The following is a 57671-nucleotide window of genomic DNA, read 5'->3' as shown; positions in this document are numbered from 1 at the left end:
TTAACATCCTATCGAAAATATTAAGTAAGAGAAGGGGATACTATGACTAATGTGGGATTATTGTTTGTCGGTGCAGTTCTATTTATGAATTCACTAGCAGCTTTTAAACTCATTGATAGCAAAAGTGTAGGATACTTTAATTTATTTGTAGGGGCATTACAAACTTTAACACCATTATATTTATTATTTACAGGAAGTCAATCTGATGAGTGGACTATCCTATCTAATGGAACTATTTTCTTATTTGGTTTTACTTATTTATATGTTGGTCTTACGAATATATTAAAACTTGATTCTGCAGGTGTAGGTTACTATTCTCTTTGGGTTGCTATCATTGCAACGGTTATGGGAATAGTGAATCAATTACATGAGAGTGGAAGTCTACAAAGTACAATAATTTGGTTCTTTTGGGCATTCCTTTGGTTTTTATTTTTCCTACAAGATGGATTGAAAAAGAAGATTCATATTTATGTAGGTATTGTTTGCTTCGTTGAATCCTGGATTACTGCAACAGTACCAGCTCTGTTAACACTTACAAATCATACAGACGTGTTAAATAATTTTGTAATTATTTTAGCGACTATTATAACGATTGTAGTTTTTATTATGGCACTTTTCTTTTTCAAAAGTATTCAATTTAAAGTAGAAAGGGTTAGTAACTATGTGGAAAAGTGAACTGAAAAAGGCAACTAACTTTTTTGTTATTATTATATTTCTTCATGTGCTTGGAATTCTCTTATTATTACCGGCACTGTATAAAGGTAATAGCATAATCGGAATAGCTATTATTGCATATTCTTTAGGATTGCGTCATGCGTTTGATAGTGATCATATTGTCGCAATTGATAATACTGTTCGGAAATTAATTGAAAAAGGTAAAAACTCACAGGGGGTAGGATTTTATTTCTCATTAGGACACTCTACAGTAGTATTTGTGATGATTGTATTAATTGCTTTAATTGGAAAAACTGCAAAACATGGAATGGAGAGTTTTTCAACTATAGGCGGTATTATCGGTACAATCGTTTCTAGTACATTCCTTATTATTATCGGTTTTACCAATCTGTTGTACCTTATTAAAGTGTTACGAAGTCACGAGGACAAACAGCCAGAAAACTTAGGGTTTATATACCGTTTCACGCAGCGCTTATTTACGTTTATTGATAGTCAGAAGCAATTGTATATGATTGGTTTTTTATTTGGGCTTGGTTTTGATACAGCGAGTGAAATTGGATTAATTGCTCTTTCTACAGTAACCGCAACAAGTCAATCTATTCCACTTGTCAGTATATTTGCTTTTCCTATTTTGTTTGCTGCAGGAATGTCATTGATGGATACATTAGATAGTACATTCATGAATACGAATTATAAGTGGGCAATGGAAAATAGTCGAATAAGAAATTCATATAATGTATTCATTACCTCAATATCTGTTATAACGGCTTTTTTAATAGGGGGATATCAACTACTATCTTTGCTTATTGAAAGCTATAATTTACAGGGACCGTTTTGGAATCTCATACAGGTAGTTAATTTTGATTATCTGGGTATATGTCTTGTTGTATTCTTTATTATTTCTCTTATTATTTTTGCTGTATGGAATAGAAATGTCTTTAAAGAACCACTTACAAAGAGTATAGAGAAATAAAAATATATCGTATGTTATTTGGTTCATTATATATAAAGTAAAATAAAAAACACGTTAGATGAAAATGCATCTAACGTGTTTTTTGTTATTTATGTTCCTTATATTCATGTACTTTTTCTTTCACATTACCGACTGTATCTTTAGCAGTGCCTTTCACCTTATCCCATTTTCCTTCGGCTTGTAATTTTTTATTGTCAGTTACTTTCCCGACAACTTCTTTTACTTCGCCCTTTACCTTATCGATGGCACCTTCTACTTTTTCTTTTAAACCGTGTTCGTGCTTAGTCATACATTTCTCCTCCTTGTAGTTTGATTAGAATTCTCTTTTCATATTGCAAGTTGAATGATGTATCTAGTAATAGCGTAACAAATTTAGTTTGAATATTCAAATGATTAATGGGATAGAAAAGAAATTGTCATAAAATGTATACATTCGTAATGGAAAGAAAAAGAAAGTAAATTATATGTCTTTCGCAGTCCATATTGATTTTGTATAAGCGATTTTCATATGAGCACGTTCCATATTATTTTGACTGCCGCTACCGAACCTTGCTTGTCCAACTAGTAAATTACAATGGGATTCAATAGCTGTCTTAATCCGTTTTTGAATTAATGCAGTATGACAGCCTTTACGCTGAAATTCTGGCAAAGTAGCAGAAGCAGCTAGTGATGCGATACCTTTATGTATATAGAGTACACCGATACTGGCTGGTGTGTTTTGGACTTCGGCTATGAAAAAATGCCACCCGGGTTTATTGTAAAGAATTTCGTTATTTTGGCGAACACCATCTTTTGTAAAGGATGGCATGTTAAATCCACGTACATATATATCTGCAAAAATATCAAACTCATTTTCTTTTAGTTTGCGTACTGTAATTTTAGAAGGAAGAAGGGATGAATCTTCTTTCGGTATACTATATAAAGCGGTATGGAAGCCGGAATGGTAAAAACCTTTTTGAGATAAGTATTGAAAGAGTTCAGCTGTGCCTTGAGCTGGTGTAATTTCAAAACGACAAGGAATTTGTAACGATTGATAATAAGAGAGAATTTCATCTATCTGATCTGTATTTGTAAGACCTTTTACCGTATTAAAAGCAGGACCAGCAATTACTTGTGATGAGAAGGCAGTGGCACTACCGAACTTTTTCATTTGCACTTGCATTGGATTTTCGCTCATTGCTTGTAGTCCCTCTAATCTAGAAGAGAGCATATCAATTTCTGCGCTTTCAATTTTTGTTGCTATATCGAGTGTCATAACAGTAGTCATAAGATTCCTCCGTTAATAAATATATTTCATAGTACATATACGATTTTTGTTCTGAGATTCCTGTTGAAATGTGAGAGAATAAGAGGTTTTTTGGAAGGGAAATGGAAGTGAGCTGTCGAAGGGAGTGGAAACAGATTAAAGGTGGTGCTCTCATGAAACAAAAAGCCGTGCAGACATGCTCTAATTGTGGTTCCAAAAACATAGGAGAAGGTGAGTTTGTCGGATATGCACAAATACGGAAAAAGGAAACGATGTTCACATCTTCACCGGTGGATGCTTATATTTGTACAGATTGCGGGAATATCCTTTTACTAAAGGTACGGAATTATGAGAAGTTTAAGCAGAAGCCGTTATGATTCTTAAGAAGTGGTTTTATTAGAAAAGTTAATAAGAGTAATATTTTACATATATATGAGTATGCCTCAGATAAAGAGATGAAAACATATACTGTATATAGTTCGTTATATGACACATAAAAATATATAGAAGAAATTGTGAGTCAATAGGAGAAAGAAAAAGCAGCTCCTCTTGGAATATTTCATATTGAAAACTCCTTTAAATGAATAAGGGAGTTTTTATTTTTGTAACAATAATTACCTTTAATTGTTATAATTGGTTATTAAGAGGGTGTGTTTTATTAACGCCATAATCATAGAAGAAAAATAGCTAAATCGTATATAAAACCGCTATATAACACAATTGCAACCGTAAGTTGACAAAGTGCAACCGCAGGAAGATAGAGATAAGGGCAATGTTTACATACAATTTAGTTAAGAAAACAAAGGGGGACACACATATGAGATTTGGTGAGAAGCTTTTTAAATTAAGAAAGGAAAAGGGCCTTTCTCAAGAAGCATTAGCTGAAAAATTAAACACAACAAGGCAAGCGGTTAGTAAATGGGAAAATGGTCAAGGTTTTCCTGAAACTGAAAAGTTAATAATGATTGGAAATGTATTTGAAGTATCTCTTGATTATTTATTAAAAGAAACTGCTGAGCAAAGTAATGAAAAAGAAAATGGTTATTATGTAAGTAAGGAAATGGCAGAAGGGTATGTAGTGTATGGACAAAAAATTTCTAAATATATTGCGTTAGGATTTAGTTTGCTCATTTTATCGACGATACCATATTTACTATTTAAGGAAAATGCAACAATGTCTACGTTCCTTGTCATTATCATTGCAGTGCTTGGGATTGGAGCAATGATGGCACCTGTAACGATAGAAGAGAGTCGATACAATGTATTGAAAAAAGAAGAACTACTATTTGATCAAAACTTTTTAAAAGAATTGACAAAAAGATATGCAACTATTAAGAAGAAATATGCGGCAGTAGTAATCGTTGGATTTTGTTTTATTGCAGCAGGCGCGATACCGTTTTTGTTTGAGAAAAAGCATATCACTTCAGGGGAATTAGTTCAGTATTATCCGTACTGTGTTGTACTTATTGCTATCGGAGTTTATCTTTTTGTTCGTGTGTTAGGGGTATGGGAGATATATCGAATTTTAGTAGAAAATAAGGAATACAGTAATCGTTTTATTTTTAAACTGAAAAAGAAAGTAAGAAAAAAGGTAGATAGTTTATAATAGATAAAAAACATGTTTCGAATCAATGTATTCAAAACATGTTTTTTATCGTTCTGAATTATTTCCAAAGAAATAATTCAGAAAATACAGAAAAATGTCGTAATCATTTGTAGAAGTCTGCTATAATAAACGAAAAATGAAAACGTTTTAAAGGGGGATATAACCAATATGATGATGAATGTACCGCTAACAATTAGTTCTATGATGGAAAGAGCAGAGAAACTGTTTTCGAAGAAAGAAATTGTTTCACGGACACATGATACAGTTACAACGTTAACGTATAAGCAGTTAGGGGAAAGGACGAGAAGATTTTCAAGTGCGCTAAAAAAATTAGGAATAAAAGAAGGCGAGCGTATAGGAACGTTAGCGTGGAATCATCATCGACATGTGGAGGCGTATTTTGCTATTCCAGGTATTGCTTCCGTTTTACACACAATTAATATTCGTTTATCTCCTCAACATATTTCATACATTATTCAGCACGCAGAAGATCGCATTCTACTTATAGATGAAGATCTCGTACCACTCGTTGAAAATATTCAATCACAATTATCAACTGTACAAGCCTACATTATTATGACTGATAAAGATGAACTTCCAAATACTACGCTAGAACCTGTATATCATTATGAAAAGTTATTAGAAGAAGGCGATCCAAATTTCCAATTTGTAAAAGATATTGATGAAAATACACCTGCTGGTATGTGTTATACGTCAGCGACTACAGGAAACCCAAAAGGTGTTGTATATACGCATCGTAGTACTGTATTGCATTGTATGGCACTTGGTTTAGCGGATACAGCTGCTTTATCGGAAAGTGATGTGGCGATGGCAATTGTACCGATGTTCCATGTGAACGCTTGGGGACTTCCTTTCGCTGCTACTTGGTTTGGAACAAAACAAGTTCTTCCAGGACCGATGTTTACGCCAAAAATTTTATTAGAAATGATTCAAGCTGAAAAAGTAACGATAGCAGCAGGTGTGCCGACAATTTGGCTCGGTGTATTACAAGAGTTAGAAAATAATAGTTACGATTTATCTAGTATAACGAGAATATTATGCGGTGGTGCAGCTGCACCGAAAAGCGTTATTAAAGCATTTGAGCAAAAATATAATGTTCCTTTCGTACATGCATATGGTATGACTGAAACGAGTCCACTCGTAACGCTTGCACGTTTAAAAAGTTATGAAACAGAATTATCATATGAAGAGCAATTAGAAATCCGCTCCAAACAAGGATATCTTGTACCTGGTGTAGAGATGAAAGTAGTCGGTACAAATGGTGAAGTGAAGTGGGATGGTACGGAGATGGGAGAATTATGTTTACGAGCACCTTGGATCGCTGAAAGCTATTATAACGATGATCGTACTGTCGAAGGATTCCGTGACGGTTGGTTATATACTGGCGATGTCGTTACAGTTGATGAGGAAGGCTGCGTGAAAATTGTTGATCGTACGAAGGATGTTATTAAAAGCGGGGGCGAGTGGATTTCTTCAGTCGATCTTGAAAATGCTTTAATGGCACATGATGCTATATTTGAAGCGGCTGTCGTTGCAATTCCTCATCCGCAGTGGCAAGAACGCCCAGTTGCCTGCGTTGTTCAAAAGAAAAATAGTACGGTTACAAAAGAAGAAATATATGAGTTTTTAAAACCGCAGTTTGCGAAGTGGTGGTTACCAGATGATATTGTATTTATGGAAGAAATACCGAAAACATCTGTTGGAAAGTTTTTAAAACAGGCACTTCGAAAAGAACTTGAGCATTTGCATAAAGAGAAATAACAGAATTGTCATTTGTAAACTTATATTAATTTATGGTTGACAAAGGAAAAATAGGAAGATAATATAACTCCTATAATATGTTATCTAAAAACGATTTTAAGTTTACAAATAGGAGAGGCAAATATGAATACAAAAAATTTAGTTTTCGTCGCTTTATTTAGTTCTATTATGGGAGTGTTAGGGTTAATACCTCCAATTGCTCTTTCTATCACACCAGTTCCGATTACATTACAATCACTTGGTGTTATGCTTGCAGGTGGCCTGTTAGGATCACGTCTTGGGGCATTAAGTCAGCTCGTTTTCTTACTTATAGTTGGAGTTGGAGCACCATTACTTGCGGGTGGACGTGGGGGTCCAGGTGTATTTGTTGGACCAAGTGCAGGATATTTACTTGGTTATATCGTTGGAGCGTTTGTAATTGGATATTTAATTGAGCGTTTACGTGAAGTTTCTATTATAAAAGTATTATGTATTAATATAATTGGTGGTATTTTCGTAGTTTACGTATTTGGCATTACTGTACAAGCTTTCTTAATGGATGTTTCTGTATGGGAGACAATGAAAGTGAGTGCTGTGTTTTTACCAGGGGATTGCATAAAAGCAATTATTGCAGCAATTCTCGTGACAAAATTACATCGTTCATTGAAACACATTATTACGCCCGCTTTAAAGAATGGAAAATATACAAATGCGGGATGATAAAGAGAAGAAACACGTTCATTACGTGTTTCTTTTTGTTATTTTGTAAAGAAAGGACGTCTCAAATGGGGATTATAAAAGAATATAAAAAGCATGCCTCTTTACAACCGAATAAAATAGCGATAAAGGAAAATGATAGAGCTTTAACATATAAAGAGTGGTTTGAATCAGTTTGTAAAGTAGCAAACTGGTTGCGCGTAACAAAATCGAAGAATAAAACAATAGCAATTGTATTAGAAAATCGTATGGAGTTTTTACAACTATTTGCGGGTGCTGCTATGGCTGGGTGGGTTTGTGTACCATTAGATGTGAAATGGAAAAAGGATGAGCTAAAAGAAAGACTAGCAATTAGTAATCCGGATATGGTTGTGACGGAACGGTATAAGTTAAATGATATTTCAGATGAAGAAGGAAGAGTACTTGCAATTGATGAATGGAAACAAAGAATAGAGAACTACCTTCCTACAGATTATCCTGGAGAAAATGTACAAAATGCCCCTTTTTATATGGGATTTACATCAGGATCGACTGGAAAAGCAAAAGCATTTTTGCGTGCACAACAATCGTGGGTTCATAGTTTTGATTGTAATGTACATGACTTTCATATGAGAAAGGAGGATTCTATTTTAATAGCTGGAACGCTCGTTCACTCTCTTTTCTTATACGGTGCAATAAGTGCATTATATGAAGGACAAACGGTGCACGTTATGAGAAAGTTTATTCCAGATCAAGTGTTGGATAAGTTAGAGACTGAAAATATTTCGGTCATGTATACAGTACCAACAATGCTGGAGTCTTTATATAAAGAAAATAGAATAATAGAAAATAAGATGAAAATTATTTCGTCAGGAGCAAAATGGGAAGCTGAAGCGAAAGAAAAAATAAAGAGTATATTTCCTTATGCAAAAAAATACGAATTTTACGGTGCATCAGAACTAAGTTTTGTAACAGCATTAGTCGATGATGAGAGTGAAAAAAAGCCAAATTCAGTAGGGAAACCCTGTCATAATGTGCAAGTTCGAATATGTAATGAAGCAGGAGAAGAAGTACAGCTAGGTGAGATAGGAACAGTTTATGTGAAAAGTGATCAGTTTTTTATGGGATACATATTAGATGGTGTTTTAGTTCCAGAGCTAACTGAAGAGGGCTGGATGACAGTACATGATGTAGGCTATAAAGATGAGGAAGGGTTTATATATATAGTTGGTAGAGAGAAAAATATGATTCTATTTGGTGGAATTAATATTTATCCAGAAGAGATAGAAAGTGTGTTATATACGCATCAAGCTGTCGAAGAAATTGTTGTTGTTGGTGTAAAAGATAGTTATTGGGGTGAAAAGCCTGTCGCTATCGTAAAAGGAAGTGCTACGAAGCAACAATTAAAGAGCTTTTGCTTACAGAGATTATCCTCTTTTAAAATACCGAAAGAATGGTATTTTGTAGATGAAATACCTTATACAAATAGCGGGAAAGTAGCCCGCATTGCAGCCGAAAGTATAGTTAGAAATCAGGAGAAGATACATGAATAGAGCAGTTATTGTAGAGGCGAAAAGAACGCCCATTGGTAAGAAGAATGGGATATTGAAAGACTATGAAGTTCAGCAATTAGTAGCACCACTTCTTTCATTTCTAGGTAAAGGAATTGAGAGGGAAATAGACGATGTTATATTAGGGAATGTTGTTGGACCAGGGGGTAATATTGCAAGATTATCTGTTTTAGAAGCAGGACTTAGTTATCATATTCCTGGTGTAACGATTGATCGGCAATGTGGTGCTGGTTTAGAAGCGATTCGTACCGCGTGTCATCTCATTCAAGGTGGGGCAGGTAAGTGCTATATTGCCGGGGGAGTAGAGAGTACAAGTACGTCACCTTTTCAAAATAGAGCGCGATTTTCACCTGAAACAATTGGTGATCCTGATATGGGAGTAGCGGCTGAATTTGTTGCAGAGCGTTATAACATAACGAAAGAAATGCAAGATGAGTACGCTTGCTTAAGTTATAAGCGGACGCTACAAGCATTAGAAAATGGATATATACAAGATGAAGTATTGTTACTTAATGGATTACTAGATGAAGTAATAAAGCGAGAAATGCAGTATGAAAGAATGATTAAGAGAACAAAACCTGCATTTTTACAAAATGGAACGGTGACGGCAGGGAATTCGTGTGGTGTAAATGATGGGGCGTGTGCTGTACTTGTAACGGAAGAGGGGCAAGCTCGAAAATTAGGATATAAGCCAGTTCTTCGTTTCGTTCGCAGTGCTGTAGTTGGAGTGGATCCAAACCTCCCGGGAACTGGTCCGATATTTGCCGTGCAAAAACTACTTAGAGAAATAAATTTAGCAATAGAAGATATTGATTGTATTGAGATGAATGAAGCGTTCGCTTCAAAAATTGTTGCTTGTGCAAAAGAATTACAAATTCCATATGAGAGGCTCAATGTGAATGGTGGTGCAATTGCACTCGGTCATCCGTATGGTGCATCTGGGGCTATGCTTGTGACACGTTTGTTTTATCAAGCGCAAAGAGAGCATATGAAGTATGGAATCGCGACATTAGGAATAGGGGGCGGGATAGGGCTTGCTTTATTATTTGAAAAAGTAGAAGACTAGCAAGCTAACTAGTCTTCTACTTTTTGAGGAACATAAGCATTGCTACCAGGTTTTGCTTTTATTTCGTTCCAAGCAGCGATAACGTCAGCTTTTGATTTTCCTTTGTTATTTGGATCTTCGAAAAAATCGCGAGTAAAACGATTGTATTCAAACTGTGTACCAATAGTTGTTTTATACGTAGGGTCTTTTTTACGTTCGTTTTCCTCATACCAAAACGTTATAGCGTCTTCATATGTTTTTCCGATATTTTCTTTAAAAAAATTTTGAAGAGCTACTGTAAAGCGGAAGTTTTCTCCAATTTTTTCTTTAAAAAAAGCACGTATATCTTCGCTACATCGATGATTTTCAGTGATAATCGTTTGCAGGGAAAGATCTTTATTGGATAGGGAAGCTTTACTCACCTTTTGATGAGAACTGTTTTTTAATACTTTACCTGTAGTTAAATAATGTGAGATACGACCGCTTATTTCGATCTTAGAGCCACTAGCTGGTAAATCATACTCACGACAAAATATTTGTAGTTCAGCTTTCAACCAATAATAGTTTTGGAAATCTTCAAGAGATATAGACTTTGTTAAAGGTGGACGCATGAATGTAACAACTTCTTTCTTCCATAATTTCCTTTAATTATAAAACATACGTTCTTTTTGTGGAAGGATTAATTTGTAAATGTAATAGGAAGAGGAGATTACATATGGAAAATGTAATGCAAGTTCGTGTTACTGGAATTTTAATTGAAAGCGAAAAGGTATTGCTAGTAAAGCAAAAAGTTGCTAATCGGGATTGGTCTTTACCTGGGGGAAGGGTAGAGAATGGTGAAACGTTAGAAGAAGCGATGATTCGAGAAATGAAAGAAGAAACGGGATTAGATGTTAAGGTTAAGAATTTATTGTATGTTTGTGATAAACCAGATGCTCTCCCGTCTTTATTACATATTACATTTCTGCTTGAAAGGATTGAAGGTGAAATCACTTTACCTTCTAACGAGTTTGATCATAATCCAAGTCAGGATGTACAAATGGTGCGAATAGAAGAATTAAGTAGTTATGGTTTCTCTGAGAAATTTACTAAACTTGCATCTGAAAAATTTTTGAATGCAGGAAGTTACCAAGGTTTAAAACAAAATATTGGGTTGTAAATATAAACTACTTTGAATATTGCTTTTTTCGGTAAATCGATATTTCTTGTCGAATCGTCGATATATGGTAAGTTATGATTGATAAAGTCAAAATGTCGTTCCTGAAATTTCATTTACCGTATTAACATGTATGAAGCAAAAAATAAGGAGATGTCCCTAGTTTGAAATTTCGCTAGACGACATCTCCTTAAGAAATGTTTTACACTGCAGATTGTAAAGAAGAAATAAGCTGATGTAAAAACTCATCACCGCTCATAATCGCTTTCCCACCACCGCGAGCGCTCTTTTTATTTCCGCCACCTTTTCCTTCAATTGCAGGAAGTGCATCTTTTAAAAGAGCATTCATATCGAGCGTTACTGTTTTTCCACAAGCGAGGATGCATTGTAGTTTGTCATCATTTTCAATGACGAAATACGTAATTGCATGCTCTTGTTGTTCTATAATGATAGCAGATAGTTTGGCAACTTCTTGCATAGAACGATTTGTAAATACTTTAGAAATAAGGAATCCAGCATGTATTTCTGCAGGCTGTTGTAATAGTTCATTTGCCTCTGCAAATAATAATTTTTCATTCATTGTTTGTATCGCTTTTTCGTTTTCTTTTTGAGAGATAAGAAGTTGTGCTACTTTTGCTGGAATATCAGTTTCGCTACTATTTAATTGTTTAGAAACATCTTTCATAATTTGTTGCTGTTGTCCCATTAATTTCAGTGTGCGCCAGCCAGCGATAAACGTTAATCGTATACCACCTTTATTACGCTCCCAATTAAGTACTTGAATAAGACCTACTTCACCTGTATGTCTCGGATGAGTTCCACCACAGCCGTTATAATCAAAATTTTCGATAATAACAACGCGTATATTTTCGGTTAAAGTCGGTTCTTTACGAAGAGGTAACGTTTTCGCTTCCTCTAAGTTCATCCACTGAATACGGATTGGGTGGTTTTCAAAAACAATATTGTTGGCAATTTGCACTGCTTTTTCAATCGTTTCTGCAGGAAGATTTTCTGTTTCTAAATCAATTGTCACCGTTTCTTTTCCAAGGTGGAATCCGATAGTGGGTATGTTAAAATGATCCCAAAAAGCAGCAGATAAAATGTGCTGAGCTGCATGTTGCTGCATATGATCAAAACGGCGCTCCCAATTAATTTTACCTTCGACTTCTGCTGTTTCTAATTGTTCTGCAATGAAGTGGCGGATTTCTCCATTTACTTCTTCAACATTAGTGACTAAGGTACCATTTAGTGTGCCAGTATCATATGGTTGTCCACCGCCTGTTGGGTAAAATGCCGTTTCATTTAAAACAACATATAAGTTATCTTCTTTATCATAATCTTGCTTTATAATTTTCGTAGTAAAGTCTTTCGTATAAGCGTCGATGTAATATAATTTTTGCTCCAATTTTCTTTCCCCTTTCGTATTCACTCGTTTCATTGTAAAACAATTGAAATAAGTTTCCTAATATTTCAGAAGAAAGAAACTATTTTTAGAATTTTCTTGCTATAATAAGAAAAAGAAAATGCGGGGGTGGAATGAAATGCTATATGAAAACGGCGTAGATAAACTGCTTAGTTTAAACAGAAATATTTCTGAATTATACCGAGAATTAAATGAAATGACCCGGATTTTAACGGAGTGTAATCGAGAAAGCGTGAAATTTGATCGGTTATATGTAAAAGAGTTACTGTGGAAAAAAGAAGATGTGATAGAGAAGTATGATCAATTACTTGTGCAGCTTTGTATGAATGAATGCTTTGATTTAAAAAGTGTAATTACTGGCGAATATAAGTATACATATGAAGAAGTAGAAAGTATTGTTTTACAATTTAATGAAAAGTATAACGTAGCAATTTTAATTAAAGATATTTGTAAAGAATTACAGTTTACATATGGCATTGATATGGACATATCGAGAGCGGCTCGGGTGCAAACATCTCAAGTATAAAAAGGAAAAAGAAAGCAGATCCTTTGCTTTCTTTTTTTATGTAAAAAAAGGGAGAGTAGGTTTAAAGATGAAGGGGAAGTTACAAAATATTCATCCACTTGGCATGACAATTATAATAGGGACATTATTTGCGAGGTTTGCAACTTCAATGAGTATTCCTTTTTTAGCAATTTATTTAACAACTGTTAAAGACGTTTCAGCTGGAATGACGGGTGCTATTATTGGAACGAGTGCGCTTGTTGGAGTGTTTGCTAGTTTTATTGGGGGCAATTTATCGGATCGATTTGGTCGGAAGATGATTATAATATGGTCCATGATTGTTTGGGTGTTTGTATTTATCGGATTTTCAGTTGCAGATCATGTTTTGAGTTTCTTTTTATTAAACGCTTTGAATGGATTATGTCGTTCTTTTTTTGAACCGACATCAAGAGCGTTATTATCAGATTTAACAAAGCAAGAGTATCGGTTACTCGTCTATAACTTACGATATGGTGCAATAAATGTTGGGGTTGCGATTGGACCAATTGTTGGATTACAGCTCGGAAGTGCAAAATCAACAATTCCTTTTTTAGTAGCCGCTGGAGTTTACATTCTATATACAGCTATATTAGCACTGCAATTTAAGAAATATCCACTTAATAAAAAGAAAATGAATACAGAAAATCCTGTTACAATGCTAAATGCAATTCGTATATTGCGAAAGGATGTAGTATTTTTAGTTGCGTTAGTCGGTATTATTTTGAGTAATAGTGGTTTTTCACATTTAACGACGACAGTATCTCAATATTTTGCTAATGCACATATAGTTCAGGATGGGGTAAAGTTGTTCTCATATATGCTAGCTTTAAATGCAATTGTAGTAGTGGTTATTCAATACCCTGTCATTCAAATGTGTAAAAAATATACACCGTTAGCATCAATTATGGTTGGAACGTTATTTGTGAGTGGGGGATTATTTGGATTTGGACTAGTAGAATCTATGTTAGGAGCAGCTATTTGTACCATTATTTTTACATTTGGAGAAGTTTTAATGTTTTCAATGACAGATGTATTTATTGATGAGATCGCTGATTCCAACCTGAAAGGAACATACTTCGGAGCGATGGGGTTTTCAGGAATTGGAGGAGTAATTGGTCCTTGGTTTGGGGGAGTACTACTCGATTATTACGGGTATCAAAATGGGTTTGTAGTATTTTTAGCGCTAGCTCTATTTTCAACTGTAGCATTTCCTGTACTTTTAGTTACAAAAGGCTTATTGAAAAAAAGGTACGATAGAAATTATAAGATAGAAATACAAGTGAAATAAAATAAGCCCCAGCAAGTTACTGGGGCTTATTTTTTTATTTACATTAACTCTCAATTTGAAAAAAGAACCTTCTTTTCATGCTTATCGGCAACTTCATTTTTGGAAATATGAATGGCTAAAAATCCATTCTCTAAGCAGGCTAGCATCTTCTTATAAATGATAGTAGTAGGTAAAGGGATTGTTCGCTGTAAAGAAGTGTTTTTATGAAGTATGCATATATTTAGGCCTGTCTCCATCTTTTTAATGCGTACATTTTGTTCAGTCACATTTGGTACATCTGTTTCCAAAATGTATTCTTCCTCTGTTTCACAAAGATCAATATGAATTTCATTTGGAAAACTAAAGTTGCTACAAGAATCAGAACAAAATTGATCCATCCATTCTTCGAAACCATCAACATGAAAAAGACAATCCTTCTTTTTCTTGCCCATGTAAGACACCCTCCGTAAAATATCAATTCATATCATGTTATGCATGAATGAAATAGAGGTGAAGAATAAATGGCAAAATATAAACATTTTATGTCGAATATACACAGTATGTGAATATTTTCTTATTACATATCATGATGCGCATGGTTTTTTTGGCGTGAATGGTTACGGTTTTTTACTTTATGAGATCCGCTTAATGGTTCAGGTTGTCCTTTTTTTTCTTTCGATTCTCGATTGTTTTTTCCCATTGTATGTGACACCTCCTCTTTCTATTTAGAATGAGAGAAGTTTGTAAATTTATACGAGAATGTTTTTAGAAAAAAGGGTAAAGATAAATGGGACTAACTATTATGGAAAGGGGATTGTATAATGCCATATCATAAAGATAAGCAACAAGCTTTTCAAGCAGCGCAGCAAGGGGTTACACAAGCAGAAAATTTATTTAACAATATCGTGAAAAATGATCCGAACTACGGTCAGGATTTAAAAGAGTTACGCCAAGAGGTTCAGGAAGCGTATGAACAAATTCAAAATGCACTAGAAGTAGCTTCGGAAACACAACGTCCACAACTTGAGCAATACGAAAATAATCTCCAAAATATTATGCGAAATGTAGATCAACTAGAAAAGTAAAAGAGGTTGTTGCGTATTCGACAACCTTATTACTTTAACGAACGCTATGTTAAAACAGAAGGTTTTTCTATTAGTTTTTTCTTTACTATGTGCAGTACATATATTTCAAGTGGAAAAAGTGGAAGCGAAAATGTTGCTTAGAAAAGAACTAGAACCAACTGGCTATGTAACGTGGGAAGTACCTAATAATGAAAAAATTATCGCAATTACATTTGACGATGGACCTGATCCAACTTATACACCACAAATATTAAATTTATTACGTCAATATAAAGCAGAAGCGACTTTTTTTATGATTGGATTCCGTGTGCAGCGTAATCCATATTTAGTAAAGCAAGTGTTAAAAGAGGGGCATGAAATTGGAAATCATACGATGAATCATTTGTATGCGAGTAATTCATCTGATGAAAAATTAAAAAATGATATTTTAGATGGAAAGAAATACTTTAAAAAATGGGTGAAAGAACCTTTGTTGTTCCGTCCTCCAGGCGGATATATTAACGATGCTGTATTTAAAACAGCTAAAGAAGCTGGTTATCAAACTGTTCTATGGTCGTGGCATCAAGACCCTCGTGATTGGGCGAATCCAGGTACTGAGTCCATTGTAAATCATGTTGTGAAACATGCTAAAAGTGGAGATATTGTACTGTTGCACGATGGAGGAAGTGATCGTAGTCAAACAGTGGCAGCGTTATCGAAAATTTTACCTGAGCTTAAAAAGCAAGGATATCGATTTGTAACGGTTTCGGAGTTATTACGTTATAAACATTAGAAAAAAACCAAAAGGCAGACATACCTTTTGGTTTTTTTGTTACTGATTCTTTTTACGTTTCTTATTATTTTGTCGCTCTGCTGGAGTTAACGCCTCATTTGAAAACTCTTCGTTATAACCAGCACCTTGTCCTTGTGCGGATGCAACATTCATTCCTGAAATAGTATGATTTGCTTTTCGTTTACTCATTTTTCTCACCTCTATAATGTTTTTTATAGATAAAACATGAGTTGTTCATAACATATATGAACGTAAAGTAAAGCGCTGAAAGAGTACTTTACTTTATGGTAATAGTATTCATAAGGAGCATGAACACTATTCAAATTTAGAAATATAAAGAAAACTTATGATAATCCATAAGTTTCTTATTATTTACTTATTTAGAAAGTTGTAATAAGATATTATCGTAAGGTATTGAAAAGTTTGTCTACATTTTATATTCAGACAACTTAGTCACGTTTAACAGGGGGGAAACATAATGGTCAAACATAATCCATTTCAATCACGCGCAACTTTCGAAGTAGATGGAAAAACGTATCATTATTATCAATTGAAAGCGCTTGAAAACGCAGGGGTTGGCAACGTATCTCAATTACCATATTCCGTGAAAGTTTTACTTGAATCTGTACTGCGTCAAGTAGACGGACGCGTAATTACAGAAGAACATGTTACAAATTTAGCGAAATGGGGAACGAAAGATGTTCAAGATATCGATGTTCCATTTAAACCATCTCGTGTAATTTTACAAGACTTCACAGGTGTTCCAGCTGTTGTAGATTTGGCTTCGCTTCGTAAAGCAATGGCAGACATGGGCGGAGATCCTGATAAAATTAATCCAGAAATTACTGTAGACCTTGTAATTGATCACTCTGTACAGGTTGATAGAGCGGGTACGGCAGATGCGCTTGCATTCAACATGGACTTAGAGTTTAAACGTAATGAAGAACGTTATAAATTTTTAAGCTGGGCACAAAAATCATTTGATAACTATCGTGCAGTTCCACCAGCAACAGGTATCGTACACCAAGTAAACCTTGAATATTTAGCACCAGTTGTTCATGCGGTGAAAAATGCTGAAGGCGATTTAGTTGCATACCCAGATTCATTAGTTGGAACAGACTCACATACAACGATGATTAACGGTATCGGCGTTCTTGGATGGGGCGTTGGTGGTATTGAAGCAGAAGCAGGAATGCTTGGACAGCCTTCATACTTCCCAGTACCTGAAGTAATCGGTGTGAAATTAACTGGTACACTTCCAAGTGGTACTACAGCAACTGACGTTGCATTAAAAGTAACACAAGTATTACGTCAAAAAGGTGTAGTTGGTAAATTCGTTGAGTTCTTCGGTGATGGACTAAAGAGCATGCCTTTAGCTGACCGTGCAACAATTTCAAACATGGCACCAGAATACGGTGCAACTTGTGGATTCTTCCCAATTGACGATATTTCATTAGAATACTTACGTTTAACAGGTAGAGATGAAGAACAAATTCGCGTTGTTGAAGAATATTGTAAAGCGAACGGCTTATTCTATACAGCAGGCAGCAAAGATCCAATTTACACTGATCTTGTTGAAATTGATTTAAATACAATTGAATCTAACCTTTCTGGACCGAAACGCCCACAAGATTTAATTCCACTTTCAGATATGAAAGATGCGTTCCACAAAGCTGTTGTAGCACCAGTTGGAACACAAGGACTTGGATTTAATGCGCAAGAGTTCGATAAAGAAGTGAAGGTTACATTAGAAGATAAAGAAGTAACGATGAAAACAGGTGCAATTGCAATCGCTGCAATTACAAGCTGTACAAATACATCAAACCCATACGTATTAATTGGGGCAGGTCTAGTTGCGAAGAAAGCAATTGAAAAAGGGCTTGTAGTACCTGAGTACGTAAAAACATCATTAGCACCAGGATCTAAAGTTGTTACTGAGTACTTAGATAAATCAGGTTTAACAACATATTTAGATCAATTAGGTTTCCAAACAGTTGGTTACGGCTGTACGACTTGTATCGGTAACTCTGGTCCACTAGCAGAGGAATTAGAAGAAGCAATCGCAGCAAACGATTTATTAGTAACATCTGTTTTATCTGGTAACCGTAACTTTGAAGGTCGTATTCACCCGCTTGTAAAAGCAAACTATTTAGCATCACCACCACTTGTTGTGGCATATGCACTTGCAGGTACTGTTGATATTGACCTGAAAAATGATGAAATTGGTAAAGATGCAAATGGCAATGCTGTATACTTCAATGATATTTGGCCATCAGCTAAAGAAATTGAAGATGTAGTTCAAAGTGTTGTTACATCTGAATTGTTCAAGAAAGAATATGCACAAGTATTTAACAGCAATGAGCGTTGGAATGAAATCCAAACTTCAAATGAAGCTTTATATACTTGGGATAATGATTCAACATACATTCAAAACCCACCATTCTTTGAAGGATTATCTAAAGAACCAGGTGAAGTTGAAACATTATCAGGTTTACGCATTGTTGGTAAATTTGGAGATTCTGTAACGACAGACCATATTTCACCAGCAGGTTCAATTGGTAAGCACACACCAGCTGGACGCTACTTATTAGAAAACGGCGTACAACCAGTTGACTTTAACTCTTACGGTTCTCGTCGTGGTAACCATGAAGTTATGATGCGTGGTACATTCGCGAACATCCGTATTAAAAACCAAATCGCACCAGGAACAGAAGGCGGATATACAACATATTGGCCAACTGGGGAAGTAACATCTATCTATGATGCTGCTATGAAATATAAAGAAGATGGCACAGGCCTTCTAGTTGTTGCTGGTAAAGATTACGGTATGGGAAGTTCTCGTGACTGGGCTGCGAAAGGTACAAACTTATTAGGTATTAAAGCAGTAATCGCAGAAAGCTTCGAGCGTATTCACCGTAGTAACTTAGTGTTAATGGGTGTGTTACCACTTCAATTTAAAGATGGCGAAAGCGCTGAAACGTTAGGTCTTGTTGGTAACGAGTCATTTGAAATTCAAATTGACAAAACAGTTAGACCACGCGATCTTGTAAAAGTAGTTGCAACTGATGCAGATGGCAACGAAAAACAATTTGAAGTAGTAGCTCGTTTCGATAGTGAAGTTGAAATTGACTACTACCGTCACGGTGGTATCTTACAAATGGTTCTTCGTGAGAAAATTGAAGAATCTAAAGTGTCGAACTAAATAATTAAAATGAACGAGAAGGAAGCTAACAACTGTTAGCTTCCTTATTTTATGGAAAGGGATGAAACCATTTGGTTTCATCCCTTTCTTTTTACTTTACAAAATGGAGGAAAGGTCATGAAAGAATATAAAAGAATATTGTTACCGTTACAGAAAGAAAAAATGTTAGTAATAGCAGCTATATGCAGTGGACTCTTCGCAGCTATTTTAAACTTATCCCGTCCACTATTCATGGGATTAATTGTAGATAATCTTATTCAACGAGAGTTAAAGGAGGCGTACCTTTACATTACTTTGTTTGCAGTTAGTCGCTTGTTGATATGGGTGAACAATCTTTCGTTTGATTGTGTAAGCTCCAAAGCAAGTCAACGAATATTGCGAAAGAAGCGTATAGATGTATTGCGTCATTTTTTCTTATTACCATTTGAAGAGAGTGAGAAGATTAAGCAAGGAGAGTTAGAGACGCTAGTTGTGTCTGATATTCCGAATTGGGTCAGATTATATGGTTCTATATTAATAGAATATATACACGCTATTGCGCAATTTATAGGTGCGTTCATAGCACTACAACATATAGATATGAAGTTTATATTGTGGGTAACTCCATTTTTATTTTTTAGTGCAATGGTTCCGGTGTTGATGGGGAAAAAGGTCAGGAATATCGCAAGCATCGCTCAAAACAATCAATCAAGTGTTGTAGAGATGGTGTCGCAGTTTGTAAAAGGCGTACAAGATTTACGTAGTTTGCAAAAAGAAAAGTGGGCCATTCGCTTATTTAAAGGAGTAACAGCACAATCCTATAAAACAGAAGTAAAGAAGACGATGATGCAACACTGTATTGGAGTAGTTGGAACAGTGATTGAAACAGGGGCATATATCGTTGTTCTCATTATAGGCGCGCAAAAAATAATGAAGGGGGAAATGGAAGTTGGTTCACTTGTTGCCGTGTTAGCTACAATTGAAATGCTCTTTTTTCCAGTCCGTTACGTGGGCGATTTATTAATGATGACACAAGTTGCAGTCGCTTCGGCAAATAGAGTTTTTTCTTTTTTAGATAAACGAGGGGCAGATAGTAAGGTAGAAAGAGCGATGGGGATGACAGTAACAAATGTTTCATTTCAGGAGAATGATGAAGAGAAATGCAGAATTCATAATATTGATTTGCAAATTAATCCAGGTGAACTCGTTATGATTGTAGGAGAAAGTGGCGCAGGAAAAACAACGCTTTTAAAATTAATGACAGGGTTGTATAAACCATCTAATGGTAACATTGTTTATTATGGTGATGAGGCTCGTATGACTACAGTGTGGCAAGAACCTCGTTTTTTTCGGACGACAGTAAAAGAGAATATGTATTTCGGTGAAGAGTATATAGAACACCAGTTAGAAAAAAATATTGAACTTGTAAATGGAACATCAATTATTAGGGACTTACCTGAAGGGATTCAAACTGTACTACATAAAAGCGGTGTAGAATTTTCTGGAGGGGAAAGAAAACGTCTTGCATTATTACGTGCCATTGTTTCAACTCCTAATCTTATTATTTTAGATGAACCAACTGCGGGATTAGATCCGAGCAACCAAGAAACTGTTTGGAATATGATAGAAGGATTAGGAAGAGAGGTCACGAGAATTGTGGCAACACATGATGTCGAGAGGGCGATGATAGCGGATTGGGTTGTTGTCATGAATAATGGAATTGTTGTGGAATGTGGGGATCCTAGAGAGTTATTAACATATAAGTCATTTTTCAAAAAGATGTTAATAAAAAGATAAGAGCGACATAATGCTCTTATCTTTATTCATTCTTATTAAGTTGATACGTATAAGGCTCAGTATCGTTAGTACTAAACTCTTTCATTAGAGTCAGTTGGTTTGTATCTGGATTATATTTGAAAATTTTGACCGTATGTTCGCTACTTAGAGATGAATTATATTCTTGAATGGCAAATGTATTTTCAGCAATCTGTGTCATATTACTGGTCGAAACATTTTCTATAGAATCATGATTTGTAGAAATTTCAACGACTCTTTCACCATTGAAAAATACAAGAACAATTACCAAAACAACTAAACATATTCGTATATAACGAAGTTCTTTACTTATAGGATGTTCTCCCAAAATAATCATCCCTCCTATAACTATTGTATAGTAGTGGTAGTCGTCGTGAAGAAACTAAGAACACCAAGGCCGGCTAATAGGATAAATGAGATAAGAGCGATATAGAGACAAATAAGTCCCACTTGCTTTTTTTCAGGATCTTTACTGAGGAGCGAGATAATCCAAGTGATAATGCCAATTGGGGAAAATATAAAACTAAGAATATATAATAGTATTTTTTCAAGTAAATTCATAAAAATATCCTCCTTTTTGACATTTCTATATGTGCCGTTTTCTTCTTATTACTGCTGCCGTTATGTAGGAAAGTACAGAATAAACAGCACTAAAAACAATCCAAGCATCAAAGATTTGTAAAGCTAGGTGTATGTCAAATTCAGAGACGGTAATGAAAAATATAAAAGGGACAGTAAAAGAAATAATAATAGCAGCCCATTTAAATTTATATAGCAAGCTGCTAAAACAAATACATAGTAATGGTAAAGTGAAAAAAATGAAAGTGAAAGGGTTGATAAGCAATTGTAAAATATATATCACCTCGCATTTTTTTGTATATATTTCTAATTATATGATAAAAAGGTAAATATTCCATGCATATTACAAATATTCCGATTATTTTGACTGTGAATATTTCCAAGCTCGTCCGTATAAGCTAAAATAAGGTATATAGTATTTTGATGAATTTGTTAAAAGTACATAAACACGTTAGGGTGATATAAAATGTGGCGGAAGCTTACGATTATTGTAGTGTTACTTTGTTTAGCGGGATATGCAGCTTATGAACAGTTCGGTAATAAAGATCAGGCGGTACAAGGGAAGCAAGAAAAAAGTGAAGCTGCTATGAAAGAGATGATTGCAAGTAATGGTATTGAAGTAGGAAAGAGTGCACCAAACTTTGAATTAACTAAGTTAGATGGAACGAATGTAAAGCTATCGGATTTAAAAGGAAAGAAAGTTATTTTAAATTTTTGGGCAACGTGGTGTGGGCCTTGTCAGCAAGAAATGCCTGATATGGAGGCTTTCTATAAAGAACATAAAGAAAACGTAGAAATTTTAGCAATAAATTATACGCCTTCAGAAAAAGGTGGGGGAGAAGAAAAAGTAAGCAATTTTGCTAAGGAAAAAGGGATTACTTTTCCTATTTTATTGGACAAGAACATTGATGTGACAACAGCTTATAAAGTAATTACGATCCCAACTTCGTATTTTATAGATACGAAAGGCGTCATTCAGGATAAGTTCATTGGACCGATGACGCAAAAAGAGATGGAAAAACGAATTGCTAAATTAAAATAACGGTGAAAAGGTAGAGGTGGAGAGTTCCCATTTCTGCCTTTTCTTTTTCAAGTAGTCATAACTTCATGATATGATGTAAGAAATATAAACGTTTAGAGATAAAGGAGTGTATGGAGTGGGGAATGTATCCTTACCGTTAGATTATGTTGTAATTGATTTTGAAACAACAGGATTTAACCCTTATAATGATAAAATTATTCAAGTTGCAGCTGTGAAATATCGTAATCATGAACTGGTAGATCAATTTGTTTCATACGTGAATCCAGAGCGCCCGATTCCGAGCCGAATTACGAGTTTAACAGGTATTACAAATTATCGTGTTTCAGATGCACCCACGATTGAAGAAGTTTTACCTTTATTTTTAGCATTTTTACATACAAATGTTATTGTGGCTCATAATGCTTCTTTTGACATGCGCTTTTTGAAAAGTAATGTAAATATGCTTGGGTTTCCTGAACCTAAAAATAAGGTGATTGACACTGTGTTTTTAGCAAAAAAATATATGAAGCACGCACCTAATCATAAACTTGAGACGTTAAAGCGAATGCTTGGAATTCGTCTAAGTTCTCATAATGCATTTGACGACTGTATTACGTGTGCAGCTGTTTATCAAAAATGTACATCTATTGAAGAAAAAGGGAAACGAAAAGTAAATAAGGCTGTGCTTGATGAAACTGAGGTATACGAAGCGGTGAAAGAAATACTTGTCCGCAATAAACGCAATGTAGAATGGCTGCGTTGTATGAATGTAGGAAGTTATTTAGATATAAAAGCTTTTTATCCAGTTATGAGATTAAAAGTAAAAGGACGAAAGAAATACGTATTAACAGAAATTGTAGAAGATGATGTGAAAGAAATATGTACGAGCTTAATATGTGAACCAGCTCTAAAAAGTGAAGTTGGTAATACAAGAGTTATGCTTAATAGCTTAGCGGATGTCTTGAAATTAGAAAGTTATATTTTAGAACAGTATGATTTTGTATTACAAGCACTTGATACGTATAGAGAAAATGAAACGAATGCAGATGAGAAGCTCAAAGAGTATTTAAATGTTATGGTATAAAAAACGCTATGTACAAATTATTGTACATAGCGTTTTTTTTAGGAGTACTAAAACATAAAATTTTCTTGCAAATCTGATTAAAGAGTTTTTTGTTTGCTCATACTATGTAGTAAGAATGAGAAAGAGAGAGGGTGAACAGCATGAGAAGAAGTCGCCGCAAATCGTTTGAAGAACTTGTAAATGAAAATAAACAACAATTATTAAGCGATCGTGATGCAATTGATCGCATTGAAGAGCGTATTGAGAAACGTTATGAAATGAAACTTTTTAAGCAAGCTGAATAATTCTTAACACTAGTACGATACTAGTGTTAAGGAGGCGATAGTAATGGGTAATCCGAAAAAAAATTCAAAAGATTTTGCACCGAATCATATTGGAACGCAATCGAAAAAAGCTGGTGGCAATAAAGGAAAACAAATGCAAGACCAAACTGGTAAACAACCGATTGTTGATAACGGTTAAAAGGAGAATGTTATCATTCTTCTTTTTTATGAGGGAATGAAAGACGTTTTGTAACAGTAATATGAAAAAAGGGCTGACAAAAGTCAGCCCTTTTTTGTGATCGTAAAGTTTTCAACGAGTAAACGCCAATTTTGCGGGAATGGTAAACCAATCTTCCAATAACTAATACCACCGATGCCCTGTTCTTTCATTAAATTAAATTTACTTTGTACGGACCGTGAATCTTCAAACCAAACTTCGTGTTGTACGCCGTTTTCGTCAAAGTAATTGAAATGAGGAGCTTGAGCCGTGAAATCATAGCGGATAGGAACATTATATTTACGAGCTAGTGCAACAGCTGCAACAGAGCTGATTGCTTTTGCGGGTGGATTTCCTTGTTTGAACGGAAGTTTCCAATCGAAACCGTATAAATTCTGCCCCATCATAATTTTTTGTGGTGGCATTTGAGATTTCGCATATTGAAGTACTTCTTTCACAGGACCAATAGGAGAAATCGCCATCGGTGGCCCGCCTTGCCAACCCCAGTCGTATGTCATAATGACGACGAAATCAACAATTTGTCCTTGTGCTTTATAATCGTGAGCCTCAAAAAATTTCCCTTTTTGATTGGAACTTGTTTTCGGTACAAGCGTTGTACTTAATGTGTACCCGCTAGGTAAGCGTGTTTTCACATTTCGTAAAAAGCGATTGTATGCCTCGCGGTCTTCGGGTGCCACACTCTCGAAATCGAAATGAATGTCTCGCATGCCATATTTTTCAGCTGTTTGCAAAATGTTAGTAATAAACTTGTTTTGGATTGTTGCATCGCGTAAAATAACCGATGTCAGATCGGCACTGAAATTTCCATTTTCAATATTTGTAATAACGAGCATAGGGATGGTTTTACCTTGCGTTGCAATATTAGCGATTTTCGCTGTTTCCGTTGGTTCTTTTAAAGTGCCGTCTCTTTTTGCTTCAAAGCTGAAGTAGGCTAAATATGTTAAAAATGGATTAATAGCACGTGTAGCATTTACTAAACTTTCTTTTATCGGTATTGTTGAAGGTTGTAAATAAGCGATGGATTCTACTGCTCGTGTTGTCCCTTTTGGTATATATAATTGTTGTCCGACATGGAGAATAGATTTTAATGAAAGATTATTAACTTTAGCTAAGCTAGCGAGAGGAACGTTATACGTTTGAGAAATTCGATATAAGCTGTCACCAGGCTGTACATAATAATTATTTCCTTTTGTATTAACGATAAGTGCCTGACCAACAACGAGTGTTTCAGCAGGATTTAGTCCATTGTCTTTTACAATTTCTTCAGGTGTAGATCCGTACTTTGATGCTAAACCATAAACACTATCACCGCTACGAACAGTTACAATTTGGATCATGTGTTTGCCCCTTTCGGTAAAAGATTCACTGTTTTTATTTTATTTTTGATTCCACTGTATTATGATTAAATGTATGCAAGGTAGCAGAAGTGAAAGAAGGCGAATAGAAATGTTTGTAGCAGAATATGAAGTTGAAATCCGCTATGCGGAAACAGACCAGATGGGTGTTGTTTACCATTCAAACTATTTAGTGTGGCTGGAACTTGGGCGCACGAAACTTATACAAGAATTAGGATTTTCATATGTTGAAATGGAGAAAGAGGGAATTATTTCTCCTGTATTAGATTTGCAAATTTCATATCGTAAAGCGATGCGTTACGGAGAAAAAGCAATTGTGAAAACGTGGATTGATACTGTGAGCCCGCTTCGTGTTGTATATGGTTATGAAATATATAACGGTCATGGTGAGCTTTGCATTACTGCAAGTACGACGAATATTTGTGCGAAAAAAGAAGGGTTCCGCCCTGTATCATTTAAAAAATTATATCCTGAGTGGTATGCGAAATATGAGGAAATTAAAAAGAAATAAAAAAAGCGTGGCAGAAGCCACGCTTTTTTTATTTCTCATAATTAAATTGAGGGAAATCATCACCGTCGTTAAGTGTAACAGATAAATTATGTCCATCGAAGAACCACTCATCATCGCCTTCAATAAAGAAGTTAATACCTTCTTCTTGAGTTTGAACAGCAGGATGTGCAGGGTCATCTTTACGAATACCTAAAGAAAGTCCTTTTTGCACAGTACTGCAACCGCCGTATTGTACGAAAAGGCGTAGTGTTTCACCTGATTGTAAGTTTAATTCGTTTTTATACCATTGTGCTGCTTCTTTTGTTACGGAAAGATTCATGTATAGTTCCTCCAAATTATGTTGCTTTTTCTTTAGTATAAAAAATAACGCAAAAAGACGCTATTAATATGCTTCACGTTTTCTTTTTGCGTTATGTGGGTTACAACCTTATTTTTGCTTTTTTGAGAAGTTTGCTTTCGGTTCAGTTTTATTTATAATTCGTCCGATATTTGCACGGTGTTTATAAATAACCATACCTGCTAATAAACACATCGCAATAATGAAGATTTTATCCCCGCTAACAATGGATGCAATAACAGCAACGACAGCTGTTACCATAGAAGAAAGTGATACGTATCTTGTTGTAAATAAAAGGGTGAAAAATACAACAGCTAATATTGCAAAAACAACTGGTGAGTAGCATAATAGCACCCCGGCAGAAGTTGCAACTGCTTTACCACCACGGAATTTTGCAAAAATCGGATATACATGTCCAAGAACAGCTGCTAATCCGAACCATAGTGGGTGAATATCTAATCCGAAAATTATCGGTAGACCTGTTGCTAATGTCCCTTTTAAAATGTCAGCAATTGTAACGGTAAAACCTGCTTTTTTCCCTAATGTGCGGAATGTATTTGTTCCGCCTAAATTACCGCTTCCGTGCTCACGAATGTCGATTCCATAGCCGATTTTTCCAACGACTAATGCAAATGGAATCGAGCCAAGTAAGTAGGCAACGATAAATAAAAGATATGTAGTAACCATAAGTTCAGTCTCCTTTATTCAAATGTGTTGATAAAGGGTAAAAAGAGTTTTTCCCGTTTATTGTACCATACATTTGTAAAGAGCACATTTCTTTTTTGTAAATGAAAAATTCATTATTTCGTGAAAAAAAATTCACAGGAATGTTACATTTCTCACAGAAACAACAAGACTATATGTTGTAACATTTTAATCAAAAGATAACAACATATTGATGGAGGGTTATAAATGTTACAACGAAATACACGTGGAGAAGAATTAATGAAAGTGTTTGGGACAATTGTCCACGGCAATGAACAAGATTTAATGCAAGAGAATGCAAATGTAGATGGGCGCTCTCCGATGGGAGTAATGGGAACGTTCGCATCTGAGAGTGCAAAATATTATGCAGTTGAAAATTTATTGTCAGACCAAGTGAAAAAAGCGATAAATGAAAATATATTATATCCACATGATTTAGATTTTTATGCGACAGGAACGACGACTTGTTCGCAAATTCCGTTAGCACAAATGCTTGCTAACGGTTTTCATACTGGACATGGACATATGAGACAACCGCAAGACATTAAAAGTGCGTTGGCACTTTCGTCTATTATTTTTCAAGCGAATCAAAATATGCAGCACGGTGGTCAATCGTTTGCACTCTTTGATATTGATTTAGCTCCCTATGTGAGAAAAACCGTACTGAGACATAAAAAGCGACTACAATCATATCCGCTTACGAAAGAACAAATTGAGGAATTCGCATGGAAAGAAACAGAAAGCGATACGTATCAGGCGTGTGAAGCTTTCGTTCATAATTCAAATAGTATGCATAGTAGGGGCGGGGGACAAGTACCGTTTATTTCTATTAATTACGGAACAGACACATCGAGAGAGGGAAGGCTTTTAATTAAACAGCTGTTAAAAGCAACGCAAGCTGGACTTGGAAAAGGAGAAACACCGATTTTCCCTATTCAAATTTTTAAAATGAAAAAAGGTGTAAACTTTGAAGAATGTGATCCGAACTATGATTTGTTTGAATTAGCACTAGAGACGACAGCAGAGCGATTATTCCCTAATTTTTCATTTTTAGATGCGTCGTTTAATGCAGTGCACTATGATGGACGACCTGAAAGTGAAGTATGTTACATGGGATGTCGCACTCGTGTTATGTCTAATATACATGGAGAAGAAACGGCAATAGGAAGAGGTAATTTGTCGTTTACTTCTATTAATTTAGTGAAATTAGGGCTAATTAGTGGATCGAAAGAAGCGTTTTTTGAAGCGCTAAATTATTACTTGGATTTAGGAATTAAGCAATTATTAGAGAGATTCGCGTATCAATGTACGAAGCGAGCGAGAGATTTTCGATTTTTATATTCACAAGGTGTATGGCGTGGCGGAGAAACATTACAGCCTGAAGATTCTGTAGCACCTATTTTAAAGCAAGGGACGTTAAGTATTGGTTTTATCGGTCTTGCGGAATGTTTAGTAGCTTTAACAGGAAAGCATCATGGGGGAGATGAAGATTCATGGAAACTTGGATATGAAATTATTTCCTTTATGAGGGAGAGAATGGATAAGGCGACGGAAGAACATCAACTGAATTTCTCAATAATTGCAACTCCTGCAGAAGGTTTATCAGGGAAGTTTGTGAAAAAAGATAGAGAGGAATTTGGTGAGATTAGTGGTATAACGAACCATAATTACTATACGAATTCATTCCATATTCCAGTTTATTATAACATTCAAGCGATAAATAAAATCCGTTTAGAAGGACCTTTTCATGCTCTATGTAATGGGGGGCATATTACGTATATTGAATTAGACGGAGCAGCGATGCATAATCAAAAGGCGTTAAAACAAATTGTACAAGCGATGGCAGAGCATGGTGTTGGGTACGGTTCAATTAATCATCCTGTTGATCGTTGTACATGCTGCAGCTATCACGGAGTTATTGGAAATCAATGTCCAAGCTGCGGAAATGAAGACGAGACCAATATAGAAAGAATTCGCCGTATAACTGGCTATCTTGTGGGAGATATGTCGAAGTGGAATAGTGCGAAACGTAGCGAAGAGATGGATCGGGTGAAGCATAAATGAAAGTGATGAATATCATTCATGATAGTGTAGTAGATGGAGAAGGGCTGCGGACAGTCGTGTTTTTTGCGGGCTGTCCGCATCGTTGTTTCGGGTGTCATAACCCGAAATCTTGGAATATTTGCAATGGAACTGAAATGACGGTAGAAGAAGTTGTGAAAGAGATTGCAAGTAATCCATTAACTGATGTAACATTTTCAGGTGGAGATCCGTTTTTTCAAGCTGTTGAAGTGAAAAAAGTAGCAAAAGCCGTGAAAGATTTGAAAAAAAATCTATGGATGTATACAGGTTATACGTTAGAAGAGATACAGAGTTCTCAAAATAATGATATGATAGAGTTGTTACACTATGGGGATGTTTTAGTCGATGGAAGATTTGAAATCGAGAAAAGAGATTTAACACTTCCATTTCGCGGAAGCTCCAATCAACGTATTATTCGATTGAAAGAGTAAAAAGGCGGGATAGATTATATGAATAAAACAGTATTACTTGTTGAAGACGAAAGAAGATTACGTGAAATTGTTAGTGATTATTTTCGTAATGAAGGCTTTGAAGTAATCGAAGCAGAAGATGGAAAAAAAGCGCTAGAGTTATTTGCAGAGCATGAAATTGATTTAATTATGTTAGATATTATGTTACCAGAAATAGATGGATGGTCTGTTTGTAGACGAATTAGAAAAGAATCAGCAGTACCAATTATTATGCTAACAGCACGTTCGGATGAGGATGATACATTGCTAGGTTTCGAATTAGGTGCAGACGAGTATGTAACGAAACCATTTAGCCCGAAAGTGTTAGTAGCTCGCGCGAAGACGTTATTGAAACGTGCGGATGGTGCGGTAGGAGTAGCGGAAGAAAATGCTATGTCTTTAGCTGGAATAGAAGTGAATCGTCTATCTAGAACTGTTTTAGTAGATGGAGAAGAAATTATATTGACGCATAAAGAATTTGAACTTCTCGTTTATTTAATGGAGAACAAAGGAATTGTGTTGTCACGTCAACATTTATTAGATCAGTTATGGGGATATGATTACTACGGTGATGACCGAACGGTTGATACGCATATTAAAAAATTGCGAAATAAGCTAGGAGATAAAGCGAAGCATATCGGTACTGTTATTCGAGTTGGTTATAAATTCGAAGAATAATCTGGAATGAATTGTGCACTTTAGCCCGGGAATTTAGCAATTTTATATCCTCTTTTTGAAGGTAGAATGTTCAAAAAATAATTTTCTTGTCTACAATGGTAGATAGGAGTATTTTTTTAATTGGATTTCACGATGAGTTCACAAGAAGGACACAAAACGTGACTATACTGAAAATACGAATTCACCAGAGAGGGGAAATAAAAAATGGGATATTACGACGGACCAAATTTGAATGAAGAGCATAGTGAAACGAGAGAAGTGAAAAAATCAGGAAGTAAAAAAGGTTATTTCTTCACAGGTTTAGTGGGAGCTGTAGTCGGGGCGGTTTCGATTAGTTTTGCAGCACCTTATATGCCATGGGTGCAAAATAATGGAGCGGCAGTTTCATCATTCAATTCTAATAAACAAGTAGAAGGTACTGTAGTTCCTGTTGTCAATAAATCAAAAAACGAAACTGATTTGCCAGGTATGGTTGAAGGTGCGAAAGATGTTGTTGTAGGTGTTATTAATATGCAACAAAGTGTCGATCCATTTGCAATGCAACCGACAGGTCAAGAACAACAAGCTGGTTCAGGATCAGGTGTTATTTATAAAAAAGCAGGAAATAAAGCATATATCGTAACGAACAACCACGTAGTAGATGGAGCGAATAAACTTGCTGTGAAACTAAGTGATGGAAAGCAAGTTGATGCAAAACTAGTTGGTAAGGATCCTTGGTTAGACTTAGCTGTTGTTGAAATTGACGGATCTAATGTAAATAAAGTTGCAAGTCTAGGTGACTCCAGTAAACTTCGTGCTGGTGAAAAAGCGATTGCAATCGGAAACCCACTTGGATTTGATGGCAGTGTAACGGAAGGTATAATCAGTAGTAAAGAACGCGAAATTCCAGTTGATATTGATGGGGACAAACGCCCAGATTGGCAAGCACAAGTTATTCAAACAGATGCAGCGATTAACCCTGGTAATAGTGGTGGTGCATTATTTAACCAAAACGGTGAAGTAATCGGTATTAACTCGAGTAAAATTGCGCAGCAAGAAGTTGAAGGAATCGGATTTGCAATTCCGATTAATATTGCAAAACCAGTCATCGAATCGCTTGAAAAAGATGGAGTAGTGAAACGTCCAGCGCTTGGAGTAGGTGTCGTTTCATTAGAAGATGTGCAAACTTATGCAGTAAATCAGCTGAAAGTGCCAAAAGAAGTAACAAATGGCGTTGTATTAGGTAAAATCTATCCAATATCACCGGCAGAAAAAGCAGGTTTAGAGCAATATGATCTTGTAGTAGCATTAGATAATCAAAAGGTAGAGAATGCTCTTCAATTCCGTAAATATTTATATGAAAAGAAAAAAGTTGGCGAGAAAGTAGAAGTTACATTCTATCGCAATGGTCAAAAAATGACGAAATCAGCTACGTTAGCAGATAATTCAGCTACTAAGAATCAATAATCGGAATAAAAGAAAGTCTCTTTCATGTTGAAAGAGACTTTCTTTATCGGATATACTAAAGGAATAGGAGGGACTAATTATGACAATTGAAAACCCAACTCGTACGGAAATTGGTGAAGTATTGAAGAAAAGTAAAACGATTGCGGTTGTTGGATTATCAGATAAACCAGAACGTACATCGTATATGGTTTCAAAAGCGATGCAAGATGCAGGGTACCGCATTATACCGGTAAATCCAACAGTTGATGAAGTACTTGGAGAAAAGGCAGTTCCTTCACTGGCGGATATTAAAGAACATGTTGATATCGTAAACGTATTCCGCCGTTCAGAATTTTTAATGGGTGTTGCGAAAGAGTTTGTAGAGATTGATGCAGATGTTTTTTGGGCACAACTAGGAGTACAAGATGAAGATACATATAAACTTTTAAAAGAAAAAGACTATACTGTAATAATGGACCGTTGTATTAAAGTAGAACATGCGATGACAAAATAGTATAGATTTTAAAGATAGAAAGATTGATTCAGCCCTCGTTATAGATAAGTAGGGCCGATGAACGAGGTGTTCATCATGAGATTTTTTAAAGGCTGTTTTTGGGGATTGTTACTTGTTATCCCGTTTTGGATATTGATCATTTGGATCATGATAAAGGTTTGGAATGTGTAATCTTGGAATACATATCCATTTCTCGTTGACAAACGATTATTTTTCTGAAATAGTAGCCTAGAGGAATCCTTGTGAAAAAACAAGGATTTTTCTATTGAAAATGGTATATAAAAGAGATAAGATAACTTGCCAAAACTATAGTCGAGGCGTTATTCTATAATAGAAACATATGTTCTGATTTGATTAGGAAAGGGGCAAGGAGTTTGGCGAAGCATCAGTTCCAATACAATGAAGATGCAATTCAAGTGTTAGAAGGACTTGAAGCCGTTCGAAAACGCCCGGGTATGTATATCGGGAGTACGGATAGCCGTGGATTGCATCATTTAGTATATGAAATAGTAGATAACTCCGTTGACGAAGCGTTAGCGGGATTTGGCGACGAAATTTCTGTCGTAATACATAAAGATAATAGTATTAGCGTTATTGATAAAGGGCGAGGAATGCCTACGGGAATGCATAAACTTGGGAAACCTACACCTGAAGTTATTTTAACTGTACTTCATGCAGGTGGTAAGTTTGGTCAAGGTGGCTATAAAACGAGTGGTGGTTTACATGGTGTTGGGGCATCAGTTGTAAACGCCTTGTCAGAATGGTTAGTAGTAACAATTAAACGTGATGGTAACATTTATGAACAACGCTTTGAAAATGGTGGCGTTCCTGCAACGACGTTAGAGAAAATCGGGAAAACAAAAGAGTCTGGTACGACAATGCACTTCAAACCAGATACAACGATTTTCAGTACGACAAATTACAATTATGAAACATTATGTGAGAGATTACGTGAATCTGCATTCTTATTAAAAGGAATGAAAATCTCGATAAAAGACGAACGTAATGATTTAGAAGATATATTTCATTATGAAACAGGAATTGAAGCTTTCGTTTCATACTTAAACGAAGAAAAAGATTCAATTCATCCAGTTGTATATTTCACTGGTGAACAAAACGGGATTGAAGCAGAACTAGCATTCCAGTTTAATGATGGTTACTCAGAAAATATTCTTTCGTTTGTAAACAACGTACGTACAAAAGATGGTGGAACACACGAAGCTGGATTTAAAACAGCGATGACACGTGTGTTTAATGAGTATGCTCGTAAAGTTTCATTATTAAAAGAAAAAGATAAAAACTTAGAAGGTACAGATATTCGTGAAGGTGTAGCGGCTATCGTTTCTGTACGTGTACCAGAAGAAGTACTGCAGTTTGAAGGACAAACGAAAGGGAAACTTGGTACAAGTGAAGCCCGTTCTTCTATTGATGCAATTGTATCAGAGCATTTAGCTTACTTTTTAGAAGAAAATCCGGATGTAGCTACACTTCTTGTGAGAAAGGCAGTTAAAGCAGCGCAAGCACGTGAGGCTGCTCGTAAAGCGAGAGAAGAAGCACGTAGTGGTAAGAAAAAGAAAAAATCAGAAGGTACTTTAAGCGGGAAGTTAACACCTGCACAATCACGTAACCCTCAAAAAAACGAATTGTATTTAGTAGAGGGTGACTCGGCCGGCGGTTCAGCAAAGCAAGGGCGAGATCGTCGTTTTCAAGCGGTACTACCGTTGCGTGGTAAAGTAATTAACACGGAGAAAGCAAAGCTTGCTGATATTTTTAAGAATGAAGAGATTAATACAATTATTTATGCAATTGGCGGCGGTGTAGGAAATGAATTCGCTGTTGAAGATATTAACTACGATAAAGTTGTTATTATGACCGATGCAGATACGGATGGAGCTCATATTCAAGTATTGTTATTAACTTTCTTCTACAGATATATGAAACCACTTATCGAAGCTGGTAAAGTATTTATTGCACTTCCACCTTTATATAAAGTAAGTAAAGGGAAAGGGAAAAGTGAAGTAATTGAATATGCATGGTCTGATGAAGAATTAGATGGTGTAACGAAAAAGGTCGGTAAAGGTTATATGTTGCAGCGCTATAAAGGACTTGGTGAAATGAATGCAGATCAGTTATGGGAAACGACGATGAACCCTGAAACGCGTACATTAATCCGAGTGAAAATTGATGATGCAGCAAGAGCAGAGCGCCGTGTAACTACATTAATGGGCGATAAAGTAGAACCGCGCCGTAAATGGATTGAGCGTAATGTACAATTTGGTATGCAAGAAGAAGGAAATATTTTAGAAAACGAAATGATTATGGAGACGGAGGTGGAATAACATGCAGGCAGAGAAGTTTCATGACCTCCCGCTTGAAGACGTGTTAGGTGACCGCTTTGCACGTTATAGTAAATATATAATCCAAGACCGCGCGCTTCCAGATGCGCGTGACGGTTTAAAGCCAGTACAAAGACGTATATTATATTCTATGTATGTAGAAGGAAACGTACATGATAAAGCGTTTCGTAAATCAGCTAAAACAGTTGGTAACGTTATTGGTAATTACCATCCACATGGTGATTCCTCTGTATATGAGGCGATGGTACGTTTAAGTCAAACTTGGAAAGTACGTAATGTTTTAGTTGAAATGCATGGTAATAATGGTAGTGTTGATGGTGATCCAGCAGCGGCAATGCGTTATACAGAAGCTCGTTTATCACCAATCGCATCTGAATTATTACGTGATCTTGATAAAGAAACAGTTGAATTCGTGTCAAACTTTGATGATACGAGTGAAGAACCGGTTGTATTACCAGCAGCGTTCCCGAATTTATTAGTAAACGGATCTACAGGAATTTCCGCTGGTTATGCAACAGAAATTCCTCCGCATCATCTTGGAGAAGTTATTGACGCTACAATGATGCGTATTGATAAGCCAAATAGTACTGTTGATGATTTATTAACAGTTATGAAAGGACCAGATTTCCCAACAGGCGGTATTATTCAAGGGATTGATGGTATTAAAAAGGCGTATGAAACAGGAAAAGGTAAAATTATTATTCGCGGAAAAGCAGAAATTGAAACAGTGCGCGGTGGGAAACAACAAATTGTAATCACTGAAATTCCTTACGAAGTGAATAAGGCAAACCTTGTAAAGAAAATGGATGAATTACGTCTAGATAAAAAGTTAGATGGCATTGCTGAAGTACGTGATGAGACAGATCGTACTGGTTTACGAATCGTTGTTGAATTAAAGAAAGAAGTAAACGCCGAAGGTATTTTAAATTATTTATATAAAAATACAGATTTACAAATTCCATATAACTTTAATATGGTAGCGATCAATAATCGCCGTCCAACACTTATGACATTACCGAAAATTTTGGATGCTTATATTGGACATCAAAAAGAGGTTATTACGAGACGTTCGCAATATGAATTAAGAAAAGCAGAAAATCGTCAACATATTGTAGAAGGTTTAAAGAAAGCATTATCGATTTTAGACCAAGTAATCGAGACAATTCGAGCTTCAAAAGATAAACGTAATGCGAAAGATAATTTAAGTGCAAAATTTGGCTTTACAGAAGCACAAGCAGAAGCAATTGTATCCTTGCAATTATATCGCTTAACGAATACAGACATTACGGCGTTACAAGAAGAAGCCGATGAGCTTAATAAGAAAATTCTAGAGCTACAGTCAATTTTACAAAGTGAAAAAAGATTACTTCAAGTCATTAAAACTGATTTGAAGAGAGTGAAGAAAACATATAGTGATGATCGTCGCGCTATTATTGAAGAACAAATTGAAGAAATTAAAATAGACGTAGAAGTGATGATTCCACAAGAAGATGTCATCGTTACTGTAACGAAAGAAGGATATGTGAAACGTACTGGATGGCGCTCACATAATGCATCAAACGGCAAAGACTTCGGTATGAAAGAGGGTGACATCTTACTTGAACGATTCGATACGAATACGACTGAAACAGTTCTTTTATTCACAAGTAAAGGAAACTATATATATCTTCCAGTATACGAAATGCCAGATATTCGTTGGAAAGATTTAGGTCAGCACGTTGCAAATATCGTTTCACTCGACCGAGATGAAACAATCATTTGGGCAACGGTTGTACCGAACTTTGAGGAAGAAAAACGATTTATCGTATTTGTAACGCGAAATGGTATGATAAAGAAAACAGAATTAAATCAATATAAAGTTCAGCGTTATTCAAGGGCATTCGTTGCTGTAAACTTGAAAAAAGATGATGAAGTTGTCGATATATTTGCGACAGATGGAACGAGTGATATCGTTCTTGCTACACACGGTGCATATGCACTTATTTTCCATGAAGATGAAGTAAGTCCAGTTGGTGTAAGAGCTGCTGGTGTAAAAGCGATTAATTTAAAAGAAGATGACTATGTCGCTTCTGGTAAACCGTTAAATGGTGACAAAGATCAACTTATTCTCGTAACGCAACGCGGTGCTATAAAGCGTTTAAAAGCATCAGAAATTGAAAAGTCAACGAGAGCGAAGCGAGGTCTTGTTATTTTCAAAGAGTTAAAACGTAATCCATACCGTATTGTAGGTATTGAAATTGTACGAGACGATGAACTAGTTTACATGAAGACAGAGAAAAATATTGTAGAAGAGGTTGATCCGAAAGCGTATCGAAACAAAGACCGGTATAGTAATGGTAGTTTAGTACTAGATGTTAATGATACTGGTGAAGTAGTAGAAACGTGGACGAAGAAAAGACCGGAATAAAGGAAGCATCTTGCTATGAATAATAGCGAGATGCTTTTTTCTAAGCGAATTATTATGTATATGAAAATAATCTTGTTATAATAGTGAAATGAAATCGTTCTCATAAAGTGAAACTTTAATCAGTGGGGGGGGTTATTCCCTACTGATTATTAGTTGAACTAATCGGGCTTTTACGGACAGTAAGGCCCTCACCTAACTTCTTAGTTTTCGCTGAATTTTGAGGAGGGATCTTACTGTCCGTTAGTGCGGGATAATTGGAGGGGCAACATGAAAAAAATAGGTGTAGGGATTGTAGGATTTGGATTTTCTAGTACAACATTTCACATCCCGCTATTACAAACGATAGAAGAATATGATATTCGAGCTATTTTATCTTCAAAAGAAGAAGTAGTGAAACAAACTTTACCAAATGCTGCTGTTGCTGACACAATTGATGAATTAGTAAAGCGATCTGATATTGAACTAGTTGTCATTACTTCACCGAATACAACTCATTTTCCATATGTAAAAGAAGCGATTTTACATGGTAAGCATGTTGTAGTGGAAAAACCATTTGTTGTTTCAATTGAAGAAGGGGAAGAACTTATCTCATTAGCAAAGCAGCATAATGTGATGTTAAGTGTATATCATAATCGTCGTTTTGATAATGATTTCCTAACAATTAAGAAATTGTTAGAAGAAAATAGAATAGGAAATGTATACGAATATGAAGCGCATTTTGATCGTTTCCGTCCACATGTACGTGATCGCTGGAGAGAAAAGAATTTACCAGGTTCAGGTATATTATATGATTTAGGATCGCATTTAATTGACCAAGCGCTATCATTATTCGGAAAACCAGATGCGATAAGCGCAGATGTAATAAAACAAAGGCCAGGTGCGGAGATTGATGACTATTTCCACGTAGTACTTCATTATGGAGTTAAGCGTGTCATTTTACGTAGTAGCAGTTACGTGAAACAAGCAGGACCGCATTTTACATTACATGGGGACAAAGGTTCTATCATGAAATACGGTATGGATTCGCAGGAAGAACAATTAAAAAATGGAATGAAGCCAGGCGATATAGGTTATGGAGTAGATGCTGAAGAGAATTTTGCTACTTTAGAAACAGAAGAAACTTTAAATCGCATTTCAACAGAAGTCGGTTGCTATGACATGTACTATAAAGGTGTAAGAGATAGTATATTAAATGGTGAGAAACTACCTGTAACAGCGCAAGATGGTTTAAATGTTATTAAACTAATTCAATTAGCGGTTGAAAGTAGTGAAACGGGTAGAGTCATTTCGGTAAAATAAAAAAGACACGAATTTCGTGTCTTTTTTAATTTGTTGGAACAGAAAGGCCGTAAAAGAACATCGTAACGATATCTTGTATATGTTTTTCTCGATCTCCTTCAAGAAGCTGTGCCCCGAAATCATCACCTAACTTAGTAAACATTTGAATGTAAAGTAACATCATTTCTTTCGTAAGGTGTGGATTAATTTCGTTTTTGCGCTGAGCTCGTTCTAATATCTCTAAATACCAGGGAAGGATTTTTTCATTTTGATAACTATAAATAAACTTACGGAGTTCTTCGTCCCTTTGCATCATTTGTAGTAACATATCAGGTTGAAATAACCCGCCAGTATTCATTTTTCTTACAATCATTTTTTGCATCATATCATGAAAAGGTAATTTTTCTTCTGCAAGCCCTTTATAATATTGAAATTCAGATATGATAAATTCTTGTATAAGCTCCCTAAATAACGCATCTTTACTTCCGAAATGATTATAAATTGTAACTTGAGAAACGTTTGCTTCTTTTGCAATATGTTCTATTTTTACTTCATTAAATCCACGTTCTGAAAATAATACGAAGGCCGCCTCTTTAATGGCGCGTTTTTTCTTTTCTTTCACTTTTTCAAAGCCGTTCAATGTAATCACCTCACTTAAAATATACAAGAAAAAATAATGGAAAACAATATTTTTGAAATATGGACTAGTAAATATTTCAAAAAAATGTTGCGAATATGAAAGATGAGGAGTACAATAATTTTGAAATATCATATATTAAATATTTCAAAAAGTGAGGTGGACTTATGATTTCAGTTCAAGATGTTACAAAACAGTTTTCGAATGGAAAAGGTTTGTTTCATATTACATTTGATGTAAAAGAGGGAGAAGTATTTGGTTATTTAGGACCGAATGGTGCCGGAAAATCAACGACAATTCGTAATTTAATGGGATTTATAAAACCGACAGCTGGTAAAGCGACAATTTTTGGATTAGATTGTTGGAATGAAGCAGCGAAAATTCAAAGGGAAGTTGGTTATTTACCGGGTGAAATTTCTTTTATTGAAGGAATGAACGGATTAGAGTTTTTAAAATTAATGCAAGGAATGCGTGGATTAAAGGATACGAAAAGACGAGATGAACTGATAGATCGTCTGCAATTTGATGTGAAAACACCGATTCGCAAAATGTCTAAAGGAATGAAGCAAAAAGTAGGGATAGTCGCTGCATTTATGCACGATCCAGAGGTGTTAATTTTAGATGAACCAACATCTGGACTTGATCCACTGATGCAGCAAGTATTTATAGAACTAATAGTAGAGGAAAAACAAAGAGGAAAAACGATTCTTATGTCTTCACATATTTTTACTGAAATTGAGAGAACTTGTGACAGAGTAGCTATTATTAAAGATGGTCGACTCGTAACAGTTGAAAATATTCATGATTTACAAAGTATGAGACGACAGGTAATAGATGTAACTGTATCATCGCAAGAAGAAATTGAATCTCTTACAAAGTATAATTTGCAATTTGAAGCGGTAAAAGGCAGAGAGGCATCTATTATTGTACAAGGAAACTATCAAACTGTTTTACAAACACTATCAAACTATAATGTAACGGCACTTCAAACGAGAGCGATGGATTTAGAACATTTATTTATGCATTATTACGATAAGAAAGAAGGGGTAACGCATGAATAAGCAATTGTTTTTAGCTAGTTTGAAAGAAACACAAAAAAGTATTTTTAGTTATGCGATTGGTGCGGCTCTCTATTTATGGTTATTAATTTGGATATTCCCATCAATGGTATCAGCGAAAGGGTTAAATGAATTAATAAGTGCTATGCCTGATAGTGTGAAAAAAATTGTTGGTATGGAAAGTCCGATTCAAAACGTAATGGATTTTTTAGCTGGGGAGTATTACAGTCTATTGTTTATTATCATTTTAACAATTTTTTGCGTAACAGTTGCGACACATTTAATTGCGCGTCATGTAGATAAAGGAGCGATGGCATACTTGCTAGCAACGCCTGTATCCAGAGTGAAAATTGCCATTACGCAAGCTACTGTTCTCATATTGGGGCTACTTATCATTGTAATTTTCACGTATGTAGCAGGTATAGTAGGAGCAGAATGGTTTTTAAAAGATAATAATTTAAATAAAGAATTATTTTTGAAGATTAATGTAGTCGGAGGGCTCATATTTTTAGTCGTTAGTGCGTATTCATTTTTCTTTTCTTGTATATGTAATGATGAAAGAAAGGCACTTAGTTATTCAGCAAGTTTAACTATATTATTTTTCGTACTAGATATGGTAGGGAAATTAAGTGATAAGTTAGAGTGGATGAAAAGCCTATCGTTATTTACGCTGTTTCGTCCGAAAGAAATTGCTGAAGGAACATATAATATATGGCCGGTAAGTTTAGGTTTAACCGTTGGGGCAGTTTGCATCTTTTTGTTAGCAATAGTTATGTTTAGAAAGAGAGATTTACCGTTATAAAGTAGCAAGTCCACTGTGAAAGTGGACTTTTTTGTTTGTAAATTTGAACCGATATGTTCATTGTGTGCCACCATAAAAAGGATATTTATCTTTTTATTTACAAAAATATTCGAAAAAATGAACCTTTTTATAGGCTACGCAGTCTAATACGTGTAAAGTTAAATTTGAAGTGAGGATGAAACAGGAGGAGCAATTGTGAAAGTAATCCCTTTATATAAAATGATTGTAAAAGAAGAAACGGATGTTTCCTTAGCGAAAAAAGGTGATCATGAAGCCTTTATGGCGCTTATACATACGGAGAAAGTTAAGATGTATCGCATTGCAAAGGCGATGTTACATGATGAGACAAACATAGAGGATGCGATACAGACAACAATTTTAAAAGCTTATGAAAATATAAAAAAACTAAAAAAAGAAGCGTTTTTTCAAACTTGGTTAATTCGAATTTTAATAAATGAGTGTAACAATATAATTAAGTCATATAAAAAACTAATTATAATCGAGGATCATGATAGTAGTATGGTAGCGTTCGACCGATATAAAGATATTGATCTTTGTAATGCCATTCAGTCTTTAACGGAAGAATTAAGAGCTGTAACTGTACTTTATTATTATGAAGATATGAATCAAGAGAGTATTGCGTCCCTTTTAGAAATTCCAAAAGGGACGGTTAAGTCAAGGTTGTCACGTGCAAGGGAACTATTAGAAGAGCGATTAAAGATGGAATAGGGGGTGTATAGAATGGATAGTGAAAAATCATTTGATGAGAAATTAAAAAAGAGAATAAAAGGTGAAAATGTTATTTTACCGCCAAAGTTAAATGGAAAGATTAATGATACACTGCATAATCTTCCAGTAAAAAAGAAGAGTTACAGAGTTCATATGATGGTAATTAGTGCCGCGGTTCTAGCGATTTCTATTGTTTCTATGTCTGAATTTTCTATACAAAGCTTTGCACAAAATGGTGGAGTATTTGAATATGTGAAGAAAAAGGCGTTTTCTGATTATGAAAATGAAGAAGAAATAAAATTGAATGTAAATTATCCAGATAAGGAAAAAATTCATATAAAGATGTTGGATTCAATTGATCATTTTAAAAATATTTCAGGACAATTTGAGGAATATTCTAGCTCTACAAGAATGGCTACAACATACAAGTATGCGATTGATACGGAGAAACAAAGAGGCATTGCATCTCAAGAAGATAAACGATTAAAAAAAAGAACGATTATATATAACGAGGGTAGAAAAAAAGAGTTTGATGATGAGAACTATACATATAAAGAGACAAAATGGAGCCCAGAGGAAAGAAATAATGAACTATTAAAACTAAATCCTACGGAAAGATTGTTGAGAAAATCAGGTGAGAGGAAACGGTATGATGGCGAATATGTGGGATTGGCTAAGCATATTATTCAATCAGAATTCGCAGATTTGTTAATTCGATATAAAGATTGGAATTATAAAGAAACGAAATATCTAGGACTCGATTGTTACAAAATTGAAGGGGTAATTAATATAGAGATGCCTATTAGCGCCTCTGAAGATGTAAGAGGGAAATTTGAAATGGTTGTGGAGAAAAACACAGGGGTTATGTTAAAGTTTCTTAGTTTTCATGAAGGTATGATTCAATATTCAGTTACTACCGAATGGATACAAATAGATAAAGGGCTGAAAGAAAGTATGTTTCAAAAGGATAGCACGAAATATGAAAAAATGAAAAATATATTGGATGAATAGAAACAGGAGGAGAATAAATGGGGAATCATTCGTCTTCAAGAGAAGATAAAAATAAGCGGAAATATAAAAAGACAACGATAATAAGTTTACTACTAGGAGTATTACTATTTGGCGGGGTTGGATATGGTACCTATGTATATATGAAAACTTCTAATCTTGTACAAAAATCTAATTTGAATTTAGCGCGTGGTGAAAAATCAAATTTACGTGAGAAAGCAGTAAAACCAATTGCAAACAATGTTTCACTTTTAATTATGGGCATTGATGAAAATCAAGAACGTCAAAAGGAGTATAGTGGTGCATTTCATACAGATGCGTTATTGCTGGCAACTTTTAATAAAGATGATAAGACAGTGAAATTAACAAGTATACCACGTGATACGTATACATATGTCCCGATTGAAAAGAAAAAGGATAAAATAACGCATGCATATGGAAGAGGGCTTGTTAAAAATGGTAAAGATGGAGGGCCACAAGCATCTGTTGAAGCAGTAGAAAAATTGTTACAAGTCCCCGTTGATTATTTTGTGAAGTTTAATTTTAGCTCATTTATTAAAATTGTTGATGGATTAGATGGTATTGAAATAGATGTCCCAGTTGAATTTACAGAACAAAATAGTAAAGATGAACCTGATGCGATTCATTTGAAAAAAGGACTACAAAAATTAACGGGAGAAGAAGCACTTGCGCTGGCAAGAACGCGTCATATTGACAGTGATGCAATGAGAGGGCAACGTCAACAACTTGTTATTGAAGCGATGTTAAATAAATTAAAAAGCGCAGGTTCGATTACAAAACTAGAGAAAATGGTTGAGGCGGTTGATGGTGATTTTAAAACAAATTTAGCCATGGATGATATTTTATCTTTTTATAAATATGGTTTAAATGGTTCAGTTGAAAAGACTCAATTAGCTGGTGATGATCTTTATTTACCTAATGGCCCAAATGGACAACGTGTCTATTACTATAATCCTAATAAAAAAGACCTACAAAGTTTGAGTGATACTCTTAGAACACATCTAGGATTAAGTGCGAAGCAGATTGAGGAGAATTAAAGCAGACGAAATGTCTGCTTTTTTATTAGCATCTATTCTATCTGTAATGAATGTTATCTCATTAGAAGGGGTAGCGCTACTACTTGGGGGAGATCGTTTCATGTCAGAAGCACGTGCTATCGTTAATTTAATTGGTAACGGTATTGCGACTGTAGTTGTTGCAAAAAGTGAAAATGAGTTTGATGATGAGAAGTATAAGAGAGTGGTAGAGGAAATGAAAAGAGAAAAAATTGCCGGGTAAAAAAAGTCAGTTTAGCTGACTTTTTTATTTTTGTAGAAAAGATGTTTTTAGATATATGCATTATTTATTAGAAATAATTAACAAGTATTCAAGCGGTAAATGAGATGAAAGTGATTAAATCAACGAATGTGTATAAAGGAGAAATAAGGTTTGAACAACGTATGGCATTTTTATGAATATTACTGTAAAAAAATAATTTTTTAAAAATTTTCAATAATAATACTTTACAAAAATTAAAAAATTAGTAGAATAAGAAGTAGTAAGAATCGTCTGATAAATATATAAAGAAAAACAGAATTATCAGAAAATTCTTTAATAGCTATCGTTAAGAATTAGGGAGGGTACAAAATGAAAAAGAAACAAATGAAAAAACTAACAGCAGTTGTAGCACCAGTTTTAGCAATGAGCATGGCGTTAACAGCATGTTCTACATCAGGTGGAGATAAGAAGACAAGCACAAACTCTAGCTCTAGTGGAGATAGTAAATCTGAAGGAAAACTAGCAGCGAAACAAGTGCTAAATCGTACAGAAACAAATGAGATCCCAACAATGGATACTTCAAAAAATACAGATACATTAGGTTCTCAAATTTTAGGGAACACAATGGAAGGGTTATATCGATTAGATAAAGATAATAAACCAATCCCAGCTGCAGCAGAATCTAGCACAAAAAGTGAAGATGGTAAAAAATATACATTTAAACTACGTAAAGATGCAAAATGGTCAAATGGTGATCCTGTAACTGCAAAAGACTTTGCGTACGCTTGGCAACGATTATTAGATCCAAAAACAACTGCAGAATATGCGTTTATCGCATTCCCGATTAAAAATGCAGAGGCAATTAATAAAGGTGAAAAACCAGTAACTGAACTAGGAGTTAAGGCGGTAGATGACTATACATTAGAAGTTGAATTAGAACAAGCGGTACCATACTTCTTAAACTTAGTTGCGTTCCCATCGTACTACCCATTAAATGAGAAGTTTGTAAAAGAAAAAGGGGATAAATTCGGTTTAGAGTCTGATACAACAGTATATAACGGACCATTTGTTCTTACTGATTGGAAGCACGAGCAAGGCTGGAAACTAAAGAAAAATGATCAATATTGGGATAAAAAGACTGTAAAATTAGATGAAATCAACTATAGTGTAGTAAAAGAAATAAATACAAAGGTCAACTTATTTGATACAGGTGCAATTGATTTCGCACTTCTATCAGGTGAATTCGTTGATAAATATAGAAATAACAAAGAGGAGTTTGGCACATACTCACAAGTAAGTACCTACTTCTTACGTATGAACCAAAAACGTGGTGGACAAGATACACCATTAAAGAGTCAGAAATTACGTGAAGCAATCGCGCTTTCTATCGATAAGAAAAACCTAGCAAACGTTATTTTAAATGACGGATCTAAACCAGCTGACTTCTTAGTACCGAAAGGGTTAGCGACTGGACCAGACGGCAAAGACTTCCAAGAAACATTTAAAAATGGTATCAAACCAGATGCGAAAAAAGCTGCTGCTGCATGGGAAGAAGCGAAAAAAGAACTTGGTAAAGACCAAGTTACAATTGAGCTATTAAACTATGATACTGGTAATGCGAAAAAAGTAGGGGAATATGTAAAAGACCAAATTGAGAAAAATTTAAAAGGTGTAACAGTTAATATTAAACTTCAGCCATTCAAACAAAAACTAAAACTAGAAACAGAGCAAGATTATGATATATCATATGCTGGTTGGGGACCTGACTATGCTGACCCAATGACATTCTTAGATATGTTCCAGTCTAAACATTCTCATAACCAAATGAGCTTCGCTGATCCGAAGTATGATGATATGATCAAAAAAGCTGGCACTGAATTAATGGGTGACGCGAAGAAACGTTGGGAAGAGTTAGGGAAAGCTGAGAAATTACTTCTTGAGCAAGATGTAGCACTTGTACCTTTATACCAACGTGGTGATGCATATGTTCTAAAACAAAATATTAAAGGTATTGTAAAACATAATATCAGTCCGGAATATAGCTTTAAATGGGCATATGTTGCTGAAAAATAAAAGAGTTGAAAAAGCATTTCAAAGTAGCTTAGCTACCTTGAAATGCTTTTTTGTATATTGGAAATTAAAATGTAAATTTGTAGTATAGCAAAATAGAGAAGAATAAGGAGTAAAGTATGTACATATGGTAGATGGGGGATAAATCATACTAAATTACGAAGTTTAAAATCAGAATATTTAAAATAAAACTATTTACAAATGTGAAAAAAAGAGTAGAATAACATTAGTTGTAATTTTCTGAAAAATATTTAACAAGGAGTCTCTCAAGGTTGGTAATGTACATATAATTAGGGAGGGTTAAAAAATGAAGAGAAAAAAATGAAAAAATTAACAGCAGTTGTAGTACCAGTTTTAGCGATGAGTGTTGCATTGACAGCGTGTTCTAGTTCAGGTGGAGAAAAGAAAACGACTACTACATCTAATAGTGGGGAAGAAAAAACATCTGATATTAAATATGCAGCGAAGCAAGTATTAAATCGTACGGAAAATCAAGAAATTCCGACGATGGATACTTCTAAATCTACTGATACGTTAGGGGCACAAATTTTAGGAAATACGATGGAAGGCCTATATCGTCTTGATAAAGATAATAAGCCAATTCCTGCTGCGGCAGAATCTAGTACGAAAAGTGAAGATGGTAAAAAGTATACGTTTAAACTGCGAAAAGATGCAAAATGGTCGAATGGTGATCCTGTAACAGCGAAAGATTTTGTTTTCGCATGGCAGCGCTTACTTGATAAAAATACTGCGGCAGAATATGCGTTTATTGCTTACTATATTAAAAATGCAGAAGCGATTAATAAAGGAGAAAAACCTGTAACTGAATTAGGAGCGAAGGCGGTAGATGATTACACGCTAGAAGTAGAATTAGAAAAACCGGTACCGTATTTCTTAAATTTATTAGCATTCCCATCATATTATCCATTAAATGAAAAATTCGTAAAAGAAAAAGGCGATAAGTACGGTTTAGAAGCAGATACAACTGTATATAACGGGCCATTTGTTATGTCTTCATGGAAACATGAACAGGGTTGGCAGCTGAAGAAAAATGATAAGTACTGGGATAAAAAGACTGTGAAATTAGAAGAAATTAATTATAGTGTTGTAAAAGAAGTAGCTACAAAAGTAAATTTATATGATACAGGATCAATCGACTTTACATTACTATCAGGAGAATTTGTAGATAAATATAAATCGAATAAAGATGAGTACGGTGAGTATGCAGAGTCAAGTACATTCTTCTTACGTTTAAATCAAAAACGTAACGGACAAGATACGCCATTAAAGAGCAAAAAGCTTCGTGAAGCAATTGCATTATCAGTCGATAAAAAAGGATTGGCGAATGTAATTTTAAATAATGGATCAAAAGCAACGGATCAATTGGTTCCGAAAGGGCTTGCGACAGGACCTGATGGAAAAGATTATCAAGATACATTTAAAAATGGTCTGAAATATGATCCGAAAAAAGGTGCAGCAGCTTGGGAAGAAGCGAAAAAAGAACTTGGAAAAGATCAAGTTACAATTGAATTACTAAGCTATGATGATGGAACTGCGAAAAAGATTGCTGATTATGTTAAAGATCAAATTGAGAAAAATTTAAAAGGTGTAACGATTAATACGAAAATTCAGCCGTTCAAACAAAAATTAAAATTAGAGACTGCACAAGATTATGAAATCTCTTATGCAGGTTGGAGTCCAGATTATGCGGATCCAATGACATTTATTGATATGTTTGAATCGAAGAGCCCGTACAACCAAATGAGTTATTCAAATCCAAAATACGATGAAATGGTAGGAAAAGCAGGTAATGAATTAATGAGTGATGCGAAAAAACGTTGGGAAACATTAGGGAAAGCTGAAAAATTATTCCTTGAAGAAGATGCAGGATTAGTTCCTTTATATCAAACAGGAAGATCGTATGTAATGAAACCGAATGTAAAAGGAATTGTGAAACATAACATCAGTCCAGAGTATAGCTTTAAGTGGGCGTATGTAACTGAGGATGGCGGAAAAAAATAAAGTGAAAGCATTTCAAAAGTGGCTGAGCTGCTTTTGAAATGCTTTTTAGTATGTATAAGGGAATAATATCTCGTTAGCCTATTGAGAAACGGGTAGGGAATTAGGAAGATTCTATCGGAGGATATTAGAGAGAGTTCAGTAAGTAGTAAGACAGATGAATGATAGTAAGAGATCTCATGCTAATAAGTAAATATAGAACGTAGTAATAGAGTGGAATAAGGGGAGGGATGTTTACATATAGTAGACGGGGGATAATTCATATAGTAGTTAAAACAACAAGTTACTATCACAAAAAAATAAATATTTAGAAAATTTACAAAAATACTTTACAAAACTCAGAAAAATAGTAGAATATTAATTAATAAGAATTTTCTGATAACGAAAGTTAATAGAGAATTTCTAAATGTTAATATCGTACATATAATTGGGGAGGGTACAAGAAAATGAAGAGAAAAAAGATGAAAAAATTGACAGCGGTCGTAGCACCAGTTTTAGTAATGAGTATGGCATTAACAGCTTGCTCTGGATCAGGGGAAAAAGATAAGGCAAGCACAACACCAAAAAGCGGTGAAAAAGAAGGCGGAAAATTAGCAGCGAAGCAAGTGTTGAATTTAACAGAGAGCCAAGAGATTCCATCTATGGATTCTGCTAAAGCGACAGACCAAGTATCGTTTCTTGCTTTAAACAACGTAATGGAAGGTTTATATCGACTGGATAAAGATAATAAAGCAACACCAGGGGTTGCTGAATCATATAAAAAGAGTGATGATGGTAAAAAATATACATTTACATTAAATAAAAATGCAAAATGGTCAAATGGAGAGTCTGTAACAGCGAAAGATTTCGTATTCTCTTGGAAACGTGCGGTAGATAAAAATACAGCAGCGGAATATGCATACATTATGTTTGATGTGAAAAATGCAAAAGCAATTAATGAAGGAAAAGCAGCGCTTGATACGCTAGGCGTAAAAGCTGTAGATGACTACACATTAGAAGTAGAATTAGAAAATCCAGTTCCTTACTTTGTTGAATTAACTTCATTCGGAACATTCTATCCGTTAAATGAAAAATTTGTAAAAGAAAAAGGGGAAAAGTATGGTTTGGAATCAGATACAACGTTATACAACGGACCATTTACATTAACAGACTGGAAACATGAAGAAGGTTGGAAATTAAAGAAAAATGCACAGTACTGGGATAATAAAACAGTTAAGTTAGAAGAAATCAACTTTAACGTAGTAAAAGATAGCGGTACACGTGTAAACTTATATGAAAGTGGACAAATTGATCGTTCAGCACTTACATCTGAATTTGTTGACAAATATAAATCAAATCCTGATTTCTTTACACAAAAAACACCGTCAACTTACTTCTTACGTTTAAACCAAAAACGTGGTGGGCAAGATACAGTATTAAAGAGTAAAGATTTACGTTTAGCGATTGCAAAGGCGTATGATAAAAAAGGTTTAACGAACGTTATTTTAAATGACGGGTCTACACCGGCAGATTACTTAGTACCAAAAGAATTTGCGAAGAGTCCAGATGGAAAAGACTTCCGTAAAGAAAATGGAGATATTTTAAAAACAGATTTGAAAAAGGCAAAAGAGCATTGGGAAAAAGCGAAAAAAGAGCTTGGAAAAGATCAAGTAACAGTAGAATTATTAAATTATGATGGTGATGGTGCGAAAAAAGTAGGAGAATTCTTAAAAGGAGAACTTGAGAAGAATTTACCAGGATTAACAGTGAATTTGAAAAATCAGCCGTTTAAACAAAAATTAAAATTAGAATCAGATCTAGATTATGATTTATCTTACGCTGGTTGGGGGCCTGACTACTTAGATCCAATGACATTCATTGATATGTTCGTTACAAACGGACCTCATAACCAAACTGGATACTCAAATCCGAAATATGATGAAATTGTAGAAAAAGGTAAAGGCGAGCTATTAACGAAAACGAAAGAGCGTTGGGATAGCTTACTGAAAGCTGAGAAAATGTTACTTGAAGATGCAGCAATTGCACCATTATATCAACGTGGTGATGCTATCGTTCAAAGAGCAAAAGTAAAAGGAATTGTTCACCACCCAGTTGGTGGAGATTACAGCTACAAATGGGCATATATCGGTGAGGAAAAATAAGCTGAGGGGGCGCGTAATGCGCCCTTTTTTTATGCACTTTTCATTCTTCCTTGAATATATAAAATAAAAAAGGGAGAATCCCATGGAACGAAATACTTACATCGATTTCTTAGCTTATTACGGAATAGGAAGTGCTCATCCTGGTGGTTTTACGTTAACAAAACAATTGTTAGCACAACTGCCTCTTAGACAAGGAGCGGATGTCCTTGAAATAGGCTGTGGTACGGGGAGAACAGCGGCTTACATGACAAAAGAATTCGGTTATAAAGTAACAGCGATTGAAAAGAATGAAATTATGATTCAAAAGGCGAAAGATAGATGGTTGTTTGAAAGATTGAATGTACAATTGATTCAAGGTGATGCAGAGCGATTACCTTGTTTAAATGATTCATTTGAGTTTGTGCTTGGGGAATCGATACTCGCTTTTACAGATAAAGAAAGGGTTATCTCAGAGTGCTATCGTGTATTACAGAAGGATGGTAAGCTTGTTGTCATTGAAATGATTATTAATACACATATTGAGAAGAGTGAGGAAGAAAAAATTGCCCAATTATATGGCATGAAAGAATTATTAACTGAGAATGAGTGGGTACAACTATTTCAGAAAGCAAATTTCAAAAGAATTACAATTGCTGGCGGTGGTACAATTGCAGAAACGATATCTAGCTATATAGAAGAGCCGGAATGGAATGTATCAACATATATTCCGAATGAGTTATATGAGGCATGGGTACAACATGAAAACGTACGACGTATGTACCAACATGTTTTAGGACACCGTATATTTATATGTGAAAAGTAGAGAAAAAGAGTTGGCTAAAGGTAGTCAACTCTTTACTATGTTAAATGAAAAATAATGCAGCTAAAGTAATTCCGAAGATGAAACCAAATCCAAGTTCAACGCCCCAGCCACAACCGCCGCCCCAGCCGCCGCCACCACAATTACCGCAACCACGACCGCCACATCCACAGTTACTGAATCCACCACCGCAACCGAATCCGCAACTATCACATCTGCTAATGCCGCCGCAAAGATCACAACCACCGTTTGCATATGCGTCATAGTATCCGAATCCTGTATCAAAAGATGAGCGCTGTTGCATTGGTTCGATCCATACAGATTCATTTGTCACATCGATTATTTTGCCTAAATGAATGCGACCATCGCGATCTTCAATTCGAACAACTTTACCGAAATAACGTCGGCACGTATCATAACATCTTTGTCTATGCATGTTCTGTCCTCCTTCCCCCTTACAGTAATACGATATGTAAGGGGGACAAGTGCGGCTTGTACGAATGACCTACCTATCATAATTGTTATATGAAAGGGGAAATATAGAGAAAGGATATAGTAAGGAGGGAAAGGCAATGAAATCTACAGATCAGTTTCAAACATACGAAGTACCGTGGAAAGAATTTATAGAAGCATTGCGAGATGAAATGAAGAAACAAGTAGGAGCGGATATTATTGATACAGTAGTTTGCAATTTAGAAGATGGATTTGAAGTGTATACATATATACAGGGGGATTTAGAGTTTGAATATAAAGAAGCGCTTGAAAGAAAATACGGAAGTGATGCTAAGACTCCTAATTTGTTAACGATTATGCTATTAGCCAGCATTTATAATACGAGTGAAGCGAATATACGCTTACATGCAGATAACAAAGATAATCCAATTGTTGAAGTATATGTGAAGCAATGAAACACGCTGTGAAAGGCGTGTTTTTTATTTATCCCGCTATTTTTGGGCAGTAAAACTCCTACCAAAAAATTTGGCTGGAGCAAAAAAGTTAGGGGAAGCCAGACTGTCCGTAAACGCCCCACTGATCAAAGTTTTACTTTATATGATAAAGTATTAGAAAATTAGGCATCTTAAATTAACGGTTACAGATGGAGTAGCTACTAGAGAATTTTTAGAAAAATATTTTGGATTAATTTGAAGTGGAACGAGGGGAAATGGCTTTGCAGTTATGCGTGATAAGGATGGGTTTATACTAAATTTAATGAAAGGGAAAGAAGTTCAGTATCCTAAAACATTTCATGTAGGATTTCCACAAGAAAATGAGGAACTAATAAATAAAATGAATCAAAGATTGAAGGAAGATGGATTTTTGGTTGAACCTCCTAAACATGCACATGCGTATACGTTTTATGTCGAAGCGCCTGGTGGATTTACAATTGAAGTAATGTGCTAATTAAAAAATCAAACTTTTTGTTGTGTGTTTTTAATATGAAAAGTAGGAAAAGTCTGTTTTAAGTATGAAGCTTAGACAGGCTTTTTTGCCTATATAATTGGATAGAAAATGCTATAAAGAATATTACCAAGTGTATATATATGTTTACATAATAAAGTTATGGTGGGTTAGTTGTCCTAAAATACAAGTCATATATCTTGTTTCCTCTCATAAATTTAAACATAGGAATTTGTCTACAAAGGTGGCGAAGCCTCATCATGAAAATTCGAATTTGTGCCACATTCATGTTGTTTCTATTTATATGGTTACATCCTTATTGGACTTTTGCAAAAGGAGAGGAGGCAAAGGAAAGGGTCGTTTCACTTGTATATGATGATTCGGGCAGCATGAGAAATAACGATCGCTGGAAATATGCCAATTACGCTTTGCAAAGTTTAGTTGCGCTATTAGATGAAAAAGATACATTTTCTTATGTTCCAATGAGCAAGCCGAATAATCCGTTAAACATTTCGTTAACGAAGGATAAAAGGCAAACAGAAATTGAAGGAATTGGAGCGTGGAAAACGTATTTAAATACTCCTTTTAGCGCAGTAGAGACGGCGATGCAATCTATAAAAAAGGAAGCAGATATAGATGGAAAACGTGAATTTTGGCTTATTGTATTAACTGACGGGGCATTTAATGATCTAGAAAAAGATAAAGTTGGCGGAAAAGAACAAATTACAAAGCAACTAACAGACTTTAAGAAAGAAATGGATGTAAAAAAGATATCTTTACATCCTATCTTAATTACGATGGAAGAGGATTTAGGGCAGCAAGAAAAAGAACAATTAAATACGTTTAAAGAAATATGGAAGAAAGAGATAAACGGAGTTACGATGCCGTCAAGCGGAGAGGACGGCATTGTAAAAAGTGTAAATCAAGTGGCAGCATTAGTTGCGAATCGTGATCCATTCTCCTCCGTTGAATCGATTGTAAAAACGAAAGTAGTAGGAAAGAAAGTAGAGATTACAACGCCGTTCCCATTAAAGCGTATGACGCTTGTACGACAATCGCCTTCGCTGTCTAATTATCAGGTCACACAAATTTCGAAACCATTACAGTTACAGTCTTCTTTTTCCATACATGCACCCGGAGAAGCGAAATTATTCGGAAATATAGTTCATATAAGCACGGAAAATCAGGAAGTCATTAAACCAGGAACATATACGATAGAAGTGGATCGGGATATTGAGAAAGAAGGATTGCAAGTACTTGTTGAACCAGCGCTTAACTATACGGTTTCTACTTATGACAAAGATGATAATAGTCAAAAAAATGTTGAACAAATGTACGAAGGTGTTACTGCTGTTATTGAAGCAAAGCCTACTGAGTTACCAATTCAGTCTTCTTACTTTCAAGCAGAAGTAGAAATAGACGGAAAACAATATCCGATGAAGTGGAACGATAAGAGGCATGTGTTTTATTACGAAACGAAGATTGGTAAAGGGTTAGTACGTGGAAAAGTTCATATGAATATAAAGGGATTTTACAGACAGACGAAAGAATTCAAAATTGAAACAACAGAAAAGCCAAAATTATCACTTCAAACTGTTACGAAAGATTATGAAGAAAAAGTAACGAATTTAGAGAATAGTAAACCGTTTATTTTACAACCAAAGTTAGATGGTAAGCTGATGACAGAAGGGGCTGTAAAGAAACTATTAAAATCTACTGGTGTCACATCTAAACAATCAATCAACTATGAAATAAAACAACGTGGTAATCAAATTTACGTTTATCCTCGTCCTTATTACTCCGACACATTCAATTTCACAGATACTGGCACCGTAGAAGCTACCATCGTTATACAAGATGCGAAATTACAAGAAGTAAAGAAGCAAATATCACTCCATATTCAAAGTGCGCCGTTTTATGAAAAGTATGCGCTTATTTTTAAGTTTGTCATTCCTATCACTTTATTGCTGCTAATAGTAGGCATAATCGTTTTAGGATGGATTGTTCGTCCAAGATTTCACCGGAAAGCACTATTGTATTACGAATGGGATCAAGAAGTAGCGAAAGATTGGTTATATCAATCTGAACCAGAATTACTTCGAAATAAATGGTGGAAACATTATTTTGGTATCCCATTTCGAGCAGAAAGAAAAACTGTGCAATCCGTTACGTTTATAGCGAAGAAAGGTTCGAAATCTGTCTTTGTAGCGAAAGAGTCACAAGTAGTAGGAATGATTATTGATGGGATGTTTATAACAGAGGAAGAAGTAGGAATGGAGCATAAGACACTATATCCAAATGAACTTTTATTAATTGATAGAGGATATGGTAAGGAGATTTACAAATATGAATGTGAATAGTAGGTAGGGATAAGAGGGGAGTCTTAGCTTTCTTTCCCTTTCTTTTTAAACAAGCAAGAATAGGAAGGTGGTTCACATGACATTACAAGTTCCAACGATATTAATTGGATTAGGTGGAATCGGTAGTACTGTGACGCATCAAATATATGAAAAACTGCCTGAAGAGCGCCGAAAAAAGGTAGCGATGCACGTATTTGATACAGATGTGAATACATTGAGTAAATTTGATCATATTCGAAAGTTTAAGACACAAACGAGTTCAAGTAAAACGCCTAGAGAGTATATTGCAGGAGATCCAACGATTCCAGAGTGGTTTCCAATGGATCCAACAATACTTGATAAACCATTAACAGAAGGAGCAGGACAGTTACGCGTCATTTCACGTTTAGCGTTACGTGCTGCGATGAAAGAAGATAAATTGACGTCCTTTTGGCAAGAAATTGAGAAGATTTTTCCGGTTACAAGTGATCAAACGGAATATGGTGTGCGAGTTATTATTGTAACATCACTAGCAGGCGGAACAGGTTCGGGGATGTTTCTGCAAATTGCATTATATTTACGTGAAATGCTTCGGAAAAAACTGCAGCATCATAACATTTTAATACGCGGTGCATTTTTAATGCCTGATGTGTTAGTGAAGACGAGAACGGTTAGTGCGAAAGAATTTGAAACGGTGCAAGCAAATGGTTATGCGTCTTTAAAAGAATTGCATGCCATTACGCTCGGTTCAACTGGAGAATTATCAAAACGCGGTGGTGTAACGATTGAATTAGAATACCGTCCGGATCAAGTAGATGAGGATGGAAGAACGAATCATACGATTAAACAACATCATTTACCATACAATTATTGTTTCTTATACGATTACGAAAACTTACATGGACACCATTTACACAATTTATCGGATTATATGGAGCAGATGGCAAATACGATTTATTTACAGTTATTTAGTCCGATGTCCACAAGTCATTTTGCACAGGAAGATAATCAAATTCAGCAATTGGCAGAATCAAGCGGGAAAGGACGATATTGCGGGGCAGGAACAGCAAAGCTCATTTATCCATATGAACATGTGTTAAAATATTGTGCTTTAAAATGGGCTGTGCAAGGTTTAGACGAATCGTGGCTTCATTTGGATCAACTCTTTCAAGAAAAGAAGCAAAGGTACGATCAAGATGTAAAACGTGGTATGCAGCGTGAAAAGCCAGAGCGTGGCAAAAGTTATTTAGAGGATTTAGAACATCTTGCTACTCGTCCAGAACAAGCCCATATTTTCTATAGACAAATGTACAATGAAACGCGTGAAGGAGCAGAGGGCGGTAAGCTCGGAGTTGCGAAATCTAAACTGTTTTTAGAAGCTGTAGAAAGCTATGTACAGCGCACAGTGCAAAAAGATGAGGAATTAAATCGTTTGCAGCACGAGTGTAAAATTTCAGCTGCGAAACTAAAAATGATGGAACAAATGAAAGGAGAAGTAGCGAGAGTAGATCATGCGGTTCGTTTATATGCGTATGCGATTCCGAGCCGTGTACATGAACATGTAACGACACTTTTATATGACATGATTGAATCAGACCGTTTTTCACCAAGTGGGTCTGAAGGACAGTCCTATCAATTAAATACATGGTTTTTAAAGAAAACAGACCCTGTTCATCCAGTAGCAGCGCGTTTTATGTTATATGAAATTCGAAAGCAGTTAGTAGAAAAAATGAATCGACTACATGAAAATAATGAACAGAAGCGTAATGTAATTCAAAATTATGATAAAAAATTTAATGTAGGTAATATAGATGGAACGGTAACTGCTGTACGCCGCGTTGAAATCGCTCAGCAACAAGGTTGGTTTGGAAAAATGGTGAATAATCAACAACGTTTATTTAAAAAAGAATTTGAAGATATCGTAACGCAATATGTACACAAATTAAATGAGTACAGAAAAGAAATGCTGTTAGAACTCGTTTATCAATCGTTATATCAAGCAGTTAATAAAATGATTCAATATTGGGAAAGGTTTTTTGATAATTTACATGAAACACGTGAAAATTTATTGTTTGAAATTCAAAAAAGAAGTAAGGAGTTTGAAGGGAAAACAAACCCAACGAATGTATACGTATTAGCGGAAGAGAAGTTGCAAGAAAAAATATGGCAAGATATGCAGCAACATTTAAATTTAGGTGTATTGCCGAAAGATATATCAGCAGAAATTTATATGAGTTTGTATGGGGAATATTGTCGGGATGCGAAAACGGAAGAGATTCAATCGAAAAAGGTAGAAGATTTTTACCGTGAACATATATTGAGCTATTGTTATGATGAATTACAAGTACGTTATCGTGATAAATTAGAACTTAATATTATAGAGGCATTGCGAAAAGAAGCGGATTATAAGAAGCGTGATCGTGATGAATACGTTCGTGAAAAAATTGAAGATCTGTTCCATTTAGCTAGTCCATTCGTGCCGAAAGTTTCTCACCATAGGGAATTACAATATTGGGGTATACATCCAACTTTAAAGAAAGAACTGCAAGAAGAATTAATTCAAGAAATGTTTAAAGAAAAAGATACAGTACATGAAGCTTTTTCACCATTTGAAGTGATCTGTTACCGGGCACATTACGGTTTATCATTGCAAGATTTTCCTAAATTATCATCAGGACACATTGCGAACGGTTTTATGAATGATAAAGGTGACTACTTCCAATCATATTATCGCCGTGTAAACAAATTAAATAGTAAAAAATCTAGTTTAACGCCGCATTTAGATAAGTATTGGCACTTACCAGCCTTTATGCCCGACTTGAATGCGACTCAAACGAAGTTAGACTACGATAAATGTAATCGTGCCCTTCTATATGCGTATATGTATCGCTGGATTAGTTTAGTTGCTGTTGATGGGCAGTTTGTGTATCAATATAACGGCGTTGGACGTAGCTTCTTAATTCAGTCGATGGGGAAAAATATTTCAAGTGAAAGTTATAAATTACACAGAGCATTACTTCATAATCCGTTTATTTATGAAAACATCTTGTCCAGATTTGAAGAAGAGCAAGAAAAGGCAATGATTCAAGGTGGACATTTATATACACATCCGTTCGTATTAGGAGCTCAAGATGTAAGATGGCTTAGAAAAGAACATGTTCACAATCTTTTAGATATGATTTTAATGTATGACCGTGAAGCGAAGTATGATCCGACGTTAGAAGAAACGTCAGATGAATTATTAAGATTATTCCTTGATGAAATCGAACTATACTTTCAAAACTATTACGGTAC

Annotated in this window: 55 protein-coding genes and 3 pseudogenes (2 of these 58 cut by a window edge); 44 read left to right on the top strand and 14 right to left on the bottom strand. The window is 35.2% G+C overall.

The window, feature by feature from the left end; all coding sequences use genetic code 11:
• The 3 genes in view from JDS81_RS10930 to JDS81_RS10920 are tightly spaced (at most 18 nt apart) and all read left to right on the top strand, a layout consistent with a single transcriptional unit that may run on beyond the window.
• Positions 1–24, top strand: the end of a protein-coding gene (locus JDS81_RS10930) for an urease accessory protein UreD (RefSeq protein WP_097953691.1). It extends 798 nt beyond the left edge of the window; the window shows 24 of its 822 coding nt (coding positions 799–822); its start codon lies beyond the left edge, outside the window; its stop codon occupies positions 22–24.
• Between the two features lie 18 nt (positions 25–42).
• Positions 43–675, top strand: coding sequence for an AmiS/UreI family transporter (locus JDS81_RS10925; protein ID WP_097953690.1), 633 nt, complete (start codon positions 43–45; stop codon positions 673–675).
• The gene (locus JDS81_RS10920; protein WP_097953689.1) at positions 662–1648 is read left to right on the top strand and encodes a HoxN/HupN/NixA family nickel/cobalt transporter; all 987 of its coding nucleotides are present in this window, start codon (positions 662–664) and stop codon (positions 1646–1648) included. Before JDS81_RS10925 ends, JDS81_RS10920 begins: the two co-directional genes overlap by 14 nt.
• A gap of 85 nt (positions 1649–1733) precedes the next feature.
• On the opposite strand, the gene JDS81_RS10915 is transcribed toward JDS81_RS10920, so the two are convergent.
• Positions 1734–1937: a CsbD family protein gene (locus JDS81_RS10915; protein ID WP_095690377.1), complete on the bottom strand. Its 204-nt coding sequence runs from the start codon at positions 1935–1937 to the stop codon at positions 1734–1736.
• 171 nt (positions 1938–2108) lie between these two features.
• Positions 2109–2915 carry a GNAT family N-acetyltransferase gene (locus JDS81_RS10910; RefSeq protein ID WP_097953688.1) on the bottom strand — a complete coding sequence of 269 codons (807 nt, stop codon included), beginning with the start codon at positions 2913–2915 and terminating at the stop codon, positions 2109–2111.
• Between the two features lie 152 nt (positions 2916–3067).
• On the opposite strand from JDS81_RS10910, the gene JDS81_RS10905 reads away from it, so the two are divergent.
• The 7 genes and pseudogenes from JDS81_RS10905 (at position 3068) to JDS81_RS10880 (ending at position 9594) form a co-directional block, all read left to right on the top strand.
• Entirely contained in the window at positions 3068–3271 is a 204-nt protein-coding gene (locus JDS81_RS10905; RefSeq protein ID WP_097953742.1) for a hypothetical protein, read from the top strand.
• Positions 3272–3289: 18 nt separating this feature from the next.
• Positions 3290–3418, top strand: a pseudogene (locus JDS81_RS30360) (GNAT family N-acetyltransferase); the annotation flags it as partial.
• Between the two features lie 293 nt (positions 3419–3711).
• Entirely contained in the window at positions 3712–4500 is a 789-nt protein-coding gene (locus tag JDS81_RS10900; RefSeq protein ID WP_097953687.1) for a helix-turn-helix domain-containing protein, read from the top strand.
• A 168-nt stretch (positions 4501–4668) separates the two neighbouring features.
• On the top strand, positions 4669–6282 hold the full coding sequence (locus JDS81_RS10895; protein ID WP_097953686.1) for a long-chain fatty acid--CoA ligase: 1614 nt from the start codon (positions 4669–4671) through the stop codon (positions 6280–6282).
• A gap of 123 nt (positions 6283–6405) precedes the next feature.
• The gene (locus tag JDS81_RS10890) at positions 6406–6981 is read left to right on the top strand and encodes a biotin transporter BioY (protein ID WP_001093347.1); all 576 of its coding nucleotides are present in this window, start codon (positions 6406–6408) and stop codon (positions 6979–6981) included.
• A gap of 65 nt (positions 6982–7046) precedes the next feature.
• On the top strand, positions 7047–8510 hold the full coding sequence (locus JDS81_RS10885; protein ID WP_097953685.1) for an acyl-CoA synthetase: 1464 nt from the start codon (positions 7047–7049) through the stop codon (positions 8508–8510).
• Positions 8503–9594 carry an acetyl-CoA C-acyltransferase gene (locus JDS81_RS10880; protein ID WP_199688513.1) on the top strand — a complete coding sequence of 364 codons (1092 nt, stop codon included), beginning with the start codon at positions 8503–8505 and terminating at the stop codon, positions 9592–9594. Before JDS81_RS10885 ends, JDS81_RS10880 begins: the two co-directional genes overlap by 8 nt.
• Positions 9595–9602: 8 nt before the next feature.
• On the opposite strand, the gene JDS81_RS10875 is transcribed toward JDS81_RS10880, so the two are convergent.
• Positions 9603–10184 carry a DUF6434 domain-containing protein gene (locus JDS81_RS10875; RefSeq protein ID WP_097953683.1) on the bottom strand — a complete coding sequence of 194 codons (582 nt, stop codon included), beginning with the start codon at positions 10182–10184 and terminating at the stop codon, positions 9603–9605.
• Positions 10185–10288: 104 nt separating this feature from the next.
• On the opposite strand from JDS81_RS10875, the gene JDS81_RS10870 reads away from it, so the two are divergent.
• Positions 10289–10732: an NUDIX hydrolase gene (locus tag JDS81_RS10870; protein WP_097953682.1), complete on the top strand. Its 444-nt coding sequence runs from the start codon at positions 10289–10291 to the stop codon at positions 10730–10732.
• A 199-nt stretch (positions 10733–10931) separates the two neighbouring features.
• On the opposite strand, the gene JDS81_RS10865 is transcribed toward JDS81_RS10870, so the two are convergent.
• Positions 10932–12134: an alanyl-tRNA editing protein gene (locus JDS81_RS10865; protein WP_176521112.1), complete on the bottom strand. Its 1203-nt coding sequence runs from the start codon at positions 12132–12134 to the stop codon at positions 10932–10934.
• Positions 12135–12270: 136 nt separating this feature from the next.
• Here JDS81_RS10865 and JDS81_RS10860 point away from each other — a divergent pair, with 136 nt between their 5' ends.
• Complete coding sequence (locus tag JDS81_RS10860) at positions 12271–12678, top strand: hypothetical protein (RefSeq protein WP_000965132.1); 408 nt, start codon at positions 12271–12273, stop codon at positions 12676–12678.
• A gap of 67 nt (positions 12679–12745) precedes the next feature.
• Positions 12746–13984, top strand: a complete 1239-nt coding sequence (locus JDS81_RS10855; RefSeq protein ID WP_097953680.1) for an MDR family MFS transporter — start codon at positions 12746–12748, stop codon at positions 13982–13984.
• 50 nt (positions 13985–14034) lie between these two features.
• Here the strand turns inward: JDS81_RS10855 and JDS81_RS10850 are convergent, their stop codons facing one another.
• A complete protein-coding gene (locus JDS81_RS10850) occupies positions 14035–14415 on the bottom strand; it encodes an Hsp20/alpha crystallin family protein (RefSeq protein WP_141499448.1) in 381 nt (126 codons plus the stop codon).
• 125 nt (positions 14416–14540) lie between these two features.
• A complete protein-coding gene (locus tag JDS81_RS10845; protein ID WP_000517651.1) occupies positions 14541–14663 on the bottom strand; it encodes a small acid-soluble spore protein P in 123 nt (40 codons plus the stop codon).
• A gap of 121 nt (positions 14664–14784) precedes the next feature.
• Here JDS81_RS10845 and JDS81_RS10840 point away from each other — a divergent pair, with 121 nt between their 5' ends.
• Both JDS81_RS10840 and pdaB read left to right on the top strand, forming a co-directional pair.
• Positions 14785–15048, top strand: coding sequence for a hypothetical protein (locus JDS81_RS10840; RefSeq protein ID WP_097953678.1), 264 nt, complete (start codon positions 14785–14787; stop codon positions 15046–15048).
• Between the two features lie 46 nt (positions 15049–15094).
• Positions 15095–15820: a polysaccharide deacetylase family sporulation protein PdaB gene (gene pdaB, locus JDS81_RS10835; protein WP_141499449.1), complete on the top strand. Its 726-nt coding sequence runs from the start codon at positions 15095–15097 to the stop codon at positions 15818–15820.
• Between the two features lie 39 nt (positions 15821–15859).
• On the opposite strand, the gene sspO is transcribed toward pdaB, so the two are convergent.
• Positions 15860–16009 carry a small acid-soluble spore protein O gene (gene sspO / locus JDS81_RS10830; protein WP_000044267.1) on the bottom strand — a complete coding sequence of 50 codons (150 nt, stop codon included), beginning with the start codon at positions 16007–16009 and terminating at the stop codon, positions 15860–15862.
• Positions 16010–16298: 289 nt separating this feature from the next.
• Here sspO and acnA point away from each other — a divergent pair, with 289 nt between their 5' ends.
• Both acnA and JDS81_RS10820 read left to right on the top strand, forming a co-directional pair.
• Complete coding sequence (acnA, locus tag JDS81_RS10825) at positions 16299–19022, top strand: aconitate hydratase AcnA (RefSeq protein WP_000238588.1); 2724 nt, start codon at positions 16299–16301, stop codon at positions 19020–19022.
• 117 nt (positions 19023–19139) lie between these two features.
• Complete coding sequence (locus tag JDS81_RS10820) at positions 19140–20798, top strand: ABC transporter ATP-binding protein (protein ID WP_097953677.1); 1659 nt, start codon at positions 19140–19142, stop codon at positions 20796–20798.
• A gap of 22 nt (positions 20799–20820) precedes the next feature.
• Here JDS81_RS10820 and JDS81_RS10815 read toward each other — a convergent pair whose 3' ends face one another.
• A complete protein-coding gene (locus JDS81_RS10815; RefSeq protein WP_097953676.1) occupies positions 20821–21153 on the bottom strand; it encodes a YmzC family protein in 333 nt (110 codons plus the stop codon).
• Positions 21154–21164: 11 nt separating this feature from the next.
• Positions 21165–21377 (bottom strand): hypothetical protein, encoded by a 213-nt coding sequence (locus JDS81_RS10810; RefSeq protein WP_097953675.1) that lies wholly within the window; start codon positions 21375–21377, stop codon positions 21165–21167.
• 484 nt (positions 21378–21861) lie between these two features.
• Here JDS81_RS10810 and JDS81_RS10805 point away from each other — a divergent pair, with 484 nt between their 5' ends.
• The 4 genes from JDS81_RS10805 to sspN all read left to right on the top strand — a co-directional run bounded on the left by JDS81_RS10805 (position 21862) and on the right by sspN (position 23962).
• Positions 21862–22437 (top strand): redoxin domain-containing protein, encoded by a 576-nt coding sequence (locus JDS81_RS10805; protein WP_000269081.1) that lies wholly within the window; start codon positions 21862–21864, stop codon positions 22435–22437.
• Positions 22438–22552: 115 nt separating this feature from the next.
• Positions 22553–23500, top strand: a complete 948-nt coding sequence (locus JDS81_RS10800; protein WP_097953674.1) for a 3'-5' exonuclease — start codon at positions 22553–22555, stop codon at positions 23498–23500.
• 140 nt (positions 23501–23640) lie between these two features.
• The gene (locus tag JDS81_RS10795; protein ID WP_001254699.1) at positions 23641–23784 is read left to right on the top strand and encodes an FbpB family small basic protein; all 144 of its coding nucleotides are present in this window, start codon (positions 23641–23643) and stop codon (positions 23782–23784) included.
• A 43-nt stretch (positions 23785–23827) separates the two neighbouring features.
• Positions 23828–23962: an acid-soluble spore protein SspN gene (gene sspN, locus JDS81_RS10790; protein ID WP_000527987.1), complete on the top strand. Its 135-nt coding sequence runs from the start codon at positions 23828–23830 to the stop codon at positions 23960–23962.
• An 83-nt stretch (positions 23963–24045) separates the two neighbouring features.
• Here sspN and JDS81_RS10785 read toward each other — a convergent pair whose 3' ends face one another.
• On the bottom strand, positions 24046–25338 hold the full coding sequence (locus JDS81_RS10785; RefSeq protein WP_097953673.1) for a glycoside hydrolase family 18 protein: 1293 nt from the start codon (positions 25336–25338) through the stop codon (positions 24046–24048).
• A 109-nt stretch (positions 25339–25447) separates the two neighbouring features.
• Here JDS81_RS10785 and JDS81_RS10780 point away from each other — a divergent pair, with 109 nt between their 5' ends.
• The gene (locus JDS81_RS10780; protein ID WP_097953672.1) at positions 25448–25867 is read left to right on the top strand and encodes an acyl-CoA thioesterase; all 420 of its coding nucleotides are present in this window, start codon (positions 25448–25450) and stop codon (positions 25865–25867) included.
• 28 nt (positions 25868–25895) lie between these two features.
• Here the strand turns inward: JDS81_RS10780 and JDS81_RS10775 are convergent, their stop codons facing one another.
• A complete protein-coding gene (locus JDS81_RS10775) occupies positions 25896–26186 on the bottom strand; it encodes a HesB/YadR/YfhF family protein (RefSeq protein ID WP_001054451.1) in 291 nt (96 codons plus the stop codon).
• 108 nt (positions 26187–26294) lie between these two features.
• On the bottom strand, positions 26295–26891 hold the full coding sequence (plsY, locus tag JDS81_RS10770) for a glycerol-3-phosphate 1-O-acyltransferase PlsY (protein WP_000258971.1): 597 nt from the start codon (positions 26889–26891) through the stop codon (positions 26295–26297).
• A 225-nt stretch (positions 26892–27116) separates the two neighbouring features.
• On the opposite strand from plsY, the gene JDS81_RS10765 reads away from it, so the two are divergent.
• The 8 genes from JDS81_RS10765 to JDS81_RS10730 all read left to right on the top strand — a co-directional run bounded on the left by JDS81_RS10765 (position 27117) and on the right by JDS81_RS10730 (position 38120).
• Complete coding sequence (locus JDS81_RS10765; protein ID WP_097953671.1) at positions 27117–28973, top strand: anaerobic ribonucleoside triphosphate reductase; 1857 nt, start codon at positions 27117–27119, stop codon at positions 28971–28973.
• Entirely contained in the window at positions 28970–29422 is a 453-nt protein-coding gene (nrdG, locus tag JDS81_RS10760) for an anaerobic ribonucleoside-triphosphate reductase activating protein (RefSeq protein ID WP_000867069.1), read from the top strand. The genes JDS81_RS10765 and nrdG overlap by 4 nt, the downstream gene beginning before the upstream one ends.
• Before the next feature lie 18 nt (positions 29423–29440).
• Positions 29441–30118 (top strand): response regulator transcription factor, encoded by a 678-nt coding sequence (locus JDS81_RS10755; RefSeq protein ID WP_001044679.1) that lies wholly within the window; start codon positions 29441–29443, stop codon positions 30116–30118.
• A 204-nt stretch (positions 30119–30322) separates the two neighbouring features.
• Positions 30323–31564 carry a S1C family serine protease gene (locus JDS81_RS10750; RefSeq protein ID WP_000542629.1) on the top strand — a complete coding sequence of 414 codons (1242 nt, stop codon included), beginning with the start codon at positions 30323–30325 and terminating at the stop codon, positions 31562–31564.
• A 79-nt stretch (positions 31565–31643) separates the two neighbouring features.
• Positions 31644–32057 (top strand): CoA-binding protein, encoded by a 414-nt coding sequence (locus tag JDS81_RS10745; protein WP_000151385.1) that lies wholly within the window; start codon positions 31644–31646, stop codon positions 32055–32057.
• Between the two features lie 374 nt (positions 32058–32431).
• Complete coding sequence (gene parE / locus JDS81_RS10740) at positions 32432–34396, top strand: DNA topoisomerase IV subunit B (protein WP_001062195.1); 1965 nt, start codon at positions 32432–32434, stop codon at positions 34394–34396.
• Between the two features lies 1 nt (position 34397).
• Positions 34398–36821 carry a DNA topoisomerase IV subunit A gene (parC, locus tag JDS81_RS10735; RefSeq protein WP_097854490.1) on the top strand — a complete coding sequence of 808 codons (2424 nt, stop codon included), beginning with the start codon at positions 34398–34400 and terminating at the stop codon, positions 36819–36821.
• A 267-nt stretch (positions 36822–37088) separates the two neighbouring features.
• On the top strand, positions 37089–38120 hold the full coding sequence (locus JDS81_RS10730) for an oxidoreductase (protein ID WP_097953670.1): 1032 nt from the start codon (positions 37089–37091) through the stop codon (positions 38118–38120).
• 25 nt (positions 38121–38145) lie between these two features.
• On the opposite strand, the gene JDS81_RS10725 is transcribed toward JDS81_RS10730, so the two are convergent.
• Positions 38146–38739: a TetR/AcrR family transcriptional regulator gene (locus JDS81_RS10725; protein WP_097953669.1), complete on the bottom strand. Its 594-nt coding sequence runs from the start codon at positions 38737–38739 to the stop codon at positions 38146–38148.
• Between the two features lie 164 nt (positions 38740–38903).
• Between JDS81_RS10725 and JDS81_RS10720 the strand changes: the two genes are divergently transcribed.
• From JDS81_RS10720 to JDS81_RS10675, 10 genes and pseudogenes are all read left to right on the top strand, one after another.
• Positions 38904–39797: an ABC transporter ATP-binding protein gene (locus JDS81_RS10720; RefSeq protein WP_097953668.1), complete on the top strand. Its 894-nt coding sequence runs from the start codon at positions 38904–38906 to the stop codon at positions 39795–39797.
• Entirely contained in the window at positions 39790–40596 is an 807-nt protein-coding gene (locus JDS81_RS10715) for an ABC transporter permease subunit (RefSeq protein WP_097953667.1), read from the top strand. Before JDS81_RS10720 ends, JDS81_RS10715 begins: the two co-directional genes overlap by 8 nt.
• Before the next feature lie 195 nt (positions 40597–40791).
• A complete protein-coding gene (locus JDS81_RS10710; RefSeq protein WP_000864737.1) occupies positions 40792–41325 on the top strand; it encodes an RNA polymerase sigma factor in 534 nt (177 codons plus the stop codon).
• Between the two features lie 12 nt (positions 41326–41337).
• The gene (locus JDS81_RS10705) at positions 41338–42336 is read left to right on the top strand and encodes an anti-sigma factor (protein WP_097953666.1); all 999 of its coding nucleotides are present in this window, start codon (positions 41338–41340) and stop codon (positions 42334–42336) included.
• 17 nt (positions 42337–42353) lie between these two features.
• Positions 42354–43391, top strand: coding sequence for an LCP family protein (locus tag JDS81_RS10700; protein ID WP_097953665.1), 1038 nt, complete (start codon positions 42354–42356; stop codon positions 43389–43391).
• A 22-nt stretch (positions 43392–43413) separates the two neighbouring features.
• Positions 43414–43632, top strand: a pseudogene (locus tag JDS81_RS10695) (C4-dicarboxylate ABC transporter); the annotation flags it as partial.
• Between the two features lie 348 nt (positions 43633–43980).
• Positions 43981–45684, top strand: coding sequence for a peptide ABC transporter substrate-binding protein (locus JDS81_RS10690; protein WP_000730158.1), 1704 nt, complete (start codon positions 43981–43983; stop codon positions 45682–45684).
• Between the two features lie 318 nt (positions 45685–46002).
• Positions 46003–47703 carry a peptide ABC transporter substrate-binding protein gene (locus tag JDS81_RS10685; protein ID WP_079995284.1) on the top strand — a complete coding sequence of 567 codons (1701 nt, stop codon included), beginning with the start codon at positions 46003–46005 and terminating at the stop codon, positions 47701–47703.
• A gap of 443 nt (positions 47704–48146) precedes the next feature.
• The gene (locus JDS81_RS10680) at positions 48147–49841 is read left to right on the top strand and encodes a peptide ABC transporter substrate-binding protein (RefSeq protein WP_097953663.1); all 1695 of its coding nucleotides are present in this window, start codon (positions 48147–48149) and stop codon (positions 49839–49841) included.
• 82 nt (positions 49842–49923) lie between these two features.
• The gene (locus tag JDS81_RS10675; RefSeq protein ID WP_097953662.1) at positions 49924–50643 is read left to right on the top strand and encodes a class I SAM-dependent methyltransferase; all 720 of its coding nucleotides are present in this window, start codon (positions 49924–49926) and stop codon (positions 50641–50643) included.
• 40 nt (positions 50644–50683) lie between these two features.
• On the opposite strand, the gene JDS81_RS10670 is transcribed toward JDS81_RS10675, so the two are convergent.
• Complete coding sequence (locus JDS81_RS10670; RefSeq protein ID WP_097953661.1) at positions 50684–51076, bottom strand: hypothetical protein; 393 nt, start codon at positions 51074–51076, stop codon at positions 50684–50686.
• A gap of 136 nt (positions 51077–51212) precedes the next feature.
• Between JDS81_RS10670 and JDS81_RS10665 the strand changes: the two genes are divergently transcribed.
• The 4 genes and pseudogenes from JDS81_RS10665 to JDS81_RS10650 form a co-directional block, all read left to right on the top strand.
• The gene (locus JDS81_RS10665) at positions 51213–51548 is read left to right on the top strand and encodes a hypothetical protein (protein WP_000842916.1); all 336 of its coding nucleotides are present in this window, start codon (positions 51213–51215) and stop codon (positions 51546–51548) included.
• A 160-nt stretch (positions 51549–51708) separates the two neighbouring features.
• Positions 51709–52041 (top strand): annotated as a pseudogene (locus tag JDS81_RS10660) (VOC family protein).
• A 257-nt stretch (positions 52042–52298) separates the two neighbouring features.
• Positions 52299–54398, top strand: coding sequence for a vWA domain-containing protein (locus tag JDS81_RS10655; protein ID WP_097953660.1), 2100 nt, complete (start codon positions 52299–52301; stop codon positions 54396–54398).
• A 76-nt stretch (positions 54399–54474) separates the two neighbouring features.
• A protein-coding gene (locus JDS81_RS10650) for a tubulin-like doman-containing protein (RefSeq protein WP_000175115.1) crosses the window boundary here: on the top strand, positions 54475–57671 show its 5' portion. Its footprint extends 166 nt past the window's final position; the window shows 3197 of its 3363 coding nt (coding positions 1–3197); the start codon lies at positions 54475–54477; the stop codon falls past the right edge of the window.

This window comes from Bacillus cereus group sp. N31 (assembly GCF_016483245.1).
In the GTDB taxonomy this organism is placed as follows: domain Bacteria; phylum Bacillota; class Bacilli; order Bacillales; family Bacillaceae_G; genus Bacillus_A; species Bacillus_A toyonensis.
This window is presented reverse-complemented; position numbering and strand designations above follow the sequence as displayed.

Bases quoted from the DNA above. Each gene is read 5' to 3' on its own strand.
- JDS81_RS10925 (WP_097953690.1), top strand. From the start codon at position 43: ATGACTAATGTGGGATTATTGTTTGTCGGTGCAGTTCTATTTATGAAT.
- JDS81_RS10920 (WP_097953689.1), top strand. From the start codon at position 662: ATGTGGAAAAGTGAACTGAAAAAGGCAACTAACTTTTTTGTTATTATT.
- JDS81_RS10915 (WP_095690377.1), bottom strand. From the start codon at position 1,937: ATGACTAAGCACGAACACGGTTTAAAAGAAAAAGTAGAAGGTGCCATC.
- JDS81_RS10910 (WP_097953688.1), bottom strand. From the start codon at position 2,915: ATGACTACTGTTATGACACTCGATATAGCAACAAAAATTGAAAGCGCA.
- JDS81_RS10905 (WP_097953742.1), top strand. From the start codon at position 3,068: ATGAAACAAAAAGCCGTGCAGACATGCTCTAATTGTGGTTCCAAAAAC.
- JDS81_RS10900 (WP_097953687.1), top strand. From the start codon at position 3,712: ATGAGATTTGGTGAGAAGCTTTTTAAATTAAGAAAGGAAAAGGGCCTT.
- JDS81_RS10895 (WP_097953686.1), top strand. From the start codon at position 4,669: ATGATGATGAATGTACCGCTAACAATTAGTTCTATGATGGAAAGAGCA.
- JDS81_RS10890 (WP_001093347.1), top strand. From the start codon at position 6,406: ATGAATACAAAAAATTTAGTTTTCGTCGCTTTATTTAGTTCTATTATG.
- JDS81_RS10885 (WP_097953685.1), top strand. From the start codon at position 7,047: ATGGGGATTATAAAAGAATATAAAAAGCATGCCTCTTTACAACCGAAT.
- JDS81_RS10880 (WP_199688513.1), top strand. From the start codon at position 8,503: ATGAATAGAGCAGTTATTGTAGAGGCGAAAAGAACGCCCATTGGTAAG.
- JDS81_RS10875 (WP_097953683.1), bottom strand. From the start codon at position 10,184: ATGCGTCCACCTTTAACAAAGTCTATATCTCTTGAAGATTTCCAAAAC.
- JDS81_RS10870 (WP_097953682.1), top strand. From the start codon at position 10,289: ATGGAAAATGTAATGCAAGTTCGTGTTACTGGAATTTTAATTGAAAGC.
- JDS81_RS10860 (WP_000965132.1), top strand. From the start codon at position 12,271: ATGCTATATGAAAACGGCGTAGATAAACTGCTTAGTTTAAACAGAAAT.
- JDS81_RS10855 (WP_097953680.1), top strand. From the start codon at position 12,746: ATGAAGGGGAAGTTACAAAATATTCATCCACTTGGCATGACAATTATA.
- JDS81_RS10850 (WP_141499448.1), bottom strand. From the start codon at position 14,415: ATGGGCAAGAAAAAGAAGGATTGTCTTTTTCATGTTGATGGTTTCGAA.
- JDS81_RS10845 (WP_000517651.1), bottom strand. From the start codon at position 14,663: ATGGGAAAAAACAATCGAGAATCGAAAGAAAAAAAAGGACAACCTGAA.
- JDS81_RS10840 (WP_097953678.1), top strand. From the start codon at position 14,785: ATGCCATATCATAAAGATAAGCAACAAGCTTTTCAAGCAGCGCAGCAA.
- pdaB (WP_141499449.1), top strand. From the start codon at position 15,095: ATGTTAAAACAGAAGGTTTTTCTATTAGTTTTTTCTTTACTATGTGCA.
- sspO (WP_000044267.1), bottom strand. From the start codon at position 16,009: ATGAGTAAACGAAAAGCAAATCATACTATTTCAGGAATGAATGTTGCA.
- acnA (WP_000238588.1), top strand. From the start codon at position 16,299: ATGGTCAAACATAATCCATTTCAATCACGCGCAACTTTCGAAGTAGAT.
- JDS81_RS10820 (WP_097953677.1), top strand. From the start codon at position 19,140: ATGAAAGAATATAAAAGAATATTGTTACCGTTACAGAAAGAAAAAATG.
- JDS81_RS10815 (WP_097953676.1), bottom strand. From the start codon at position 21,153: ATGATTATTTTGGGAGAACATCCTATAAGTAAAGAACTTCGTTATATA.
- JDS81_RS10810 (WP_097953675.1), bottom strand. From the start codon at position 21,377: ATGAATTTACTTGAAAAAATACTATTATATATTCTTAGTTTTATATTT.
- JDS81_RS10805 (WP_000269081.1), top strand. From the start codon at position 21,862: ATGTGGCGGAAGCTTACGATTATTGTAGTGTTACTTTGTTTAGCGGGA.
- JDS81_RS10795 (WP_001254699.1), top strand. From the start codon at position 23,641: ATGAGAAGAAGTCGCCGCAAATCGTTTGAAGAACTTGTAAATGAAAAT.
- sspN (WP_000527987.1), top strand. From the start codon at position 23,828: ATGGGTAATCCGAAAAAAAATTCAAAAGATTTTGCACCGAATCATATT.
- JDS81_RS10785 (WP_097953673.1), bottom strand. From the start codon at position 25,338: ATGATCCAAATTGTAACTGTTCGTAGCGGTGATAGTGTTTATGGTTTA.
- JDS81_RS10780 (WP_097953672.1), top strand. From the start codon at position 25,448: ATGTTTGTAGCAGAATATGAAGTTGAAATCCGCTATGCGGAAACAGAC.
- JDS81_RS10775 (WP_001054451.1), bottom strand. From the start codon at position 26,186: ATGAATCTTTCCGTAACAAAAGAAGCAGCACAATGGTATAAAAACGAA.
- plsY (WP_000258971.1), bottom strand. From the start codon at position 26,891: ATGGTTACTACATATCTTTTATTTATCGTTGCCTACTTACTTGGCTCG.
- JDS81_RS10765 (WP_097953671.1), top strand. From the start codon at position 27,117: ATGTTACAACGAAATACACGTGGAGAAGAATTAATGAAAGTGTTTGGG.
- nrdG (WP_000867069.1), top strand. From the start codon at position 28,970: ATGAAAGTGATGAATATCATTCATGATAGTGTAGTAGATGGAGAAGGG.
- JDS81_RS10755 (WP_001044679.1), top strand. From the start codon at position 29,441: ATGAATAAAACAGTATTACTTGTTGAAGACGAAAGAAGATTACGTGAA.
- JDS81_RS10750 (WP_000542629.1), top strand. From the start codon at position 30,323: ATGGGATATTACGACGGACCAAATTTGAATGAAGAGCATAGTGAAACG.
- JDS81_RS10745 (WP_000151385.1), top strand. From the start codon at position 31,644: ATGACAATTGAAAACCCAACTCGTACGGAAATTGGTGAAGTATTGAAG.
- parC (WP_097854490.1), top strand. From the start codon at position 34,398: ATGCAGGCAGAGAAGTTTCATGACCTCCCGCTTGAAGACGTGTTAGGT.
- JDS81_RS10730 (WP_097953670.1), top strand. From the start codon at position 37,089: ATGAAAAAAATAGGTGTAGGGATTGTAGGATTTGGATTTTCTAGTACA.
- JDS81_RS10720 (WP_097953668.1), top strand. From the start codon at position 38,904: ATGATTTCAGTTCAAGATGTTACAAAACAGTTTTCGAATGGAAAAGGT.
- JDS81_RS10715 (WP_097953667.1), top strand. From the start codon at position 39,790: ATGAATAAGCAATTGTTTTTAGCTAGTTTGAAAGAAACACAAAAAAGT.
- JDS81_RS10705 (WP_097953666.1), top strand. From the start codon at position 41,338: ATGGATAGTGAAAAATCATTTGATGAGAAATTAAAAAAGAGAATAAAA.
- JDS81_RS10700 (WP_097953665.1), top strand. From the start codon at position 42,354: ATGGGGAATCATTCGTCTTCAAGAGAAGATAAAAATAAGCGGAAATAT.
- JDS81_RS10690 (WP_000730158.1), top strand. From the start codon at position 43,981: ATGAAAAAGAAACAAATGAAAAAACTAACAGCAGTTGTAGCACCAGTT.
- JDS81_RS10685 (WP_079995284.1), top strand. From the start codon at position 46,003: ATGAAAAAATTAACAGCAGTTGTAGTACCAGTTTTAGCGATGAGTGTT.
- JDS81_RS10680 (WP_097953663.1), top strand. From the start codon at position 48,147: ATGAAGAGAAAAAAGATGAAAAAATTGACAGCGGTCGTAGCACCAGTT.
- JDS81_RS10675 (WP_097953662.1), top strand. From the start codon at position 49,924: ATGGAACGAAATACTTACATCGATTTCTTAGCTTATTACGGAATAGGA.
- JDS81_RS10670 (WP_097953661.1), bottom strand. From the start codon at position 51,076: ATGCATAGACAAAGATGTTATGATACGTGCCGACGTTATTTCGGTAAA.
- JDS81_RS10665 (WP_000842916.1), top strand. From the start codon at position 51,213: ATGAAATCTACAGATCAGTTTCAAACATACGAAGTACCGTGGAAAGAA.
- JDS81_RS10655 (WP_097953660.1), top strand. From the start codon at position 52,299: ATGAAAATTCGAATTTGTGCCACATTCATGTTGTTTCTATTTATATGG.